Annotated in this window: 35 protein-coding genes; 8 read left to right on the top strand and 27 right to left on the bottom strand. The window is 35.1% G+C overall.

Going from position 1 to position 40,743, the window contains the following annotated elements:
• Positions 1–220: 220 nt before the first annotated feature.
• Positions 221–1,459, bottom strand: coding sequence for a hypothetical protein (locus PHD84_06100; GenBank protein MDD5637368.1), 1,239 nt, complete (start codon positions 1,457–1,459; stop codon positions 221–223).
• Between the two features lie 444 nt (positions 1,460–1,903).
• On the opposite strand from PHD84_06100, the gene PHD84_06095 reads away from it, so the two are divergent.
• Positions 1,904–2,533, top strand: coding sequence for a redoxin domain-containing protein (locus PHD84_06095; GenBank protein ID MDD5637367.1), 630 nt, complete (start codon positions 1,904–1,906; stop codon positions 2,531–2,533).
• 20 nt (positions 2,534–2,553) lie between these two features.
• Positions 2,554–3,273 carry a DUF1573 domain-containing protein gene (locus tag PHD84_06090; protein ID MDD5637366.1) on the top strand — a complete coding sequence of 240 codons (720 nt, stop codon included), beginning with the start codon at positions 2,554–2,556 and terminating at the stop codon, positions 3,271–3,273.
• A gap of 28 nt (positions 3,274–3,301) precedes the next feature.
• Here the strand turns inward: PHD84_06090 and PHD84_06085 are convergent, their stop codons facing one another.
• The 17 genes from PHD84_06085 to PHD84_06005 form a co-directional block, all read right to left on the bottom strand.
• A complete protein-coding gene (locus PHD84_06085; protein ID MDD5637365.1) occupies positions 3,302–4,537 on the bottom strand; it encodes a PLP-dependent aminotransferase family protein in 1,236 nt (411 codons plus the stop codon).
• Positions 4,538–4,801: 264 nt separating this feature from the next.
• Positions 4,802–5,746, bottom strand: coding sequence for a radical SAM protein (locus PHD84_06080; GenBank protein ID MDD5637364.1), 945 nt, complete (start codon positions 5,744–5,746; stop codon positions 4,802–4,804).
• Between the two features lie 150 nt (positions 5,747–5,896).
• Positions 5,897–6,754 carry an ATP-binding protein gene (locus tag PHD84_06075; GenBank protein ID MDD5637363.1) on the bottom strand — a complete coding sequence of 286 codons (858 nt, stop codon included), beginning with the start codon at positions 6,752–6,754 and terminating at the stop codon, positions 5,897–5,899.
• A gap of 24 nt (positions 6,755–6,778) precedes the next feature.
• Positions 6,779–7,675: an ATP-binding protein gene (locus PHD84_06070; protein MDD5637362.1), complete on the bottom strand. Its 897-nt coding sequence runs from the start codon at positions 7,673–7,675 to the stop codon at positions 6,779–6,781.
• A gap of 24 nt (positions 7,676–7,699) precedes the next feature.
• Positions 7,700–7,912, bottom strand: a complete 213-nt coding sequence (locus PHD84_06065) for a hypothetical protein (GenBank protein MDD5637361.1) — start codon at positions 7,910–7,912, stop codon at positions 7,700–7,702.
• Positions 7,913–7,945: 33 nt separating this feature from the next.
• The gene (locus PHD84_06060) at positions 7,946–8,332 is read right to left on the bottom strand and encodes a NifB/NifX family molybdenum-iron cluster-binding protein (protein ID MDD5637360.1); all 387 of its coding nucleotides are present in this window, start codon (positions 8,330–8,332) and stop codon (positions 7,946–7,948) included.
• A 52-nt stretch (positions 8,333–8,384) separates the two neighbouring features.
• A complete protein-coding gene (locus PHD84_06055; GenBank protein ID MDD5637359.1) occupies positions 8,385–8,759 on the bottom strand; it encodes a NifB/NifX family molybdenum-iron cluster-binding protein in 375 nt (124 codons plus the stop codon).
• 82 nt (positions 8,760–8,841) lie between these two features.
• Positions 8,842–8,976, bottom strand: coding sequence for a hypothetical protein (locus tag PHD84_06050; GenBank protein ID MDD5637358.1), 135 nt, complete (start codon positions 8,974–8,976; stop codon positions 8,842–8,844).
• Positions 8,977–9,028: 52 nt separating this feature from the next.
• On the bottom strand, positions 9,029–9,511 hold the full coding sequence (locus PHD84_06045; GenBank protein MDD5637357.1) for a transcriptional repressor: 483 nt from the start codon (positions 9,509–9,511) through the stop codon (positions 9,029–9,031).
• Between the two features lie 344 nt (positions 9,512–9,855).
• Positions 9,856–10,362, bottom strand: a complete 507-nt coding sequence (locus PHD84_06040) for a nitroreductase family protein (GenBank protein ID MDD5637356.1) — start codon at positions 10,360–10,362, stop codon at positions 9,856–9,858.
• Between the two features lie 1,161 nt (positions 10,363–11,523).
• Positions 11,524–12,930, bottom strand: coding sequence for a radical SAM protein (locus tag PHD84_06035; protein MDD5637355.1), 1,407 nt, complete (start codon positions 12,928–12,930; stop codon positions 11,524–11,526).
• A 61-nt stretch (positions 12,931–12,991) separates the two neighbouring features.
• Entirely contained in the window at positions 12,992–13,534 is a 543-nt protein-coding gene (locus PHD84_06030; protein MDD5637354.1) for a TetR/AcrR family transcriptional regulator, read from the bottom strand.
• A gap of 593 nt (positions 13,535–14,127) precedes the next feature.
• Positions 14,128–15,348 (bottom strand): ABC transporter permease, encoded by a 1,221-nt coding sequence (locus PHD84_06025; protein MDD5637353.1) that lies wholly within the window; start codon positions 15,346–15,348, stop codon positions 14,128–14,130.
• Positions 15,345–16,031, bottom strand: coding sequence for an ABC transporter ATP-binding protein (locus PHD84_06020; GenBank protein MDD5637352.1), 687 nt, complete (start codon positions 16,029–16,031; stop codon positions 15,345–15,347). The genes PHD84_06025 and PHD84_06020 overlap by 4 nt, the downstream gene beginning before the upstream one ends.
• Positions 16,032–16,033: 2 nt before the next feature.
• Positions 16,034–17,110 carry an efflux RND transporter periplasmic adaptor subunit gene (locus PHD84_06015; GenBank protein ID MDD5637351.1) on the bottom strand — a complete coding sequence of 359 codons (1,077 nt, stop codon included), beginning with the start codon at positions 17,108–17,110 and terminating at the stop codon, positions 16,034–16,036.
• 10 nt (positions 17,111–17,120) lie between these two features.
• Complete coding sequence (locus PHD84_06010; GenBank protein MDD5637350.1) at positions 17,121–18,575, bottom strand: TolC family protein; 1,455 nt, start codon at positions 18,573–18,575, stop codon at positions 17,121–17,123.
• Positions 18,575–19,639, bottom strand: coding sequence for a TolC family protein (locus PHD84_06005; GenBank protein MDD5637349.1), 1,065 nt, complete (start codon positions 19,637–19,639; stop codon positions 18,575–18,577). The genes PHD84_06010 and PHD84_06005 overlap by 1 nt, the downstream gene beginning before the upstream one ends.
• A gap of 325 nt (positions 19,640–19,964) precedes the next feature.
• Here PHD84_06005 and PHD84_06000 point away from each other — a divergent pair, with 325 nt between their 5' ends.
• Complete coding sequence (locus PHD84_06000; protein MDD5637348.1) at positions 19,965–20,399, top strand: MarR family transcriptional regulator; 435 nt, start codon at positions 19,965–19,967, stop codon at positions 20,397–20,399.
• Between the two features lie 125 nt (positions 20,400–20,524).
• Positions 20,525–21,925 carry an MATE family efflux transporter gene (locus tag PHD84_05995; GenBank protein ID MDD5637347.1) on the top strand — a complete coding sequence of 467 codons (1,401 nt, stop codon included), beginning with the start codon at positions 20,525–20,527 and terminating at the stop codon, positions 21,923–21,925.
• Between the two features lie 188 nt (positions 21,926–22,113).
• Here PHD84_05995 and PHD84_05990 read toward each other — a convergent pair whose 3' ends face one another.
• Positions 22,114–22,557, bottom strand: coding sequence for a hypothetical protein (locus tag PHD84_05990; protein ID MDD5637346.1), 444 nt, complete (start codon positions 22,555–22,557; stop codon positions 22,114–22,116).
• A 1,076-nt stretch (positions 22,558–23,633) separates the two neighbouring features.
• Here PHD84_05990 and ilvB point away from each other — a divergent pair.
• Genes ilvB through ilvC form a run of 3 tightly spaced genes read left to right on the top strand, consistent with a single transcriptional unit; the run spans position 23,634 to position 26,849 of the window.
• A complete protein-coding gene (gene ilvB / locus PHD84_05985) occupies positions 23,634–25,316 on the top strand; it encodes a biosynthetic-type acetolactate synthase large subunit (protein MDD5637345.1) in 1,683 nt (560 codons plus the stop codon).
• Complete coding sequence (gene ilvN / locus PHD84_05980; GenBank protein MDD5637344.1) at positions 25,313–25,807, top strand: acetolactate synthase small subunit; 495 nt, start codon at positions 25,313–25,315, stop codon at positions 25,805–25,807. The genes ilvB and ilvN overlap by 4 nt, the downstream gene beginning before the upstream one ends.
• A gap of 43 nt (positions 25,808–25,850) precedes the next feature.
• Positions 25,851–26,849, top strand: coding sequence for a ketol-acid reductoisomerase (gene ilvC / locus PHD84_05975; GenBank protein MDD5637343.1), 999 nt, complete (start codon positions 25,851–25,853; stop codon positions 26,847–26,849).
• A 173-nt stretch (positions 26,850–27,022) separates the two neighbouring features.
• On the opposite strand, the gene PHD84_05970 is transcribed toward ilvC, so the two are convergent.
• Entirely contained in the window at positions 27,023–27,415 is a 393-nt protein-coding gene (locus PHD84_05970) for an FMN-binding protein (GenBank protein MDD5637342.1), read from the bottom strand.
• 47 nt (positions 27,416–27,462) lie between these two features.
• Positions 27,463–28,461 (bottom strand): FAD:protein FMN transferase, encoded by a 999-nt coding sequence (locus tag PHD84_05965; GenBank protein ID MDD5637341.1) that lies wholly within the window; start codon positions 28,459–28,461, stop codon positions 27,463–27,465.
• A 322-nt stretch (positions 28,462–28,783) separates the two neighbouring features.
• Between PHD84_05965 and PHD84_05960 the strand changes: the two genes are divergently transcribed.
• Positions 28,784–31,621, top strand: a complete 2,838-nt coding sequence (locus tag PHD84_05960; GenBank protein ID MDD5637340.1) for a PAS domain S-box protein — start codon at positions 28,784–28,786, stop codon at positions 31,619–31,621.
• A gap of 208 nt (positions 31,622–31,829) precedes the next feature.
• On the opposite strand, the gene PHD84_05955 is transcribed toward PHD84_05960, so the two are convergent.
• The 6 genes from PHD84_05955 to PHD84_05930 form a co-directional block, all read right to left on the bottom strand.
• Positions 31,830–32,738 (bottom strand): carbohydrate kinase, encoded by a 909-nt coding sequence (locus PHD84_05955; GenBank protein ID MDD5637339.1) that lies wholly within the window; start codon positions 32,736–32,738, stop codon positions 31,830–31,832.
• Between the two features lie 36 nt (positions 32,739–32,774).
• On the bottom strand, positions 32,775–34,037 hold the full coding sequence (locus tag PHD84_05950) for a zinc-binding dehydrogenase (GenBank protein ID MDD5637338.1): 1,263 nt from the start codon (positions 34,035–34,037) through the stop codon (positions 32,775–32,777).
• A 30-nt stretch (positions 34,038–34,067) separates the two neighbouring features.
• A complete protein-coding gene (locus tag PHD84_05945; GenBank protein ID MDD5637337.1) occupies positions 34,068–35,318 on the bottom strand; it encodes an SDR family NAD(P)-dependent oxidoreductase in 1,251 nt (416 codons plus the stop codon).
• Positions 35,319–35,356: 38 nt separating this feature from the next.
• Positions 35,357–36,688, bottom strand: coding sequence for a PHP domain-containing protein (locus PHD84_05940; GenBank protein ID MDD5637336.1), 1,332 nt, complete (start codon positions 36,686–36,688; stop codon positions 35,357–35,359).
• Positions 36,689–36,756: 68 nt separating this feature from the next.
• Positions 36,757–39,213: a thiamine pyrophosphate-dependent enzyme gene (locus PHD84_05935; protein ID MDD5637335.1), complete on the bottom strand. Its 2,457-nt coding sequence runs from the start codon at positions 39,211–39,213 to the stop codon at positions 36,757–36,759.
• Between the two features lie 62 nt (positions 39,214–39,275).
• Complete coding sequence (locus PHD84_05930; protein ID MDD5637334.1) at positions 39,276–40,514, bottom strand: dihydrolipoamide acetyltransferase family protein; 1,239 nt, start codon at positions 40,512–40,514, stop codon at positions 39,276–39,278.
• Positions 40,515–40,743 lie beyond the last annotated feature (229 nt).

Here is a 40,743-nt window from a genome sequence, read left to right as displayed (position 1 = left end):
AAGTAGAGTGGAGATTTAACCACCGTAATGAGAACCTTGTTATCCTATTAAGGAGGTTTCTGAATCAACAGATTTCCATTGTCAAAGAACAAATTTAGTGCAACTTTGGTTATGCATTACCAAAAATAAAAACAGTTTTAGATGCCTGTTTTAAAAACAATATTTTATTGCTTTTGGCAAAAAAGAAACAATAATATAGGGTCAACAACACTATTTTACATTAAAAAAGTAATCCGGTTATAATTAATAAGATAGCCAATCCAAAGAATAAAACAGTCATTATTATTTTTATCGTACCAAAGTGTCTCTTATTTAGCTCTGCCCATTTTTGGGAACTAGTTCCCCAGTAGGTAAATAAAAAGACCAGGATTAAGGGTACTACAAACATAAAATTGTAAATCAAGAGGTAAATTAGAGCATTGGCTCTAAGCTCTGGAACATTACTGATGAAAATGAGAGTGGGTAAATAAATCTGTCCGGTACAGGCTAATTCTAAAATAGAGACCATAAAACCAGTTATCGCAGCCATGATAACAAAATTATGTGTTTTGACATTTTTTCGTATGGTGGAATGAATCATCTGCTTAATACGGGGAGGCAGCTGTAGAGTAGCATCGCCGGTCTGTCCGGTTCTCTTATATTTCAGATAATCTAACAAACTGAGTGTCCCCAAAATAATACCGATACCGGCAGTAACAAAGATAAATATCTGTCTGGCTAAAGGTAAAAAGGAAAGGGTGGTTACCACCCTTAATGCTCCGGCACCAATCAGAAAATAGGTTAAGAAAATAGCCAGCGTAAACATACTTCCAACCAAAAGCAATTCCTTCCCGGTTCTCTTAATTAAAGCTAGGTAAGAAATAAAAAAGATGATGGTGGCAAAGGCACAGGGGTTAATGCCATCAATGAGCCCACTAACGGCAATAGCGCCTATACCGAATGATTGGAAACGCTCAATAAGGCGCTGTTGAACTGAGGTAGGGTCTTCTTCTGTTTTTTCCCAGGGCGGAGGCTCCTCTACCTTTATCTGTTCTATCTGGTTAACGATATTATCATAGTTAATTTGTTCTCTTAAAAGAAAACTATCACCAATATAAATTAAAGGGACCAGTAATCGATCATACTCGGGTACTCCGTATATCTCTCCCAACTGTTCGGCGAGTGCTATACCCTTCGTTGTAGAGATATCAAATTTTCGGATTTCTACCTGAGGGTATTGAAAGGCAATCTGCTCCAGTAACCTTGCTGCTCTTTCACAATCATGGCAGCCAGGCTCAAAAAAATCAGCAATATAAATGGGTATTTTGGATGAAATATCCTCACTGATTTCTTGACCCCAGGCAGAGAAATTTAGCATATTTAAATTAATGGCTAAAAACAGTAACAACAAGAAAATAACAGTAATATTACGACTATTATTAGGATTAGTGAAAATTGTATCTTGATAAGTTTTCTTCATTTGCAATTCTCCATTATTGTTCTAAAATAAACGGCAATATTACTTTTATTATACATATTTTATTTTTTGATAGCAAAAAAACTTGGTCTAGGAATTATCTCAACATTACCTCTGGCTTAATATCACAAACACACCTGGGGCTATACTGCGGTAATTTTAGGAATCTAAGCAGTTTTTATCAGAAAGTATAGCATAAATTTTTGCTAATCTCTCCATTAGGAATGATCCCTCCTGAGTTTTTAGCTTGCTTGCTCTATAGTAATACTATTATTATCCTTGTCAATATAATTTTTTAGTTTTTAAAATGATTTTAAAGATTTACTTATTTAGTTAATATAGTGAGTAATTTTATTATAAACTAGCTTAATTTTAATGAAATTTTTACTGAAATATTATATAATATTGATAAGACTATAATCTTTAACCTAATAGTAAGGAGAAAAAATGATAAAATTAAAGAACAAAAGAACAACTTTTAGTAATTTCTTCAGAATATGTATGATAACTCTTTTTGTTTCTGTTCTCTTTTTTGCTTCCAGTCCTGTTCTGGCTCAATACAATACCGGTTCACCGGTACCAGATTTTGCCCTGGAGACACTGGATGAAGAAGTCTATCAGCTTAACCAATTTTCAAATAAACAACAGCATCTTATACTTTGTTTTGTACATAGCAATGAGCCTTCCTCTATTGCTAAATTAGAGGATATGGTAAATTTCTTTAACGATTACCAGCCTCGGGAAAGTTATCAGATTATTGCCATTATCTGCCAGGATGAGCTTATAGAAGTGATACAGGAAAGGCTATTTAACCTGAAAGAAAAAACAGAAATACCTCTTATTATCCTGTTGGATGTAGATGGAAAAGTAAATGCCAGCTATGAGATTGAAAGCTATCCTACTATACTCTTACTAAGATCAGACCTATATGTCAGAAAGGTATATAGCCGCTTTACAACCAGGCAGGAAGCTAGCTTCTATCAATACCTAAAATTTATCTTTACCTCTCAAAAAATTAATAATAAAAGCAGTGGTTGCGATGGCGGAGTCTGCCCTCCCCCTCCAGGATTTGAATAATATACTAGAAAGGTAAATAAATGTCTTTTATTAGTAGAAAACAAATAATTATTTTATTTGCTATTTGTGTACTGTTAATAAATTTAGCCGGTTGCAGTAAGACTAAACAGGCAAAATTGGTATTATCAGAAGAAAACTGGCATTACGGAGAGGTTATGCCTGATCAGATAGTCTCTCATCAATTTACTTTAAAAAATGAGGGGGAAGATAAACTAATTATTGAATCGGTTTATTCATCCTGTGCCTGTGTCAGCCTGGAGCTGAGTGAAAAAGAGATACCAGCTGGAGGAGAAACCCAACTTAAAACTACCTTTGATCCTTATGGTTATGAAGGAGATGTCAGCAAGTATATTACCATTAAATCCAATGACCCAGAGCATCCAGAAAAAAAAATTGATTTGACTATCACCGTCGCAAGACTTCCTAATCCAGATATAAAACTATCACAGCAGACCTTTGTTCTAGGAAATATTAGCGGACAAGAACAATCTGTTCTTCAATTTACCATTACTAATACCGGCGACGCCGATCTAGTGATTGAAGATATAGTTGTAGAAGATATATTCAGTCATAATCTGAAATTACCCCTTACCATGTCCCCAGGAAAGCATTATCAGGCAGAGGTATACCTCTCTACCAGCCAGTTGAAAGAGGGAAAGTTCCGTAAAGCAATACGCATTATGACCAATGATCCTCAAAATCCAATGGTATTCTTACGCATAAGCGGGATTAGGTCTTAAATATTATTCTCTTGATGTACAGTCTTTTTTAATTACCATTCCTACCTTTCGGAGAGGAAGAATAATTAGTAATAACTCTGGCTAATCTCTTAACCCCCTCCTCAATATCTTCTAAACTAGGATAACAGAATGATAACCTCATAGTATTTTTTCCTTTTCCATTGGCATAGAACGATGAGCCACTGACATAGGCTACTTTCTCTTTTATTGCCTCATAAAGCATGGTATCTGTATCTAGGTATTCAGGAAGAGTCACAAATACAAAAAATCCTCCTTCTGGTTTAGTCCAGGAGGCTTCTGCTGGAAAATATTTTCCTAAAGATTCTACCATTACATCTCGTTTCTTCTTATAAATTAAGACATTTGACTCTATGTTCTTATCAATTAATCCCTCATTGCAATATTCATAAGCAATCAATTGATTAAGAATAGAAGTACATAGGTCAGTTGCCTGTTTTAAAATAATAATCTTTTCAATTATTTCTTTATGACCGGAAACCCAGGCTAACCTCAAACCAGGACATAGTATTTTAGAAAAAGTACCTAAATTTATTACATAACCTTCATGATCTAAAGAAAATATCGAGGGAAGCGGAGTCCCTTCAAATCGGATTTTATCATAAGGATTATCTTCTACAATAATAAGATTATAATTTTTTGCAATTTCCAGAAGTTTTTTCCTGCGAAGTAAGGACATAGTAACACCAGCAGGATTTTGAAAATTTGAAATTGTATAAACGAACTTAGCCTTCTTACCCTTGCTTTTAATTGTAGCCAGCTTATCTTTAAATATTTCCATACTCATACCATCTTCATCCATCGGAATTCCAATTATCTCGGCTCCATAACTGCGAAAAGCATTTAATGCTGCTAAATAGCTGGGTAATTCTACCATAACTATATCGCCGGGATCTAAGAGCGCTTTGCTAACTAAATCCAAACCCTGTTGTGAACCAGAAGTTATAATAATATTATCTGTAGTAAATTTTTTAGCATCCATTTCTAACCATTGAGCTAAAAATTCTCTTAATTTCAGTAATCCTTCTGTACTGCTATACTGTAAAGCGAGAGAGCTATTATTAGCCAATATTTTTATGCATATCTCTTTTATTTCCTCTGCCGGAAATGTTACCGGATCAGGCATTCCACCTGCTAAAGATATTACATCGGAACTCTGAATAATTTTCAAGATCTCTCTAATTGAGGAAGCTTTACTCTGCTGCGCTAACTTTGAAAATAATATTTCATTTTTAACTGATGGCATTACTCTACTCCTTTTATTTTATAATTTTATTTGTATCAGCAAACAACACCCCGTAGGTAACTGAACTACTGGTTCTTTAATTATATAACTTTCTTCTAATTTGATAAATAGAATACCCTGAATTTCCACAATATTCAAATCAAAGTAAAAATAATGTAAAAAAAAACAGGATCAGAATTTGAAACATAACAAAAACAAAAAATGATGTTTTAAAATCTGATCCTGTTTAACTACTATTTTTATATATTTAAATATATTAAAAATTCAGCTTTTAGCACTTAATTTTCTTAAATAAAATCTGTTTCCTTCAAATTCTATTTCAACTAATTGACCTTTATTAATTAATTTAAGGATAACCGACCAATCAGATTTAGCCCGTTTTAAAAAATCCTTCAGTGCCTCTTCTCTCATAGGATGAACTGAGGTGATACTTAAAATATCTTCTTCTACTTCACCAGTAAAGGCAAAAGCATTTCCCTCATAACCGATAAGATATTCTACCTGATTAATTCTTTTTTTAAAGATATTATAGCTCTGATTAATTACTTCTTGTGATGGTGCTAGAACCCATCTCTTTGCTGGTGGTCGAATAGGCATTGATAAATAGGCCCTACCTGGATTAAGCCGGGCTAAAAAATCAGCTACTCTCTCTATATGTTGGCTATCATCATTAATATTTTGAATTAACATTGTTTCGGTTATTATTTCCCCATCAAAAGTTCGGGCAAATTCTAATATACCATTTAAAATGTTATCTAAATGCAACTTTTTATGCGGTCGATTAATCTTTCTCCATATCTCCTCTTCTACAGAATCTACCTTCAAAGAAATCAAATCTACTTCCTTTAAATTCTCTCTTACTTGTTTCTGATCTATAAGTGAACTATTGCTAATAACAGCTATTTTAATACCTAAAGATTTTATTAATTTAATTTCTTTACCCAAATTAATATCTAAAGTAGGCTCTCCATCTGGTACAAAAGTAAGATAATCAATAGTTTCTCCTTTTTCTTTACTCTTATTTATTTTTTCTTGAACCTCAGCAAAAATCTGATCAGGAGGATAAAAAGTTTGTGGCTCCACCTTCATATGAGAAGTTTTTCCTATCTGACAATATACACAGGCATAAGTACATATTTTGGGGGGAATATTATTTATTCCTAAACTACGTCCTAAACGTCGGGAAGGAATTGGACCAAAGGTAAGCATTATTTCTCCTTCATCTTAAATAATCTTAAATAATTATTAACATTTAGTTGGTCAGTGAATATTTTTATTTGCTAACCGATACTAAACATTATCTATAAAATAAATAATTTCGATTTTTGGGTTAAGAAAAAAACTTGGCTTAACAAAATTCTAAAATACTTTTCGCCAGATATTCCTTATCTCTTTAGTCACTTTATTATCACTGTACTCTACTACTGGTAATCCCTTTACCAGTGCTTCGGTAATTACATTATCAAAATGTATTTTACCACCTACTGAAATACTATTTTGTGCACAAAACTCTTCTATTCTGGAAGAGTTTTCTAAATTAAGATCATATTTATTAATTATTACTACTACCTTCACTCCAAAATGCTGGGTAACTTTTATCACTCTTTCTAGATCATGTATCCCCGAAAGGGTTGGTTCAGTAACCACTATCGCTAAATTAGCACCACTGATAGAAGCTATTAGTGGACAACCGATTCCTGGAGGTCCATCTATGATAATTAATTCTAGATTCTTTTTCTTGGCAACTTCTTGAGCATTCTGACGGACTAAAGCAACTAATTTCCCAGAATTTTCTTCTGCTATACCTAATCTAGCATAAATCAAAAGACCATATTTTGTTTCAGAAAGATACCATTCACCACAATGATTTTCGTTCATTTGAATAGCCTGTTGAGGACAAACCAGGGCACACAAACCACATCCTTCGCAAGAAACAAAGTCAATAACGGTCTGCTCCTGGGATATTTTAATGGCTTCAAAACGGCATAATTCCTGGCATAGACCACATTGATTGCATTTCGATAAATCAATAGCTGGTATTAGTCCGGCATAAAAATCATGTTTCTCTGTTACCTCAGGATGAAGTAAGAGGTAAAGATTAGAGGCATCTACATCACAATCTCCCATTACCTTATTTTTTGCTAAAGCTGCAATACTGGCAGCGAGAACCGTCTTACCTGTCCCACCCTTGCCACTAATGATAACAATCTCTTTCATTTAAATAACCTCTCAATTCCTGTCCTAAACAATCTTATACTGTTCGCTAATATTTTGAAAAAGCTGGATAAAATTCTGTTTATAAGAACGATTCAAATTTACTATAGGCATACCTTTGGAATAAGCTATGGCAATCTCTTTATCCAGAGGGAGAAAAAGTAAGATAGGAATATCATTTTCCTTACAATAATCCTCTACTTTATGGTTTCCGATATCACACTTATTCAAAACCACACCATGAGGAATCTGTAACTTTTGGAGCACTTCCACAGTTAATACAAGATCGTGCAATCCAAAAGGAGTCGGCTCAGAAACCAATATAGTATAATCACTACCTTTTATCGATTCGATAACCGGACAGGAAGTTCCCGGAGGTGCGTCAATAAGTAAAATATATTGTTTTTTTATCTTTATATCTTCGTTTTCCCTATTCTTATATTTTTCTATACCTACCTTCTTAATTTTCTTGATTATAGGCGGTGCCATCGGCTCTCCAATATTTAACCTTCCCCCAATAAAACTAATAGAACCTGATTTGCCCTCCTCTAATATTCCTATCTCTCTACCTTCTTCATTGATTGCCTTTTGGGGACAAAATAGAGTACATGCCCCACAACCATGGCACAATTCAGGAAAAACCAAAACCTTATCCTTAGTCACCGCGATAGCATTATAAACACATACCTGGGCACATTTACCACAATAATTACATTTTTGATTGTCAATTTCAGGAACAGGAATTTTAATTGACTCTCTTTTCTTTATCAATGGATTTAAAAAAAGATGGGCATTGGGTTCCTCTACATCACAATCTAGAAAATGAACATTATTCTTTTGATCTCCAGCTAAAGCTAAAGCCAGATTAACCGCAATAGTGGTTTTACCAGTACCACCTTTACCGCTAGCAACCGAAATAATCATTTAACTTTATCCTTTTTTAAAATTTCATTGTCTTACCATTATAGTACCACATTTAGGACATTTAATACTGGTGCAAGCTATACCTACCTGATGAGGAACAGTCGTACCACAAGAAGGACAAACGCAATTTCCACCTAATCCCATTCCTCCTCCTCCCCGGCGTCCTTGCCCTGCACCTCTACCACGTCCAGTTCCCGGACCTAATCCGGCAGGACCAGTTCCATCTCCTCTTGGCATTTTACTCTCCTTTCTATTTTTTATATTATACTCTTAATGATTATCAGAATGAGTACATTCTTCTTTTTCTATACCATAACCCTTTCCTGCTCCAGGCTTACAAGAAGAAACTCCCCCCTGTAATCTTCCCTCTACAAATTCATTAACTACCTTATTTATCTTACCGCTCACTCCGATAACAGGAGTAATTCCTTTTTCCGCAAATAGCACCTGCGCTCTATTCCCCATACCTCCACAAATTATATATTTTACACCCTTCTCAGCAAGAAAAGCAGGTAAAAATCCTGGTTGATGCCCGGGATTATTTATTTCTTCCATCTTTAAAACCTTTCCATCTTCAATTTCTGCAATGGTAAAGACGGGACATCTTCCGAAATGTTCTGATACTAGACCAGAATCAGTAGAAATAACTATCTTCATTCTATCCTCCTATCCTTCTGATTTTTTTTAACCTTTGGAAAATTTATCAACCTTATCTATCCCTTTTTATGCCAGAATGAGGAGAAACATTGGGATGAGAAACTGCTTGGAAATCACCTGATTTAAACTTATCTAACGCCTCCTGAACTGTACCCACTACACCAGTAATCACTTCTATGCCAGCAGCTTGTAGAGTTTGAAAGGCATTGGGACCGCAATTTCCGGTTAATACTGCTTTTACTCCTCTATCAGCCATTATTTGACCTGACTGTATCCCTACTCCTCCCATACCTTGGGCTGCACTATTTTCTACTGCTTCAAATTTTCCACTATCAGTATCTATTAAAATAAAGTAAGCACATCTTCCAAATCGAGGATCTACCTGCGATTTTAAGTCTGGACCATTAGAGGTAATTGCTATTTTCATATTGCACCTTCCTTTTCAATGATTAAATTTTTTATCAATAAAGAAACTATTAGATGCATTCCTTACTCCTTTATTTATTTACTCATTTTTCTAATTCATTCGTAATTCTATTAATTGCTTCAAGTTGTTCCTTTATAATTTTTGTTTCTTCTGTTAATATCTCATCTCCTTTTAAAGCTTCATTAGCTATTGGTAAATACTCCTTTCTATCTTTCAATTTATCTTTTATATAATGATAACCATTTTCAATAAATTATGAAAAAAATATCTTAATTCTTTATAGTTCTACATTTTTTACATAATCCATAAAATTGGATAGTATGATTCTTAATTTCAAAATCATATTTCTTTGCTAATTCTTTCTCAGTTTTTCTAATTAACTCCATTTCTTCCTCTACAAAATCATCATAATCTATTACTCTTCCGCAATTGGTACATATCAGGTGATGGTGGTGCGAGGTATCTTTATCTCCATGGGATAGCTCATACCTAGCTCGACCATCCCCAAAATCAAACTTGAAAACTAATCCTATCCTAACCAATAATTCTAATGTTCGGTAAACAGTAGTAAGACCTATAGTCGGATATATTTGATGTACTTTTAAGTAAATTTCTTCTGCACTTAAATGTTTTTTTGATTCATCTAAAACCTGCAAAATAATCTGACGCGGTACAGTTATTCTATAACCACCACCTCTAAATTCTCCGTGCCACCATTTTCCAGGTCCACTTCCACACCATCTTCTGGGCATATTGATAATTCCTTATTGATAATGATTTTCATTAATATGATACATAAAATCATTTAACTTGTCAACAATCCCTTTCTTTTATGTGAATTAAAAATTAAAAGTGAACTCTTTTTAGCTGATTTAAAGTTTAAAAGTGAACATAATAAAGCTATAGTCTAAAAAGATGAGAGGTTTTTGTTTATGGTTTAGTTATAAGAAAGGGATAATATTCAGATTAAAAAATATTAAATGTTATCTGGCTAAGAACAGATGATTAGGTATAGAAAGAAGGAAGGCATAACTTCTGTCAACATTAGCCGGATAAGGTATCAAAATATCTATTTTCCCAAGCTAAATAAGCTAAATTATTTGATAAAATGAACTATCTCTGAAATTGGCTTACGCCTTTTAATTCCAGGGCTATCTGCTGGATAGCCTATAGGTGTAAAAGCAATAGGTTCCATATCTAGAGTTAGATTAAGAAATTTCCTAGCAGCATCGGGATTAAAAGCACCAATCCAGCAGGTTCCCATTCCCAAATCTGTTGCGGCAAGTATGATATGATCCATAACTATAGCTGAATCCACATCTACATAATTTTTACCATCTCTGCGCACCCAACAATCTTTTGGTATACCACAAATACCTACCACATAGGGAGCTTGAACAAACCATTCCTGTGAGCATATCTTTATTAATTTATCTTTAAAATGTGCGGTTTTAATGACAAAAAGCTGAAAACTCTGCTTATTGCATGCAGTAGGTGCTAGATTAGCCGCTTCCAGGATTTTGTCAATAATTTCAGCAGGAATATCATCAGATTTATAGGCTCTTACACTATATCTTTTTTTAATTAATTCCTTAAATTCCATACTAAATTCCCCCTTTTCTTATTTGTGGCTTCTATAAAGAATATATTTTTTATTTTGACCTTATGTAACTAATAACTACTCCAGGATTGCTTTTTCAAACACTATATTTATATAAATAATAAAACAGCTACCAACTTTTTCAAATATTGTGTCACCATTTTTCTTCATCCTATGTTTCACTATCTTTCGCATATTTTCCATAAAGGTGTAATTCTCGATTATTACTTATTCTTCTGACAATGACAACCAGCAGTAAGCATTGCTATTCTTATTAAATCTTTCCTGGTTCAAGGAATTAATCTTTTTTCATAATTCCACTATTCCTTACAGATAATGTGGATCTTCCCAGAGAAATTAAGGAAGGGTAAAAATCAAATTTTACTAAATTATAACTTTTCCATACAAAATGAAAAGACCTGATTTTGTGATTTTGAATCAGTTTTCAACAAGTTAACCAGTAGAATTTTTTATAGAAATGGGATAAGCATAGGGACTCTCTTTTGATATTCTTTATATTTATTGCCAAATTTAGTAATCAGTAATTTCTCTTCATAACGGGAACTGAAAAAATAGAACAAGCATATCACTAGCCAAATTAGGAAGGCTAAAATAGAAGAGCTTAAAACAACAAGGCTGAAAAACAAGAGTATAGAACCAAAATACATAGGATGTCTTACTATGTGAAATACACCGCTTGTTACAACATCTATTTCTTGCTCAGTTTCTTTGAAAATTATTTTATGGTATTTCAAAATAAAATAACTTCCGATTTTTAAAAATATATCTTTCTTATCTTCTCTTCTTGAAAGAAAATCTGCTTGGTATAATTATTTTTCAATTCTATCACTTTGTTTAATTTCTGGAGGATTCAGTTGTATTCCTGATATTCTTTCCATTAATCCAAGTAGATAAATGTCTGTTTATGATGCTTTCTTAGAAAATCCCGAGTTTCCTTATTCAGGGTAACCTTTATCTCAGTTTAAGGTTAACCAGTTATTTTCCTGATAGGAAAACTTTTCTGATTCTGAAATACCTTTGCGTAATAAAGATGGAGGAGAAGTGGGGCATTTTTTAAAGCTGCCCCCATATATTTTCTTTCTCTCTTCTATAATTTAACTTTTGTTAATCTCTACATCTAATGTTACTTTCTGTCTTTATTTTTCAATGCTGAGTTGTTTTCTGACTTTTCTGGTATTTTTCTTGTGCTTCTCTTGCTTTTTTTGCTCTCTCCTCAAAGATTGGTCTGGATTTCCTATCCCAGTCAGCAGATAGTTCATCCAAGAATTTACCAATAGAACCGGTTAAGACTGTTTCTGCTCCCTCATGAGTGGGATGTGCGCCCGACTCTGCAACAATATCTCTAAGTTCTTGAGGATGATCAATAATAGGGCAGGGCGTCATCAAATTATCAGTAAAGGGTTGGCGTTTCTGGTAAACCTGGAACAAAGGATTTCCTAATACTTCTTTCAAGTTCTTACCCTTGATGTTATCTACTGCAAAGTGAACAAAGGCACAGGGTTCCACCTCACCTTTGGCATTGATATGGAAGTATCGTCTTCCACCAGCAATGCAACCACCAGAAAAGGTACCATCATTCCAAAAATCTGCCAGAAAGATAGGCTTTTTTACCCGTAATTCAGGAATTCGATATGCCAGCATAGCTCTCTGTTCGGGAGTAATCATCATATCCAAATCAGTATCTTTGCCAATGGGAATATAGTGGAAAGACCAACCATAGATGGCTCCCTTTTCTGCCATATGGTCAATAAAGTCATCGGTACCAAAAAGTTCTTCCGCATTCTGTTTGGTTACAGTAACGCTGATGCCAAAGATAACTCCTCTTTCCCGAAGCCGATCCATAGCAGCCATGATTTTGTCATAGGTGCCTACTCCTCGACGGGTATCAGTAGATTCCTTAAATCCCTCCAGGCTTATAGCCGGGCTGATATTACCTACCTCAACCATCTTGTTTGCCATCTCATCATCAATTAAGGTACCATTGGTGTACATCATAAATCCTACATCGGGATGTTTTTTTAAGATTTCAAAGAGATGTGGATAAAGAGTAGGCTCACCACCAGAAAGAACAATAAAATAAATGCCCATTTCCTTAGCTTCTAAGATAATTCGGTCAATAGTATTTATATCCAGGCTATCACTCTTCTTATACTTACCTGCCCAGCAACCTGTGCAACTTAAATTACAGGCACTGGTAGGATCAATTAAGATAGTCCAGGGAACACCTACTCCTAATTCCTTCATTACCTCATCCTGTCTGGGAATACCCATCAATCCCGCATTGACAAAGAAGTTCATAATCATACCATTCTTATAGCTAGGTGCAATTTTGGTAAGTTTGCGAACAAACTGCTGAAGAGCTGGATTAATCTGATAGGCTTTTTTAATGGCGGCAATTTCTTCATGGTGTCTTTCTGTGCGAGCAACTTTATCAGCCAAGTTAAGTACCTTAATGAGATTTTTCTCGGGATCTTTCTCCAGATAATGTATAGCTTGTTTGATAATCTGTTCAGCAGCAAATTTCTTGGCAAAGTTGAAATTAATACCCATTTAAACTCCCTCCTTTTCAAGGCTTTTCCAAGATACTCTTAATCCCAAAAAAATTAATCTTCTATTTTATCTTATCAACCAATCGACAGATAAAGTTGATGTTATCCTCTTGTTCATCTGGAAATTCCTGAGCAAAATCATAGATAGCCATTATCAATAAGCGAATTGTTCTGTCTTTATCTTTATCTGGAATGTCCAGGTCTTTCTTTTCTTCCGCCTTGTAAACTAGATTTCTAATTAACCCCAATAAATAATCCTTCATATGTTCAAAAAGTTCATGGTCAAGTTTTTCCCTTAAGATTACTCTTCCCAGTTCTTTTAATCTTACAATCTCATTATATAAGGTAGCAATAAAGTTATATCTATCTTCTTTGCTCTCTTCTATCATCTTATCCAGAACAGCATAAGTCTGTTCCAGGCTCTGTCGGAAGACATTTAAGAATAAATCCTGTTTGTTAAGAAAGTAGTTATATAATGTCCCTACCGATAAACCTGCTTCTTGAGCAATCATTTTCATTGTAACCTGTTGGTATCCCTTCACTGTAAATAAATAAAAGGCTGCCTGATAAATCTTTTCTATTATTCCATCAATGAATTTTGGCATTTTGGTACCTACCGATTTTAAATGAACTTATATTCACTGAATCTATGTTCATAATAATATAAAGAATGGATTTTGTCAAGTCTGATATTATTCTTGAATTAGTTTTTATAAAGAAGATATTTTAATACTGGGAGCAGAATTGAAATACATAAGAAAATATTCGTTCAGAAAATCACCAGTTTAGTGGTTAAAATGGTATTGAACATGCAATTTACCAAACATCAAATATGTTATAAGGTTTATATGGGAATAATTGTATGAAATTGCCATAACCTAATTTCAGAATGTTTCATCAAGACAATCTTGTTGTGTATAATGTTTCATGCACATTTTGTTTAGCTCATACCATTAAATGTTAAAAAAAGGATTGGGATTTAATTCTAATCGTTGTAAAAGGAAGAGGGTCAACACTATAATATAAACTACCTATCTTTGTTACAAAAACTGAAAATAGAAAAATAAAAACTTTAATGTCACTGCTAGTAAATAAAGCGAGAGAAGCAGTCTCATTTGGTTTTACCCGCATAAAATAAAATTGAAAGCTGAAAACTAATTCTCTACGATTTTATCAATTACTGATAACTATAACGGTGCTATTCATAGCGCAACGCATCTACTGGATTCATCTGTGCTGCCTTCATAGCAGGATACAAACCAAAGAAAATACCTATAAATAAAGCAAAACTAAAAGCTAAAATAATAGAGATACTCGATATAACAAAGGGCCAGTTTCCATATTGAGATAGAAAATAAGCTCCCATCCAACCAAAACCAATCCCCACTACCCCACCTAAACTACTTAAGCTTAAGGATTCCATTAAAAATTGGAATAAGATGTTTTTATTCTTGGCACCTAATGCCTTACGTATACCAATTTCTCTAGTACGTTCGGTTACAGAAACCAGCATAATATTCATAATGCCTATTCCACCCACTAAAAGTGAGATAGCGGCAATGCCCCCTAACATCATACTCATAGTATTGGTAACTGAATTTACTGTATCCAGAATTTCATCCTGGCTCATAATTCTGAATCTTTCCTTATTTTCATCTTCCAGATATTTTATCAAAAAGTATTCTATTTCTTTCACTGCACTCATCGCTCGCTCAGAGGAATAAGCCTGGGCAATAAAAGAATCTGCATATTTATGGGTAGTTAATCTATCCATAGCTACCGATAAGGGGATATAAGCTCGTTCATCCAAGTTACCAGCCATGGAGCCACCCTTTTCCTTCATCACGCCAATGACTGTAAATTGGAGTATCCGCCCATCATAATTAAGTCTTACTGTTTTACCAACTGGATTCTCATTATTAAAGAGATCTATTGTCAGTTGATAACCAAGGACAATAACCTGGCTTCTTTCCCTATCATTTCCTTCACTGATAAAAATTCCTTTATCAACCTCATAATTATTTACTTCAGCATAATTAATCCTGGTGCCAACTATAGTAGTATTTACATTTACCTCATCGGCAATCAATCTACCATTGACCTGTTTTACCGGAATAACCTTTCTTACTGAAGGACAGAACGCTTCCAGATGTTCGGCTAATTCCAGAGTAAATTTTTGCTGAGAACTGACACCACTTATCCTCCCCCATTGACCCCTGGGAGTCCTTGGAAAGATACTAATCATATTTGATCCTAAATTAGCGATATGAGAGGTAACTTGCTGGGTAGAACCGGTCCCTACAGAAACAATAGCAATAACTGCGCCAACGCCAATTACAATTCCCAGCATAGATAAAAAGCTGCGCATTTTGTTTGTCCATAGACTTTCCAGAGCCATTTTCAAGCTTTGTAAAATCATGCTACTACCTCAACTTCATTGATTAATCCATCTCTTAAATGTATTATTCTCCTCGCGTAACGGGATATTTCCAGTTCATGGGTAACCAGAATAATAGTATTGCCTCTTTGATTTAAATTTTGAAATATTTTCATAATTTCTTTTCCGGTTTTTGAATCAAGGTTGCCGGTTGGCTCATCCGCTAAGATAATAGAAGGATTGTTAACTAAAGCCCTTGCTATAGCAACTCTTTGCCTCTCACCGCCGGAAATCTCATTAGGACGATGTTGTGCTCGGTTACTCAATCCCACATCCTGTAGAGCTTTTAAAGCCAGGCTTTGTCTTTCTCCAGTAGATACACCAGCATAGATTAACGGAATTTCTACATTTCTAATATTGGTGACTCTGGGCAATAGATTAAACTGTTGAAAGACAAAGCCTATCTTCTTATTACGAAATAATGCCAGTTGATTATCATTCAATTTAGCAACATCCTGATTGGTAAGAAAATATTTTCCTCCGCTAGGATAATCAAGACATCCAATAATATGCATTAAGGTAGACTTTCCTGAACCAGAGGGACCCATTATAGAAACAAATTCTCCTTCCTCTACTTCAAAGGAGACTCCTCTTAATGCCTCCACCTTAACCTTACCCAGATGGTATACCTTCTTTAGTTTTTCTGTTTTCATCACAATGCTCATCTCTACCTCACCATAGGAATAGGTCCAGGTCCCCCAATAACTCCAAATCCACCTCTGGCACCCTGGGAAGCAGTGTTAATCTGATAACTATTGATAATTATTCGATCTCCTTCCTGTAAACCTGCAATTATTTCCTGATAGAATCCATCAGTGATACCTTCTCTAACAGGAGTGGAAATGGCTTTGCCACCCTCTACTTTTAACACTACACTTCCATGATCACCTATAGATATAGCGGTTACGGGAACAATTATGGCATTCTCAATCATATTAACAATAATCTCAGCAGTTGCTGAAAACCCGGGTTTAAAATATGGTGATACTTCATCCATACGTAAGGTCACCGGAACAGTAACTACACCACCTTCCATTATGGCGTATTCTGCAACCTCTGCCACTTTACCATGAAAAATCTGTCCTTTCAGGATATCGAGTTCAATCTCTACCTTTTGTCCCACTGTTACCTCTAAACAATCTACTTCACTAATTGAAGCAGCCACCTCATAGAAAGAATCATCAATCAGATACACTACATCATCCGTGCCTTCAATGAAATCTCCTTCCTCTACAAAGATATCTACTACTTTCCCGGAAAAAGGAGCCCCTAAAGTTTTGGATTCATATCGATCCAGTGCCACTTCCATAGTTAATTTCTTTTCTTCAATCTGAGTAGGAGAACCAGTAATTTTAGCCAGTTCATATTCATTCTTAGCCTTCAGGTAATTGAGGTGTTCCTGTTTATCCTCCAATTTTACCAGTTTCTGTCCTCGTTCAACTATTTCCCCTCTTTTTACCAGTATTTTTTCCACCATACCACCGGCTGTTCCAGTAGTGGCAAAGCTTAAATATACTTCGTTAACTGGTTTGATATAACCGCTGGTCGATACCGTCTTTTTAATATTACCTCTTTTTACTTCAATTACAGCATTGGAATCAATATCTTCAGAATAAACACTTTCACTACTTATTACTCGATAAGAGTTAAGTACCGGCACGGGTAAGCTATCCCTGAAAATATATAAACCACTACTAATCACCAGAATTATGATAAACCAAAGTAATAATTTTTTCTTTCTCATCTATTATATTTTAAACTCCCTTCTGTAAGTAGCCAATAAATTGGGCTAATTTCAGCCTATCAACTAACCATTGGTCAAGAGACTGTTTTACGCTTAATTCTTTTTCTTTTAGTACTAACAAGCTATTTTCCCATTGAGTTAAGCTGATAGCTCCCTGTTGGTATTGTTGTTCCATTATTTTAACTTTATTTTGTTCTTTTTCCAAGGACATCATCTGGGTTTGCAAAACAAGCTGGTTATATTGGTCCTGGTCTAATAATTGTTCGGCTTCTAATTTTAGTATTTCTATTAAATAATCTATATTTATATCTTTTCTTTTAATATCTTCTTCTTTTTGTTTTACTTTAAGCTCCTGCGCACCTCCATCAGCTAAGTTAACTGCAAAATCAATCATAACAAACCAATCACTATCAGGATAAGTATAGCCACCAGAAAGATTTATTATCAGCTTATCAGCATCTTTAGTCCATTGCAACTCTTTGAGTAGTGCTTCCTTTTCCAATAAACTATTTTTGACCTGATAATTTTCCCGTAGAGCTTGTTCAACTAATCCATCACCAGCATGACTGGTAATGGGGAAATTCTCCATTTGATTGAGAAGAGGCTTTAAAAAATCGGCATCTTCATCAAACCTCACTGTGGTCTCTTCTGGTAAATTAAGCGAAAGAAACCATTGTTTCCGAGCCTGTGCAAGCTCTTGGCTTGCACTCCAGTGTCTATTTTTTATCTCTTCAACGGCTATCCTTGCCTCTGTTTCTTGTTGATAACCACCCTCACCTAATTCTATTTGCGCTCTTACCCTGGTTAAATCTTCTTCTGCCAGTTCCAGTTGCCTGGAAACTATATTAACCTGCTCCTGCAACCGAATTATATTTAAATATTTCTGGATAAATTCAATCTGTTTTTCCATTTCTTTCCACCTTAACTCTTCTAATTTCATCTGTAGGTTGTTCTCCAGAGAATAAACCTGCCTTTCCTGTTCAGTCCAGGTCTCCGGGTAAAGTTTTTTATCTAACCTGATACTGGCATTTACTTCATTAACCATATCTTCCAGGAGATGGTTAGTTAAGTTTTCCGACTGCCAGGTTACCTGGCTGGTAAGGCTCAAATCATAGGCTAATAACTTTTTTGCTGATAAATTAAGCTCAATATCAGGAGCAAATCTATTTTCTTCTGCCTCTATAAGATAAGAATCACTCTTTCCCCCAAAACGCCAAATAGGAGTTATATTCAAATCAACCTGGAAAGACTTTTCTGCTTCCAGTATTTCCAGATTACGTTTTATATCTTCTATGCTATAACGAAGGCTTTGTAAATCATGATTGCACTCAACGCCCCACTGCAAAGCTTCTTCTGGACTAATTTCTCTGGCATAATTTGTTCCTGAATGAAGTAACAATAGTAAATATAGTATAACAATAAAAATAACCTGACATCTATTTCTTATTAAATGTGAATATCTCATTACTTTATCTCTCCTTCATCCAAAATACCTATTATTCTCTGTAATTCCAGATAGGTTTGATAGTATTGCCGGACTGATGAGATTAAACGATATTCGGCATCCAGAACTCCAATGTCAGCTGAGAGCAATTCATCAACTGTCCGTAAACCAGCCTGTACCTGTCTATTAATGATTAATTCATTTTCCTTCATCTGCTTTAAACTCTGCTCACATAACAGAATATCATTCTTGCTTTGCTGGTAATTCTGCCATCGGGTTAATACCTGAAAATTTAATTCCTGTTCTAATATTGACTTTTCCAATTTGACAATCTCCAGGTTATTTTCCAGTTTTACTATTTCCAATTGAGGTTCCCGATCAATTCTGGCTTTCTCCAATCTTATCCGATTTAACTCTACTTCAATCACTTTACTTTTCAGGATAAGACTATTTTCTCGAGACTTCGACAGTGCAGTAGCCAGATCTATTTCCGGAAGCTGTGGTATTTCTATGGCTCTTACTGAAATTTCGGTCTCCTGTGTTAGGCCTAAATTATTTTTTACTTCAATCAGTAATTGTTGGTAATCCAGCTTTGCTTTTTCATAAGAGAATAAAGCATCATAATAGGCATTCCCCTGCTGCAACAGGTCCAGATCAATACTGTACCCGGTAGTAACCTGTGCCTCTACCTCTGATAAAACCGCTCTTTCCAATTCGACATTCTTCTCTTTACGTGTAATATCTTTCGCTGCCAACATTAATTGAAAATAATTATCTACTACCTGAATAATCAGCTCGTCTTTCTGATTCTGGAAGGTATTCTGTTGTTGTAAAATATTCAACTCTTTTTGTCTGTTGAGCATTCCAGATTGAGCTAATAAATTTTCTGCTTCTAACTGAGAGGCATCCAGCTCAACATTATCCAATTGGTAGCTGGCTTTTTTAAAATTAAGGTTATTGGAAATTGCCAGATCAATCATTCGAGAAATATCGAGAGCAATCTTCTCCTGTGCTAGGACTGGACAGTAAAAGATAGCTATAGCCAGAAAAAGAATATAACCGCCTATTAACCATTTGTTCTTCATAGAGAACTCCCTTCCTGAAAATTTAGATGAATATCATATTTTCAATTACTCTGTTATTATATAGGGTAATTTTAAAAAGGAGTTAAAAAAAATCTTAAATTTTTATAAAAATTGCTCTTTCTTATTGACAAAAGAATAATCGCCCTTATAATATATTTAGCTAGCTAAATATTTAATAGTATAGAAATTTTTTAAAATCTTAATACTATTAAATATTCTTTTTATATAAGATATCAATACGTGTTAAATTAGATTTATGATACAAAATATTAAAGACATGGTATTCAAGAGAAGGATCCCTTGAATATTTTGGGTATTTATTTTTATGGAACAAAATAAAGTATATAGCATTCCCAGGCTTATTATGGGAATCGGTCATCATCTGAAGATGCGAATGGATGAAAAGTTAAGCCAGAATAATCTTACTATATCGCAATTTAGGGTATTAGCCTATTTATGGGAACATGGCAAGCAGAATATTAATCAAAAAATGATTCATGAATTTTTGGAAATCAAACCATCTTCCCTGACTAAATTAATCAGATTATTACAGCAAAAAGATTTGATTAGCAAAGAGGCTGATCCAAATGATTCCCGAAACAAAATCATCAAACTTACTGAAAGAGGAATGGAAATAAAAAGGATATGTCTTAAGAATATTGCTGACTCAGAAGCATATCTCTTGCAAGATTTTACCCGGCAGGAAATTAATACCCTTACTGATTTCCTGCTCAAGATTAAGGAAAAAATAAAGCATTAATAGCTTCTTTATGTTTAATGAACCGTAAAGTTGGCCCTTTCTTTCTCTTTATTAAAGAAATTAATATGAATATTAACTAAGCATTTATTTTTAAAAATAGAATATATTCGTGAGGATTTAAGTGAATGGATGAAAAAAGAATAAAAATACTAAGAGATGAACCCCCTTTAAAGGCAATTTTGAGTTTGTCTATTCCCACAATTTTAGGCATGCTGGTTCAGGTATTCTATAATCTTACCGATACCTTTTTCGTGGGAAAATTAAATGACCCTTTTCAGGTAGCTGCCGTTTCGGTAGCCTTTCCTATCTTTATGATGTTGATGTCAGTTGCGGGCATATTCGGATTTGGAGCGGCATCTTATATCTCCAGATTGTTGGGGAAAAAAGATTATCTGATGGCCAAAAAGACCAGCGCAATTGCTTTTTATGCCTGCCTGATTGCAGCGCTATTGGTTACTGTCGGAAGTCTGATTTTTATATCACCAATCCTGAGATTAATCGGAGTTACCCCGGAAACCCAAAGATATGCTTATGAATATCTGTCAATCATATTCCTGGGCAGTACCGTGATGATAACCAAATTTATGCTAACCCAGTTACTTCGCTCAGAGGGAGCAGCAAAGGTAGCCATGATTGGTATGTTTATCGGAACGGGAATCAATATTATTCTCGATCCTATCTTCATCCTCACCTTGGGATATGGTGTAAAAGGAGCGGCAGTTGCCACCCTGATAGGACAAGTAATCGGTTTACTGTATTATTTCAGTTTTTACATAAAAAAGAAGAGTATTATATCCATTCATTGGAAATATTTTTCTTTACAAAAAGAGATTTTTCTGGAAATCTTCAGGGTTGGGATTCCCGCATCCATACACACTCTAATGATCAGTATTGCCCAGACGATGGGAAATTACGTGGCAGCCAGCTACAATGACATGATTGTAGCAGCCTATGGCATTAATCATCGTATTTTTTCCATGTGCATTATGGTTTTAATCGGACTATCAGAAGGTACACAACCTTTAATTGGTTATAGCTATGGCGCCCAAAAAATTAGCCGGCTCAATAAAATTATTAAAACAGCCGGTATTATGGCTACCAGTATCTCTATTTTTTTTGTCATATTCTTCTATCTTTTCGCCGGAAAGCTAATTCAAATCTTTATTAATAACCAACAGGTCGTAACCTATGGGATTCAGATTATGCGCGCCATCATCATTGCTCTACCCTTTGCCGGAATTCAGTTTTTAATAAGAGTTAGCTTCCAGGCGTTGGGCAAAGGAAAGCCCGCTTTGATTTTAGCCTTAGCTCGACAGGGTTTATTCTATATACCTGCCCTTTTTATCCTGAACAAATTTTTTGGATTTTCTGGATTTATTTATGCCCAACCATTTGCCAATATTCTCACTTTTCTGCTGGCAATCACTCTGTTTAATAGGATTAGATGGCAGATTATCAATGAACATCGAGAAGCAGAAAGAAGGGCAGTTGCTACTAAACTGGACGAATCTTATTTAGAAATCTAATTAACTCTTTTTTAGATAAATAGCGGGAAACTCTTATTTTTTAAAAATAGTTTGAGAATTCCCCGCTATTTACCAAAATATCTATTTGTTTATATTTGCTTAAAAGTAATATTTTTGTACTTTATTGCCGAGGTATCTTATTTATTTTACTTTTTTATTAATAATACTTTTAGTAAAGATATTTCTTCTTAGCTAATAGTAAAATCTTTAACTGCTAGTAAAACATTATCTATATATATCCTTACCTTCCAGTCACCGGGCAGGTTTACCGCATAACGATCCCTAATACCAATCCAGTACCAGGAACGATAATTCTGGTAATTTCCTGGTTCCATCCCTAACTCGCCCACATGAAAAATATTACCCTGTGGGTCTTCCCATTCCCAGATAATGTTAAATTCTTCTAAAGAAAAATAATTAAATCTTATCCAGCAAACTACCTTCTCATCCCAGATTGAGAAAGATGAAGTCTCGAAAATTGGATTGTTTTCCTTTACATCTTTACATAAGGATATCTCGCCAAGATATTGGGATTCCTGGACTACCTCTTCCGCCTGAATGGATAGAGTACCTGCTAAAAAGATTATCAGTAAAATACACCAGTATATGTTAAAGATATTTTTATTATTCATTTTCCCCTCCTAAAGATTTTATTTTAATGCCTCTCCTATATTTATACCAGAATTTAAAAATGAAGAATATTTTTACTTTTTTAATTATTTACCATTATTTTTCTTGCTCCAATTTCTACTCCTCAATATTAATTTTATAATTACTTACGTTTTATTGCAAACCATATTATTAAAAAATACATTAAAATATCGCCTCAGTAAGCTCGATTTTACTCTCTAATAATATGAAGCTGATATTACCCTTGATACTCCATATAGGTGCGCCTTTAAACTTTAAATCAGCTAAAAAGAGTTCACTTTTAATTTTTAATTCACACCAGAAAAAATATTATTTGACATATGTTGGGTTTTTTAGTACAATCCATAGAAATTTAATATAACCTAAAATAGAAGACAGTTAGGCAAAGCAATGAACTAAAGAGAGCCAGGAAATGGTGTGAACTGGTAGTTCTACTTTGTTGAAAATCACTTCTATTATCTAAACTGACCATCAAATGAATCCAGTCGCATTTTTAATGCGTTATGCCAATTAAGTAGTATAAAGAAATATTATTTTCTTTATCAAATTAGGGTGGTACCACGAATCCTTCGTCCCTATTTTAATTAGTAAGATTAAAATGGGAAGAAGGATTTTTTTATTTTCGGGAGTATGCCTAGGGTTCCGTTTTTATTAAAAGTCTGGACCAAGTGGCATAAAATGCGTTTCGGATAAAACGTATTACACCGTGGGTAAAAAAGACCCCAGCGGATAGGTCCCAAATTTTACAATTAAGGAACTATCCCTGGGGTTTAACTATATCTATTTATGTTAAATTAAGGAATTAATGTGCTCGATTATATTTTATGGACGGGGATATAATTCCTATAAATTTTTACGCCTTAACTAACTTAGATTAAATAGTATTTATTATAAAAGAATATTAAAAACAAGATATGGAAGAAATTAATAAATATTACACTTGAACTTAATTTTAGGGGTTCTCAAGAGGAAGTAGTTCCCTTGTATATTCTAACAGATTGAGATTTATGGTAATTACTAAAAACAACAAAAATATAAATATCTTTAATAAGGAGGGATGGTTGTGAAACTAAGTGGGACCGAAATTATTGTGGAATGTCTAAAAAGAGAGAAAGTCGAGGTGGTTTTCGGGATTCCCGGAGGTGCCATTATGCCTCTTTATGACACTATTTACCAAAAAGCCTCCTTCACTCATATCTTGACCAAACATGAACAGGGGGCAGCACATGCCGCTGATGGTTATGCCCGAGCAACTGGTAAGGTAGGAGTATGCTTCGCCACCTCTGGTCCGGGAGCTACTAACCTGGTAACCGGTCTAGCTAATGCTTATTTAGATTCTATACCAATAGTTGCTTTCACCGGACAGGTTATTTCGCCATTTATTGGTACAGATGCTTTCCAGGAGGTAGATATTACCGGTATCACTCTACCTATCACCAAGCATAATTATCTAGTAATGAACATTAAAGATCTTGCTTCTACTATCAAAGAGGCATTTTATTTGGCAAAAAATGGGAGACCAGGACCAATTTTAATTGACTTACCCAAAGATGTTCAGCTTGTCCAAACAGATTTTTCTTATCCGGAAAAGGATAAATGCACTGGTTACCGGCCTACATTAAAAGGAAATTTAAATCAAATTAAAAAAGCGACTCTGGCTATTCAGAAAGCGAAAAGACCAATTATTTATGCTGGTGGAGGAATAATCAACTCCAATGCTGCCCAAGAACTACAAGATTTTGTTCAAAAAACAAATATTCCTATCACTACTACTCTGATGGGATTAGGAAGTTTTCCCGAAGAACACTGCTTAGCGCTGGGAATGCTGGGAATGCATGGTACATATTATGCTAACACTGCCATGAGTGAAGCAGATTTAGTTATAGCCCTGGGAACTCGTTTTGATGACCGGGTAATCGGGAGTGCTAAAGATTTCTGTCCTGATGCCAAATTTATTCATGTAGATATCGATCCAGCTGAAATCAGTAAAAATGTTAGAGTAGATATTCCTATTGTGGGAGACCTGAAATATGTTTTGACTAAACTAATACAATTTACAGAATCCAAACCGGAAAAAGATTGGGTAAATAGAATAGCTCATTTAAAACAAAAGTATCCTTTGCAATACCACCATGATGATCAGTTAAGGCCCCAATATATCATTGAAAAACTATATGAATCAACCAAAGAGAATTCTGTTATTGTCACTGATGTTGGTCAACACCAGATGTGGGTTGCTCAATATTATAAATTCAGCTACCCTCGAAGCTTCATCACCTCAGGAGGATTGGGAACAATGGGATTTGGTCTACCAGCAGCTATAGGTGCTCAAATCGGGTGTCCAGAGAAAAGAGTCTTTTGCATAGCGGGAGATGGCGGATTTCAGATGAATATCCAGGAATTAGCTACTGCCATTTATAATAAAATACCCATTGTAGTTTTGATTATGAATAATGGTTATCTGGGTATGGTCCGCCAATGGCAGGAATTATTCTTCGGAAAAAGATATTCCGCAACTAGCCTGGAAGGTAGTCCTAACTTTGCTCAGGTTGTTCAGGTTTATGGTGGAAAGGGAGTAAGGGTTTCCAGGACTGAAGATTTCAACACTGCTCTGGCTCAAGCATTGTCCGAAAGAACCTTTTTCTTAATAGATTGCCTCATTCCATCCGAAGAAAATGTATTGCCTATGGTGGCACCCGGTGAATCAATTAATAAAATGTTAGGAGTGAATGAATCATGAAACATACTATTGCTATTCTAGTTAAAGATCATCCCGGAGTATTGGCACGTGTTTCCAGTCTCTTTAATCGCAGAAGATTTAATATAGATAGTATTGCAGCAGGGCATTCAGAAAAGAAAGGCATCACTAGAATTACCATTGTAACAGAAGGAGATGAGCATATTCTGGAGCAAATTACCAAGCAGCTCAATAAATTGGTTGATGTAATAAGAGTAAGGGATCTTCCCAGGGATATTTCAGTAGAGAGAGAATTAGCCTTAATTAAAGTAAGTACCAAATCGGTTGATCAGAGAACTGAAATCATGCAACTGGTCGATACTTTCCGGGGACATATTGTAGATATTGAGAAACAGGCTCTCACTATTGAAATAACTGGAACACAGGAAAAAATAAATGCCAAATTAAAATTACTGGAATCTTTCGGTATTTTAGAAATTGCCCGTACTGGTAAAATCTCTCTTTCCAGAGGAGCACAAAGAATCTTAAATTAATGGTTATCAATTAATAATAAAAATTATAAGGAGGAACTGTAATATGGCAAAAATTTATTATGATGAGGATGCTGACAAGAGTTATTTACAGAATAAAACTGTAGCGATCATTGGTTATGGAAGCCAGGGAAGGGGTCAAGCTCTAAATCTTAAGGACAGTGGAATTAATGTTGTAGTGGGACTAAGAGAAAATGGTAAATCATGGTCAAAAGCAAAAAATGATGGCTTAAGAGTAGAGAGTATTGAGAAGGTTGTGCAACAAGCAGATATTGTACAGATTTTAATACCAGATGAAATCCAACCACAGATTTGCTGCTTAAACAGGATTCTGGAAAATCTGAAAGAAGGAAATACTTTGATGTTTTCACATGGATTTAATATTCACTTTAAACAGATTATACCGCCTGAATATGTTGATGTTATAATGGTTGCCCCTAAAGGACCTGGTGCCATTGTCAGAAAGATGTATGTTGAAGGGCGTGGTGTGCCCAACTTGATTGCTATATATCAGGATTTTACTGGTCATGCCAAAGATACAGCTTTGGCTTACTCTCAGGCTATTGGCGGAACTCGTGCTGGTGCTATTGAAACCACCTTTCAGGAAGAAACTGAAACTGATCTATTTGGAGAACAGGCTGTTTTATGCGGAGGTGTGGTAGCTTTAATTCAAGCCGGTTTTGATACCCTTGTAGAAGCAGGTTATCAACCTGAAGTAGCCTATTTTGAATGCTTAAATGAATTAAAATTAATTGTTGATCTTATCTACGCCGGCGGAATCACCCACATGCGTGATAATGTTAGTAATACTGCAGAATATGGTGACTTAAAATCGGGTAAACGTATTATTACTGAGGAAACCAGAAAAGAAATGAAAAAATTATTAGCGGAAATACAGAATGGCTCTTTTGCTAGAGAATGGCTTCTGGAAAACCAGGTAGGGAGACCATTCTTTAGCGCTATGAGGGATAAAGAGTCTAATCTTCTCATTGAAAAAGTGGGCGAGAAGATACGTGCAATGATACCATGGATTAAGGAAGGATAATATTTATCTACCTAATATTAATAATATTAATAAATGGAAAAAACAAACTGGTCTATAAGTAATATGGGTATATTTAATAATATCGGAATTTCAGAGAAATTCCGATATTATTAAATCATCTTTTCTAAATAAATTATTCAGGGATATTGAAGGAGAGGAATTCCCCTTGAATATTAGCTTTGACTTTCTGGTGTTAAAGCATTTTCGATAGATTTCAAAACTGCTTTTGTATTAACGGTAGCACCGGATACTGTATCAATCTGCAGTGACTGCTTTTCTTTTACCAGTTGAAATACCTTTTCGCTAAAAGCATTCATTCCTGACCAATCAGAAGCTTTAACCATTTTAATATCAGTTATAGTATGATCTTTCACTGTCACTTCTAACTCATTTTTCCAGCGTCCGTCGGTAAATGCACCTTGATAAACTCCATCTTTTAACTTACTCAAATCTATATCATTAATTACCATCTTCCTATATTTACTCATACCCTGAGTGGCATAGATGAAACCACCTAAACCAATTACTAGAATTGCTAAGACAATATAACCGAGAATTCTTAACATTTTATTTTTGATCCTCCCAAACATTTTTTTACTCCTTAATAGTATTATTAAAATTGATATAAATTATAACCTTCTTCAATTAATTGAAATTTACTTAGTATACCGCGAGAAAAATATATTTGTCTATGATTATTTACCATAATTGCTTCTACATCGGCATAATGACAGAGCAAATTTATCCCTTCTTCCAGTCCTGCTATAAAAATAGCAGTAGATAGTACATCTGCCAGCATTGCATCGGGATAAATAATAGTAACACTATTCAATCCACTATTGGACGGGTAACCAGTAAATGGATTCAGAATATGATGATATTTCCGATTTCCCTCTAAATAAAAACGCTCATAATTCCCGGAGGTGACTACAGAAGTGTCACTAACCGCAACAGTTGCCAGACATTTACCTCTCTTCTGTTCAGGATCTTGTATTCCTACCTGCCATAATTTACCATCTTCTCGTTTGCCAAGTACAGCTACGTTACCTCCTAGATTAACTATTGCGGAATGAAGACGATTTTCCCGATAAAGTTCTATCACACAATTGGCTATATAACCCTTTGCTATTCCTCCCAGGTCTATTTTCTGTTTTTCTTTCTGTAACTTCACTCTGCCCTTTTCTTCCTCTATCAGAATATCCTCATAATTTATCTTTGTTAATGCCTCTTCTATTAAATGGTGGGGTGGTAGCTGTCCTACTTTACCATATTGTTGCCAGAGATTAACCAATACGGCTATGGTGATATCAAATAGCCCCTTAGTGAGACGAGCATATCTCTTTGCTTCTTTGATTACCAGAAGAGACTCTGGAGAAACTGAAGTCCATGCTTTTCCGGCTTGCTGGTTTATTTGGCTTATCTGGCTGTTTATATTATAAAAACTCATTATTTTTTCCAATCTATCAATCAACTTAATTACTTCTTTAATTATCTCCACGGTCTTAGCTTTGGAAGAGCTAATCTTCTGATAAATTAAAGTACCCAATGCATAGCTGAAGTGAGAACATGCTTTATAGTTCAGGTCATCCTGGTTAATATTAATATGAGACATCAGCTTCTCTATTCTTTCTTTTGCATAATTGCCTGTTAATTAAATTCTAATAACATTTGATTGATTATAGCATATATTTTTCATTATAATATAATCAACTAAAAATAATAGCTTATTTAAAACAAAGCCTCATCTGGCAACGTTTCCTTATTCCCGGAACTTCAAGCAAATAATACTGATTTTTCACACTCTAACCTTTTTAACAAAACGAATAGAGCCACGAACGATAACATGTTTAACATACTTCCAGATATTGCCTTTACATATGACCTCAATCTAACTTATAATTATTAATAAACAAATAATAAGAAATCTAAATAGTATGAAAAAGTATTTGTTACATTCAGATAAAAAAATAGAAAAACAAAAAGTATATTTTTGTTCCAAAGATAGTTTGATTCAGGAATGCACAATCTTCCAATATAATCCAGAAGCTATGCTTTTTGTAGATAAAAACAGAAGGGTGCTGGCAATAAATCCCAGATTCAGTCAACTTTTTGATTACCAGTTGGAAGACATGCAAGGTAAAAAAATCGATACTTTTATTTTATTTTCAAATAATGAGCAGAAAAGTTATGTAGATTTTTGGGAAAAGCCCGGTCAACAGTTTTGCATCTCTGATGCCATACTAACCAAGAAAGACCATTCTATTGTGGAAATAGAAATTTCTGCCTCTCACATTTATAGCTCTAGGCAGAATCATCAAGGAGTTTTATTAACCTTTAAGGATATCACCCAGAGAAATGAGAACGAAAAGCTAAACAAGGTCTTATATAACATTTCCAAGGCAGCTAACTCAAATATCTCTTTGCAAGAACTTTATGATACTATTTATCAGGAGCTTAATAATATTATCTATGCTAAAAATTTTCATATTGCCCTCTGGAACAAAGAAAAAGACAAGATTATTTTTACCTATTTTATTGACGAAAAAGATAACTCAGATGAAAAAGCAAATAAACGGGAAGTATTGGAAACTCTGGCTAATTACAATATAAAATATGGCAAATCTCTTCTGGCAAATTATGACCAGATATTAAAGTTTGCTGAAGCAGGGCAAGTTAACATTGCTGATATTGGAACATTGACTGAGGAAACCTCCTGGTTGGGAGTACCGCTTAAAAGTGGAAATCAAATTATCGGATCCATGGCAGTAGTCACTTATGATAAACAAGATAGATATTCTGAAAAAGATATTAATTTAATGGAATTTGTTTCCGAACAGGCAGCCACCGCCATTGAAAGAAAGAGATCGGAAGAATCCTTGCGTCAAAATGAAGAAAAATTCGTTTCCCTCTTCCGAAGCAATCCTCCTGCTACCCTTTATCAGGATGAGGAAGGCACAATATTGGATATTAATCTTAGATTTACTGAATTATTTGGTTATAAGCGGGAAGATGTAATAGGTAAAAATATCGATCAAATCAATTTTTATCCCCCGGAAAAAACAAAGGAAGGTAAGAAGTTAACCAGAAGTGCTTCCCGCTCAACCTTGATTAAATATGAAACTTACCGCAGGTCAAAAGACGGCAGAGATATTCCTGTTCAAATTTCAACATCTCAAGTTAAAATTAAAGACCAGGTTCGAGGAGTTATTGCACTCTATGAAGATATTACCGAGCAAAAACAAAATGAGAAATTGAAGCAAGTTCTCTATAATATTTCTCAGGCTGCCAACTCTAAGATAACTCTTGTTCAACTTTATAGTATTATTCATATCGAACTGAAAAAAGTCATAAATGCTGATAATTTTTATATTGCCCTTTTAGATGAAAGTACTAATGAATTATGCTTTGTCTATTATAATGATGAAAAAGAAACCGATTTCTGTGCAAAAAATATAAACCAAAGAAATACTCTCACTGACTATCTCATTGAACATCAGCAGTCTCTCCTATTAAATTACAATCAGATTCAGGAATTAGTGCTGGAAGGCAAGGTTCAAGATCCGGGAGCTGTTACTAAGGACATATGCTGGTTAAGTGTCCCTCTGGAAACAGAAGGCAAGGTTATCGGAGCTATGACTGTCCAGAATTATTACAATCCTGCTAGTTATTCGGAAAAGGATATTAAACTTATGGAGATAGTGGCAGATCAGGTTGCCACCGCTATTGTAAGAAAACAAAGTGAAGAGAAGATCACTTATATCAGTTTTCATGATACTCTCACTGGTCTATACAACAGGGCTTATTTTGAAGAAGAATTAAAAAGAATGAATCATCCCAGGTTTTTCCCTCTGAGTGTAGTAATGATTGATGTTAATGGATTGAAAGCAGTTAATGATGCCTTTGGACATCACCAGGGAGATGAGTTATTAAAAAATTTAGCTAAAACACTAAAAAGCAATTCTCGGGAAGTTGATGTTTTGGCACGCTTGGGAGGTGATGAATTTGCTATCATTCTTCCTAATGCCTCAATATCAGAAGTGGAAGCCTTCAGTCAGAGAATAAATAATAGTTGCAAACAAAACTATTTCCAACCAGCGTATCTTAATCCTAACATTTCTATAGGATTCGCTACTCAAGAGGGTGCCTTAATTAATTGTGAAGGAATTATAAAAGAAGCTGACCATAAAATGTATCAAAATAAACTATTCAACGCCAAAAGCAGAGAAAAACACCTTCTGAACGCTTTCCTGACCATACTGGCCGAAAGGGATGTACATACAGAAAGTCACGCCCAACGTTTGGCAAATATTTCCTCTATAATGGGTCAAAAAATTGGCTTAAATCATTATGAACTAAATAGGCTTCACTTATTGGCTTTGTTACATGATATTGGTAAAATTGGTATTCCCGAAGAAATTCTATTCAAAGCTGATCCTCTGACTAATGAGGAATGGGAAAAATTAAAAAATCATTGCCAGATTGGCTACCGTATTGCCAAAAATATTCCTGATTTCTCTTCTATTGCCAAAGAAATTTTATACCATCATGAACGATGGGATGGCACAGGATACCCGGTGGGTTTGAAGGAAAAAGAAATTCCCTTGCTCTCCAGGATTATTGCTATTTTTGATGCTTATGATACTATGCAATCCAGTAGAAATTACAAAAAAACACTAAACCAGAAGGAAGCATTGGAAGAAGTAAGGAAAAATGCAGGCAGCCAGTTTGATCCAGACCTGGTTACTATTTTCTTAGAAATTATAAGGTCATAGCTTTATAAATAATATTTTTTATTCCTATTAAGAATTAATTTTGGAATTAATAGTTAATTTTGGTAAAAATAAATTACCCGACAATAGCCGGGTAATTTATTTAGGAGGTTTAAAAATGAAAAAGTTTATTTAAAAAGATATTTTTTAATTGATAAAAATTTTAGCACTTATTTTTAATATGTCAAGGGATTAAGTAATTTTTTAACGTTTATTTTTTCCTGCTGGTGCCAAAACTTCTAATCTGTTTTCTTAGCTGTGCAGAATATTCCGGAACAGCTCCAGAACGGCTAGCCACAAATGCTCCTACCAGATTAGCAAATATTGCTGATTTTTCAGCACCTGCTCCTGATAAAAAAGCAAACAAAAATGCCGCACTGTAACTATCACCTGCCCCCACCGTATCCTGAACCCTTGTTTTAACACCAGGAATAGAATAACAATTATCTCCTTCATAGACCAAAGAACCCTTCTCTCCCAGGGTTAGGCATAAGATTTTTAGCTTGTATTTTGAAGATAACGCCTGAAAGATATCTTCTCTACAGTGGTTTTTACCAAATAATAGTTCAGAAATATTAATAGCCTCTTCTTCATTCAGTTTTAAAATGGTACTAAAATGTAAAGATTGTTCAATCCATTCTCTCTGATAAAAGTTCTGTCTAAGATTGACATCATAAAACATCTCTCTACAGGATAAATTTGACAATAATTCATAAAGAAGATCTCTATTAACTTCTGAACGCTGAGCTAAAGTACCAAAGCAGAAGGCATCCCAGGTCTCTTTTAATAATTTATCCTTAGATTCTTTTCTTAACATAATCTGATCCCATGCTACCCCTTTGTGTATGTTATATTTTGGGTATCCCTGCTGGTCTACATACACCTCAACCTTCCCGGTTGGCAAATCCAGATTAGTGGTAATATACTGAGTATCAAGTCCATACTTTTTGGCAATTCTTAAGGCTTCCCTGCCTAATTTATCTCTTCCTACCGCAGAAATAAATGTTGACTTAACACCCATTCCGGCTAAATGGCAGGCTAAATTGAATGGTGCACCACCTATATACGCCTTTCCTGCAATGATATCCCATAATAATTCACCAAATGATAAAACTTTCATTGTTCTTTTTCCTCTTCACAAATCTATATATAGCTTTTAAATTGGTTGAGCATTGGCAAGCAAATACTTTTCTGCCTGTGGTGACCATAACCCATTAGTTGCTGACAAAATATTAGCCAGTCCTCTCATTACAGGTTCTTCCTTTGCTTTTTGCGGTATTTCGGAAAGGGCAGTAAGATTCATTTTAATATTGGTGTATACTAATTTCTTTCCTCCAGGAATCGTGGGTAAATTAAGAGTGGTTTCAACAACACAGTTTAATCCACCTATGTGAGTAACCATAGCAGCAGGATTAATAACATTTTTTCCCATCATTTCCAGTGCTTCAATCATATTCTCCATATTTCCGCCACTGCTTCCCACCAGATGGGTGGATAAATAATGAATATTATAAAGATTCACAGTTGCATTAAAATGGGTATCTGTGGGACCGGCAAAAAAATTTAAACATCCATCCCTGGCTAATAAGGAATCCCCTAACTCAACAACTTCCCTTATGGGCGCCATAATGAATATGTCATCATACCCTCTCCCTCCGCTTATGCAAAGTAATGATTTGCTTATATCTTTTTCTTTTAGAGGATTAAGATAGATAAGTTTAACTCCCATTTTTTCAGCTTCAGAAACAGAAAATATCTTTCCTGCTCTAGACAATCGTTGGTCGTCAACATCTGTTATTACCAGTAATCCTGGCCTCTTTTTCCGATGCAGTGCATAATCAATCATACCTAAACCCATCGGTCCAGCTCCTCCTATAATCATCATATTCCCTTTTTCTTTTATTCCCATATAATGAATATATTCTCCTGGAGTAGTATGAAAACTGGTATGAAAGGCACCAATAATACAGGACATTGGTTCTGCTAAAGAACCACTATAAAAAGCTTCACCTTTATAATGAAGTAAACAATTCATTTCCATTACCTGATTGGGGATAATTATATAGGTGGCATCACCGCCAATATAAGGGAAAGAATAGCCAGGAGCATCAAGCGTTCCTTGATAATTTAAAGCCGGTTGAATAGCAAATTTCTCTCCGCTATGAAATTCATGCTGCCATTTTTTCCCTACTTCAATAATTTCACCACAAAACTCATGTCCAATAATGGTAGGATTCTCACGAACATTCTCTGGCACCCGCTTGTGTTTTTCACCCTGAATAGCTGCTTTATAAGATGAAAGACATAAACTATCTGAAATAACATGAGCTAATATTTCATCATCCTGCCTAGGAGGTAACTCAAACTCTTCCAGCCGTAAATCATTTTTTCCGTAAATTCGAACTGCTTTTGTTTTCATCGTATTACCCTATTCCATTTATATCATTGATTATCTTAATAAGACCTGCCCACCAGCAACAGGTATCGCCTGACCCGTTTCATACTTCTGTCCGATAACATACAATACTGCTTTTACAATATCTTCACAACTACAACCCCTGCCCAGAGGTATTTTTGATTCATAGAATCGCCTAACATCATCAATATTACGAGCCCTTGGTACTTTGCCACTTTTTAGATATTGTACAAAAAGACCATTTTGGGGATCAGACCAGAGAGGACCTTCGAAAAAATTACCGGGACATATTGCATTTACCTTAATATTATCTTCTAATAATTCCTTAGCAAAGCTTTGTGTTAATCCTATACCGGCAAACTTGCTTCCAGCATAAGCACAATTCTTATAGGAACCTTCTAATCCAGATTTGGAATTAATTTGAATAATATCAGTTATATAATCAGGGTGACCCTTGTTCTGCCAAGCCATTACCCGGGAGGCATATTTGGTACATAAAAAGTAACCAAAGTAATTTACCTTATTGACAAACTCAAAATCCTGAAAATTCATTTCCTTAACACTTTCAGCTTTCAGTACACCTGCATTATTAATAAATACATCTATTCCACCTGTATTTCTAACAATCTCCTCGGTCATTTCCTGTACTGATTGCTCATTGGTCACATCAACGCTTACTGCGAAAGCACACTTTTTATTATAAAGATAATTCAATTCCTCCACCAATTTTGCAGCACCCTCCCTATTAATATCAGCTACAAATAAGAAGGCACCCATTTTAACCAGGTTTCTGACCAAACAGGCGCCAATTCCCTGGGCACCTCCGGTAACTACAATGATCTTTCCTTTTACACTGCTGGTAATCTCATATTCCAGTTTAGCGATACTTTTCTGAGGAACAGGCACATTTATTAGTTCAGTTAAAGGCTCTTTCTGTGTATCCAGACATTCTTGATACGTAGAACCTGAAAATAAAATCATATCACTATCTAATACAATAATATGGGGATGATATTTATGTCCCTTCAGATATTGCTGATAATCCTGAGAAAGTCTTTTTATGATATCATCTTTCTTTTCTAAGAAGGACTCTTCATCAATGAAAAGTTCAATAGTAAGAGGTGGGTTTAACAATTTTCCAGTTCTGGAAAGTTCATGAATTTTGTGCTTGAGCTGTAAAATTTTTCCCGGATTCTTCTCATACTTGATATACCTACCCTTTTCACCATCAAAACTAAGACCTCTAATCAGAGGAATAAGCATATTTAGAAATGAATTTTTCATAAAATCCTCCCGGTGGTAAAGATTAACCAGAGAATAATTTATCCTTCCGGTAATAAATGAGCTACCTTCTCTGGATTATAGGGATCAATTTGTCGGCCAATAGCACCATAAACTTTTAGTTTATATCTTAAGGAATGGTTTCCCAAAGGATTCTGCTCATTAAAAAGAGCGTAGCGTAGATTGTAATTTGCTAATTTCTCATGAGCAATTAAAGCCCAGGTCATATCAATTAAATGTTGAAATGGTGGTTTTAGTATTTCAGGGCAATTAAAACTTTGTCTGGGCTGATTGATATCCACTCCACTTATCTCCATCAAATTATATTCCTGACAGAGCTGCTGTACTTTTTTTAATTGCTGGATGGTATTGCGAGGTGGCATATAGGTTACTGCTTTAAAATCAACACTTTTTATCTCAGTAAATAATTCTTCTAAATAATCATCTTCAAATTTCTGGCTCTTCTTATCGCCAGTAGGAGATTCTAATACATCACCTAAATAGGCATAGGCTGGAATACCATAGATAGAATTAGCAAAATTTATTGCTTCATAAACTGAAATACACTCCTGATAGTCAGGTTCTATATAAATATTTTCCATGAATGAACTCTTTAAAATTCCTAATAAATCATAAAGATAGTGGGGATTATTGGATTCAATTAAGTATAATTTGATTTTTTCTGGAATGATAATTTTTAATTTTCCTTGCAAAAAACTAATCAATTTTTTACCTTTCCCGATTTGCTGAACTAACTTTTTGGCCAGAGCAAGAAGAAGATGTCTCTCGGTAATACTGCCTCCCTCATCAGCCTTAGATAGAGGGAAAACATTCTGGTAATAATCAATTTTTTCAATACCAAAATCAAATAATAATCGATTCATTCTGTCTACCATTAAATAATTTCTGGCATTACGTCTTTCATTGATGGATTTAAGAAATTCTTTTGTTCTGGTAAACTGGCTCTGTGCTATACCATGTATGGCAATATAGGCAATATTTTTAGAATCAGGACTATTTATTTGCCTTCCTTGTACTTTGGTCTGATTAAAATTTACCCTTATTTCAAAACCTACTGTAGAAGATATTCCTATACTTTTGCAGGCGAACAATAATTCTTCACATCCTGCGATAGAATCATGATCCATAATACCAATAGTTTGAAGTCCAGCTTTCCAGGCTTGAAAAGCGGCGCAGGAAGGAGAATAAGGACTAAAAGAATAAATGGTATGAACATGATTGTTAACCTCTTCGCTTTTCTTTCTAATTATTTTCCCCTTTTTTATCATCTTTCCTATCTCGGTAATTGCCTGCAAGCGTTCTGCTTTAGTTGTACTATTTAATTTTTCTGTGAGATAAATCAAAATATCCATATAACCTGACTTTGATTAGTTCTTAATTTAATATTGTGGTGTAAAATATTTTCAGAAGTGGTAAAAATTTATACACCTTGCTTATTTCTCCGAATAATCTCTTTAATACTCTGCTTGGTGGAAACTTCGTGTCCTGGAAGTGGACATATTCGTTCATGGATGGCATCGATAATCCACTCCTTCTGAGGAAAGAATACCTCTTCCAGCTCAGCAGGGGGAGTAATCCAGTTCCTGGAACCCAATACCACAATAGGTCCATCCAGAAGATCAAATAACAGTTGATGGAGATTAGATGCCACTGTATGGAGAAAAGACCCTCTTTCACAGGCATCTGAAGCTAATAATACTTTTCCGGTCTTTTGAGCAGAATTAATCAATTGCTGGTAATCAAGGGGATTAATGAATCTCAAATCTATAACTTCAGCAGAAAGATGATACTTTTCTTCTAACAACTGCGCTGCTTCTAAAGCACGATACAGGGTAGCACCAATGGTAATTATGGTCACATCTTTTCCTTCTCTTCTAACTATGGGCTCACCTTCGTTGATTTCATAATAACCGATAGGAACTCCCTCTTTGACAAATTGTTCTCCAATGTCATATAACCTTTGACTCTCAAAAAAGATAACCGGATCGGTTCCTCTTAAAGCCAGATTTAACATACCTTTGGCATCATAGGGAGTTGCTGGAAACATTACCTTTAAACCCGGGATATGAGCAACTAAAGAAGTCCAATCTTGAGAATGTTGCGCACCATATTTATTACCTACCGAAACCCGAACTACTAGTGGCATCTTCAACACAGCAGCGGACATAGCCTGCCATTTGGAAATTTGGTTAAAAATTTCATCACCTGCTCTACCCATAAAATCACAGTACATCAATTCCACTACTGCCCGTCCTCCGCTTAAAGCATAACCAGCACCAGAACCAACAATTGCTCCTTCTGAAATTGAGGTATTAAACAAGCGATGATAAGGAAGCGATTCGCTTAATCCGCGATACACACCAAATGCTCCACCCCATTCCCTGTTTTCTTCTCCATAGGCAACCATTGTAGGATCCTGAGAAAAACGAAATAGCATAGCTTCAAAGAGAGCATCCCGATAGGTAAACTGGCGCATTCTGGGTACCTCTTTTCCCTTCTCATCAAGATAATAACGCTCTTTCTGGGCTATAGACTGTACGCGTGAATTTTTATTCTCTGGTATTAATAACTCAGGTTCCCGATCATCCATTTTATCCATCAGTTGGTTGGAAAACATAAACATCTCAATCAAGTTGCCGTTCGGTCTGGGTGATATTTCCTCAGAAGAAGCTAATTGAGTAATATGTTTTATCTTTTTTCTTACCCTTTCCTTTATTTTCTGGCATTCCGCATCATTTAAGAAGCCATGTTCTTGCAGATATTTCCGATAACCTTCCAAACCATCTACTGCCTGCCAGCTTTCGATTTCTTCTCTAGACCGGTAGGTAGAAGGATCAGAGGGAGAATGACCGGAAAAGCGATAAGTAATAGTATCCAATAATACAGGTCCTTCTCCGGCTAATAATAACTTTTTTTTGCGTTTAATGGTATCAGCGACTGCTAAAGGATTGTATCCATCTACTCTCTCACTATGTATATTTTGGGGGTTCACTCCTGCTCCCACTCGTGCCAGATACTGAAAGCCCATAGTTTCACCGGAGGTTTGTCCACCCATGCCATAAAAATTGTTAAAAAAATTAAATAATATGGGAGGAGCTCCTCCGATTTTTTTATCCCACAGAGTATGAAATTGTTCCATAGCAGCAATAGAAATTGCCTCCCATACTGGTCCACAACCCATAGCACCATCACCTATACAGCTTATGACTATTCCTGGTTTTCGGTTAATTCTCTTAAAAAAAGCTGCCCCTACACTGATATCCGCTGAACCACCTACAATAGCATTATTGGGCATACTGCCAAATGGGGCAAAAAAGGCATGCATGGAACCTCCCATTCCCCTGTTAAAACCATCTTTACATCCAAATATTTCTGCTAACACTCCATACAGAATAAAATCCTCTACCAGATCTGAAAATTCACCCTGATGGTGTTTTTCCACTACTCTTAAACAGGAACCATCCAGATAGTCTTGCATAACTTGCCATAACTCTTTTTCCTCTAACTTTCTTGCAGCAGTAAAACACTTAGCCAGAATCTCTCCATGGCTACGGTGAGAACCAAAGATGTAATCATCAGGTTCTAAGTTAAGACACATTCCTACTGTTGCCGATTCCTGTCCTAAAGAAAGATGGGCTGGTCCTGCATGTTTATAATATATTTCCTGGTAGGAACCTTTAGTTTTAATATTATCCAGCATAGTTTCAAACTCGCGAATAATCAGCATATCGTAATATATTTGCTTCAATGTTGATTCTCCATAAAGACTTAACTCTTTCTTAATATCTGGTTGATATTGATTAAGGGGAATACTATCGATATGAATATAACCTTTTTTCCGGACTTCTTTAGGATCAACAAATAATGATTTGGGCATTTACATCACTCCTTCCTGTAGCAATCTCAGTAAAGAAAAACATGGCATAATAATTTTTTTAATTATGGTTTCTCATCAGGTTGATAGGAAAAATTTTCTAAAATAGCAATAACCTGTTGCAAGAAACGGGCAGCAGGTGCTCCATCAATAACTCTATGGTCAAAGGTAAGAGAAAGACCAATATAAGGTGAAAATTCAATAACATTGGTTTTCTTAATTGGTCGTAGTTGGGGACAGCCGATACCAATAATTCCTGTCTGTGGGGCGTTAAGAATCGGAGTAAAGTACTCGACTCCCAGATTTCCTAAATTAGTAATTGTAAATGTGCCTCCTTCCAGGTCTTCAGGTTGAATATTTCTATCTATACATTGCTGGGTCAATTGCTGTACTTTCCGAGCAAATTGCAACAGAGAATATTGCTCTGCCTGATGAAGAACGGGTACTTTCAATCCTTCAGCAGTATCTACAGCAAAGCCCAGATGAACTTCTTTAAACTGGGTTATCATCCTTTCCTGAGCATAACTATTTATAGCAGGATTATTCTTCAATGCTTTAATAATTCCAAACATAATAAGATGATTAATATTGATATCTGGATAGGATAATGTCTCTTTTGTTTCTTTTAATTGAGCGCGATATTCCAGTACCCTTTCTGCTGAAAAGGAAGAATGCAAGGTTAGTTGAGCAGAATTCTGGATGGAAGATAACATCCTCTCGGCAATAATTTTACGAATTCCTTTCATAGGAATTTTCTGATATGATTCAGCTTTTATTTTCTTTTCAGAAGTGGTCATTGCCAGATGCCCTATTGTTTGAATTACCTCTTGCACATCTCTCTCAATTATCCTCCCCTCCGGACCACTTCCTTTCAGAATAGAGATATCTAAATTCTTAGTTATAGCTAAGGTATGAGCTCGAGGAGAAATCTTGATGTGCATACGCTGATCAATATCACCTTTACCTTTCAGTTGATCTAGAGTGGTTTTTCCAACAACAGTCTCAGATTTTAGGGGTACTTCTTTCTTGGTCTCTTCTTTTTTTAAGAGATGTTGGTATTCTTCTCCCAGTTCCCCGATAATAGCAATAGTCTCCATTACCGGTACTTCCTTACCTTCTTTATATAATATCCTTAACAGAATACCTGCCACTGGAGATTCAATTTCGAAAACTGCTTTATTAGTTTCCACTGCACAGATAATTTCTCCTTTTTCTACTCTTTCTCCCTCTTTCTTTTTCCACTCCTGTATTAGACAGCTTTCATCGGAAAGTCCCTTTTGTGGGACAATCACCCTGGTTACCATAACTCGCCACCCCCGATCATTTTTAGGTGCAAGTCAAACAAATATATCTGGTTTACTAATCTGAATGTAATTATATCATTATTATATAGTTTTTGGTTTACAGTTTTTAGTTTTCGGTTAAAGATGCAAAGATATTTAACCAACACATAGGTTACACTTTTGATTCAGGACATAGGTTACACTGTTTACACCTGCTGTTTCTTTTTTACAGTATAAAATGATGATGATA

It is taken from the genome of Atribacterota bacterium (assembly GCA_028717805.1).
In the GTDB taxonomy this organism is placed as follows: Bacteria; Atribacterota; Phoenicimicrobiia; order Phoenicimicrobiales; family Stramentimicrobiaceae; genus Stramentimicrobium.
Note: the sequence above shows the minus strand (reverse complement) of the source record. Positions and strands in the feature narration are given on the sequence as shown.

Bases quoted from the DNA above. Each gene is read 5' to 3' on its own strand.
- PHD84_05940 (MDD5637336.1), bottom strand. From the start codon at position 36,688: ATGGATATTTTGATTTATCTCACAGAAAAATTAAATAGTACAACTAAA.
- PHD84_06020 (MDD5637352.1), bottom strand. From the start codon at position 16,031: ATGAGCATTGTGATGAAAACAGAAAAACTAAAGAAGGTATACCATCTG.
- PHD84_06040 (MDD5637356.1), bottom strand. From the start codon at position 10,362: ATGGAATTTAAGGAATTAATTAAAAAAAGATATAGTGTAAGAGCCTAT.
- PHD84_06030 (MDD5637354.1), bottom strand. From the start codon at position 13,534: ATGCCAAAATTCATTGATGGAATAATAGAAAAGATTTATCAGGCAGCC.
- PHD84_05970 (MDD5637342.1), bottom strand. From the start codon at position 27,415: ATGTTAAGAATTCTCGGTTATATTGTCTTAGCAATTCTAGTAATTGGT.
- PHD84_05955 (MDD5637339.1), bottom strand. From the start codon at position 32,738: ATGAAAGTTTTATCATTTGGTGAATTATTATGGGATATCATTGCAGGA.
- PHD84_06025 (MDD5637353.1), bottom strand. From the start codon at position 15,348: ATGATTTTACAAAGCTTGAAAATGGCTCTGGAAAGTCTATGGACAAAC.
- PHD84_05930 (MDD5637334.1), bottom strand. From the start codon at position 40,514: ATGGTAACCAGGGTGATTGTCCCACAAAAGGGACTTTCCGATGAAAGC.
- PHD84_06075 (MDD5637363.1), bottom strand. From the start codon at position 6,754: ATGAAAGAGATTGTTATCATTAGTGGCAAGGGTGGGACAGGTAAGACG.
- PHD84_06090 (MDD5637366.1), top strand. From the start codon at position 2,554: ATGTCTTTTATTAGTAGAAAACAAATAATTATTTTATTTGCTATTTGT.
- PHD84_05950 (MDD5637338.1), bottom strand. From the start codon at position 34,037: ATGAAAACAAAAGCAGTTCGAATTTACGGAAAAAATGATTTACGGCTG.
- ilvB (MDD5637345.1), top strand. From the start codon at position 23,634: ATGGTTGTGAAACTAAGTGGGACCGAAATTATTGTGGAATGTCTAAAA.
- PHD84_06035 (MDD5637355.1), bottom strand. From the start codon at position 12,930: ATGGGTATTAATTTCAACTTTGCCAAGAAATTTGCTGCTGAACAGATT.
- PHD84_06070 (MDD5637362.1), bottom strand. From the start codon at position 7,675: ATGATTATTTCGGTTGCTAGCGGTAAAGGTGGTACTGGTAAAACCACT.
- ilvC (MDD5637343.1), top strand. From the start codon at position 25,851: ATGGCAAAAATTTATTATGATGAGGATGCTGACAAGAGTTATTTACAG.
- PHD84_05995 (MDD5637347.1), top strand. From the start codon at position 20,525: ATGGATGAAAAAAGAATAAAAATACTAAGAGATGAACCCCCTTTAAAG.
- PHD84_06100 (MDD5637368.1), bottom strand. From the start codon at position 1,459: ATGAAGAAAACTTATCAAGATACAATTTTCACTAATCCTAATAATAGT.
- PHD84_06000 (MDD5637348.1), top strand. From the start codon at position 19,965: ATGGAACAAAATAAAGTATATAGCATTCCCAGGCTTATTATGGGAATC.
- PHD84_05945 (MDD5637337.1), bottom strand. From the start codon at position 35,318: ATGAAAAATTCATTTCTAAATATGCTTATTCCTCTGATTAGAGGTCTT.
- PHD84_06015 (MDD5637351.1), bottom strand. From the start codon at position 17,110: ATGAGAAAGAAAAAATTATTACTTTGGTTTATCATAATTCTGGTGATT.
- PHD84_06080 (MDD5637364.1), bottom strand. From the start codon at position 5,746: ATGCTTACCTTTGGTCCAATTCCTTCCCGACGTTTAGGACGTAGTTTA.
- PHD84_06065 (MDD5637361.1), bottom strand. From the start codon at position 7,912: ATGCCAAGAGGAGATGGAACTGGTCCTGCCGGATTAGGTCCGGGAACT.
- PHD84_05935 (MDD5637335.1), bottom strand. From the start codon at position 39,213: ATGCCCAAATCATTATTTGTTGATCCTAAAGAAGTCCGGAAAAAAGGT.
- PHD84_06055 (MDD5637359.1), bottom strand. From the start codon at position 8,759: ATGAAAATAGCAATTACCTCTAATGGTCCAGACTTAAAATCGCAGGTA.
- PHD84_05965 (MDD5637341.1), bottom strand. From the start codon at position 28,461: ATGTCTCATATTAATATTAACCAGGATGACCTGAACTATAAAGCATGT.
- PHD84_06045 (MDD5637357.1), bottom strand. From the start codon at position 9,511: ATGCCCAGAAGATGGTGTGGAAGTGGACCTGGAAAATGGTGGCACGGA.
- ilvN (MDD5637344.1), top strand. From the start codon at position 25,313: ATGAAACATACTATTGCTATTCTAGTTAAAGATCATCCCGGAGTATTG.
- PHD84_05960 (MDD5637340.1), top strand. From the start codon at position 28,784: ATGAAAAAGTATTTGTTACATTCAGATAAAAAAATAGAAAAACAAAAA.
- PHD84_06085 (MDD5637365.1), bottom strand. From the start codon at position 4,537: ATGCCATCAGTTAAAAATGAAATATTATTTTCAAAGTTAGCGCAGCAG.
- PHD84_06010 (MDD5637350.1), bottom strand. From the start codon at position 18,575: ATGAGATATTCACATTTAATAAGAAATAGATGTCAGGTTATTTTTATT.
- PHD84_06005 (MDD5637349.1), bottom strand. From the start codon at position 19,639: ATGAAGAACAAATGGTTAATAGGCGGTTATATTCTTTTTCTGGCTATA.
- PHD84_06060 (MDD5637360.1), bottom strand. From the start codon at position 8,332: ATGAAGATAGTTATTTCTACTGATTCTGGTCTAGTATCAGAACATTTC.
- PHD84_06095 (MDD5637367.1), top strand. From the start codon at position 1,904: ATGATAAAATTAAAGAACAAAAGAACAACTTTTAGTAATTTCTTCAGA.
- PHD84_05990 (MDD5637346.1), bottom strand. From the start codon at position 22,557: ATGAATAATAAAAATATCTTTAACATATACTGGTGTATTTTACTGATA.